54 protein-coding genes and 11 pseudogenes (2 of these 65 running past the window's edge) are annotated in these 55,736 nt (G+C 60.8%); 36 read left to right on the top strand and 29 right to left on the bottom strand.

From position 1 onward, the window contains the following. The 4 genes in view from NKJ23_RS19625 to NKJ23_RS19610 are tightly spaced (at most 22 nt apart) and all read left to right on the top strand, a layout consistent with a single transcriptional unit that may run on beyond the window. Window positions 1-472, top strand: partial view of a chemotaxis protein CheW gene (locus tag NKJ23_RS19625; protein WP_352495653.1) — the 3' portion only. 248 nt of this gene lie to the left of the window's left edge; only the last 472 of its 720 coding nucleotides appear in the window; its start codon lies beyond the left edge, outside the window; the stop codon is at window positions 470-472. Beyond that, window positions 469-2,748 (top strand): hybrid sensor histidine kinase/response regulator, encoded by a 2,280-nt coding sequence (locus NKJ23_RS19620; RefSeq protein WP_352495654.1) that lies wholly within the window; start codon window positions 469-471, stop codon window positions 2,746-2,748. Before NKJ23_RS19625 ends, NKJ23_RS19620 begins: the two co-directional genes overlap by 4 nt. 22 nt (window positions 2,749-2,770) lie before the next feature. Next, on the top strand, window positions 2,771-3,793 hold the full coding sequence (locus NKJ23_RS19615) for a chemotaxis response regulator protein-glutamate methylesterase (RefSeq protein WP_352469269.1): 1,023 nt from the start codon (window positions 2,771-2,773) through the stop codon (window positions 3,791-3,793). A gap of 11 nt (window positions 3,794-3,804) precedes the next feature. Continuing rightward, the gene (locus NKJ23_RS19610) at window positions 3,805-4,800 is read left to right on the top strand and encodes a response regulator (protein ID WP_031195385.1); all 996 of its coding nucleotides are present in this window, start codon (window positions 3,805-3,807) and stop codon (window positions 4,798-4,800) included. Window positions 4,801-5,716: 916 nt separating this feature from the next. Here NKJ23_RS19610 and tnpC read toward each other — a convergent pair. The 3 genes from tnpC to NKJ23_RS19595 form a co-directional block, all read right to left on the bottom strand. After that, window positions 5,717-7,357: an IS66 family transposase gene (gene tnpC, locus NKJ23_RS19605; protein ID WP_023722958.1), complete on the bottom strand. Its 1,641-nt coding sequence runs from the start codon at window positions 7,355-7,357 to the stop codon at window positions 5,717-5,719. Window positions 7,358-7,433: 76 nt separating this feature from the next. Further along, window positions 7,434-7,778 (bottom strand): IS66 family insertion sequence element accessory protein TnpB, encoded by a 345-nt coding sequence (gene tnpB, locus NKJ23_RS19600; protein WP_023722957.1) that lies wholly within the window; start codon window positions 7,776-7,778, stop codon window positions 7,434-7,436. A gap of 96 nt (window positions 7,779-7,874) precedes the next feature. Beyond that, entirely contained in the window at window positions 7,875-8,126 is a 252-nt protein-coding gene (locus tag NKJ23_RS19595; RefSeq protein WP_023722956.1) for a DUF982 domain-containing protein, read from the bottom strand. 985 nt (window positions 8,127-9,111) lie between these two features. On the opposite strand from NKJ23_RS19595, the gene NKJ23_RS19590 reads away from it, so the two are divergent. Further along, window positions 9,112-9,828, top strand: a complete 717-nt coding sequence (locus NKJ23_RS19590; RefSeq protein WP_352495655.1) for a pentapeptide repeat-containing protein — start codon at window positions 9,112-9,114, stop codon at window positions 9,826-9,828. A 340-nt stretch (window positions 9,829-10,168) separates the two neighbouring features. Here NKJ23_RS19590 and NKJ23_RS19585 read toward each other — a convergent pair whose 3' ends face one another. After that, window positions 10,169-10,405, bottom strand: a complete 237-nt coding sequence (locus NKJ23_RS19585; protein WP_352495714.1) for a helix-turn-helix domain-containing protein — start codon at window positions 10,403-10,405, stop codon at window positions 10,169-10,171. A 21-nt stretch (window positions 10,406-10,426) separates the two neighbouring features. On the opposite strand from NKJ23_RS19585, the gene NKJ23_RS19580 reads away from it, so the two are divergent. Together NKJ23_RS19580 and NKJ23_RS34680 are read left to right on the top strand one after the other, a co-directional pair. Continuing rightward, on the top strand, window positions 10,427-10,933 hold the full coding sequence (locus NKJ23_RS19580) for a hypothetical protein (protein ID WP_023722513.1): 507 nt from the start codon (window positions 10,427-10,429) through the stop codon (window positions 10,931-10,933). A 111-nt stretch (window positions 10,934-11,044) separates the two neighbouring features. Beyond that, complete coding sequence (locus NKJ23_RS34680) at window positions 11,045-11,581, top strand: Y4oE-related protein (protein ID WP_502902550.1); 537 nt, start codon at window positions 11,045-11,047, stop codon at window positions 11,579-11,581. Here the strand turns inward: NKJ23_RS34680 and NKJ23_RS19575 are convergent. After that, a complete protein-coding gene (locus NKJ23_RS19575; protein ID WP_352474558.1) occupies window positions 11,556-11,807 on the bottom strand; it encodes a toxin-antitoxin system HicB family antitoxin in 252 nt (83 codons plus the stop codon). The two genes, NKJ23_RS34680 and NKJ23_RS19575, sit on opposite strands and share 26 nt — an antisense overlap. Beyond that, a complete protein-coding gene (locus NKJ23_RS19570; protein WP_352495715.1) occupies window positions 11,804-12,382 on the bottom strand; it encodes a putative toxin-antitoxin system toxin component, PIN family in 579 nt (192 codons plus the stop codon). The genes NKJ23_RS19575 and NKJ23_RS19570 overlap by 4 nt, the downstream gene beginning before the upstream one ends. A 114-nt stretch (window positions 12,383-12,496) precedes the next feature. On the opposite strand from NKJ23_RS19570, the gene NKJ23_RS19565 reads away from it, so the two are divergent. The 3 genes and pseudogenes from NKJ23_RS19565 to NKJ23_RS19555 all read left to right on the top strand — a co-directional run bounded on the left by NKJ23_RS19565 (window position 12,497) and on the right by NKJ23_RS19555 (window position 14,350). Next, window positions 12,497-12,652, top strand: a complete 156-nt coding sequence (locus NKJ23_RS19565) for a hypothetical protein (RefSeq protein ID WP_156948310.1) — start codon at window positions 12,497-12,499, stop codon at window positions 12,650-12,652. A 24-nt stretch (window positions 12,653-12,676) separates the two neighbouring features. Continuing rightward, a pseudogene (locus NKJ23_RS19560) lies at window positions 12,677-13,528 on the top strand (recombinase family protein); the annotation flags it as partial. Window positions 13,529-13,555: 27 nt separating this feature from the next. Continuing rightward, the gene (locus tag NKJ23_RS19555; protein ID WP_352681761.1) at window positions 13,556-14,350 is read left to right on the top strand and encodes a recombinase zinc ribbon domain-containing protein; all 795 of its coding nucleotides are present in this window, start codon (window positions 13,556-13,558) and stop codon (window positions 14,348-14,350) included. 57 nt (window positions 14,351-14,407) lie between these two features. Here NKJ23_RS19555 and NKJ23_RS19550 read toward each other — a convergent pair whose 3' ends face one another. Beyond that, window positions 14,408-15,310: a LysR substrate-binding domain-containing protein gene (locus tag NKJ23_RS19550; protein ID WP_023680715.1), complete on the bottom strand. Its 903-nt coding sequence runs from the start codon at window positions 15,308-15,310 to the stop codon at window positions 14,408-14,410. A 100-nt stretch (window positions 15,311-15,410) separates the two neighbouring features. Between NKJ23_RS19550 and NKJ23_RS19545 the strand changes: the two genes are divergently transcribed. From NKJ23_RS19545 to NKJ23_RS19490, 12 genes are all read left to right on the top strand, one after another. Then, window positions 15,411-16,625, top strand: coding sequence for a trans-sulfuration enzyme family protein (locus NKJ23_RS19545; RefSeq protein ID WP_023680716.1), 1,215 nt, complete (start codon window positions 15,411-15,413; stop codon window positions 16,623-16,625). A gap of 24 nt (window positions 16,626-16,649) precedes the next feature. Continuing rightward, entirely contained in the window at window positions 16,650-18,248 is a 1,599-nt protein-coding gene (locus NKJ23_RS19540; RefSeq protein ID WP_352495656.1) for an ABC transporter substrate-binding protein, read from the top strand. A 9-nt stretch (window positions 18,249-18,257) separates the two neighbouring features. Further along, window positions 18,258-19,193 (top strand): ABC transporter permease, encoded by a 936-nt coding sequence (locus NKJ23_RS19535; protein WP_352495657.1) that lies wholly within the window; start codon window positions 18,258-18,260, stop codon window positions 19,191-19,193. A gap of 2 nt (window positions 19,194-19,195) precedes the next feature. After that, complete coding sequence (locus NKJ23_RS19530; protein ID WP_023680719.1) at window positions 19,196-20,089, top strand: ABC transporter permease; 894 nt, start codon at window positions 19,196-19,198, stop codon at window positions 20,087-20,089. Further along, complete coding sequence (locus NKJ23_RS19525) at window positions 20,086-21,084, top strand: ABC transporter ATP-binding protein (RefSeq protein WP_352495658.1); 999 nt, start codon at window positions 20,086-20,088, stop codon at window positions 21,082-21,084. The genes NKJ23_RS19530 and NKJ23_RS19525 overlap by 4 nt, the downstream gene beginning before the upstream one ends. After that, a complete protein-coding gene (locus tag NKJ23_RS19520) occupies window positions 21,084-22,070 on the top strand; it encodes an ABC transporter ATP-binding protein (protein ID WP_023680721.1) in 987 nt (328 codons plus the stop codon). The genes NKJ23_RS19525 and NKJ23_RS19520 overlap by 1 nt, the downstream gene beginning before the upstream one ends. Before the next feature lie 297 nt (window positions 22,071-22,367). Next, window positions 22,368-22,706, top strand: coding sequence for a hypothetical protein (locus NKJ23_RS19515; RefSeq protein WP_023680722.1), 339 nt, complete (start codon window positions 22,368-22,370; stop codon window positions 22,704-22,706). A 58-nt stretch (window positions 22,707-22,764) separates the two neighbouring features. Continuing rightward, on the top strand, window positions 22,765-23,046 hold the full coding sequence (locus NKJ23_RS19510; RefSeq protein ID WP_502902549.1) for a hypothetical protein: 282 nt from the start codon (window positions 22,765-22,767) through the stop codon (window positions 23,044-23,046). After that, window positions 23,043-23,201 carry a hypothetical protein gene (locus NKJ23_RS19505; protein ID WP_352495659.1) on the top strand — a complete coding sequence of 53 codons (159 nt, stop codon included), beginning with the start codon at window positions 23,043-23,045 and terminating at the stop codon, window positions 23,199-23,201. Before NKJ23_RS19510 ends, NKJ23_RS19505 begins: the two co-directional genes overlap by 4 nt. A 425-nt stretch (window positions 23,202-23,626) precedes the next feature. Further along, window positions 23,627-24,049 carry an oligopeptide/dipeptide ABC transporter ATP-binding protein gene (locus tag NKJ23_RS19500; protein ID WP_352681738.1) on the top strand — a complete coding sequence of 141 codons (423 nt, stop codon included), beginning with the start codon at window positions 23,627-23,629 and terminating at the stop codon, window positions 24,047-24,049. Then, window positions 24,049-24,669 carry an ATP-binding cassette domain-containing protein gene (locus NKJ23_RS19495; RefSeq protein ID WP_352495661.1) on the top strand — a complete coding sequence of 207 codons (621 nt, stop codon included), beginning with the start codon at window positions 24,049-24,051 and terminating at the stop codon, window positions 24,667-24,669. The genes NKJ23_RS19500 and NKJ23_RS19495 overlap by 1 nt, the downstream gene beginning before the upstream one ends. Beyond that, entirely contained in the window at window positions 24,653-25,168 is a 516-nt protein-coding gene (locus NKJ23_RS19490; protein WP_352681736.1) for an oligopeptide/dipeptide ABC transporter ATP-binding protein, read from the top strand. Before NKJ23_RS19495 ends, NKJ23_RS19490 begins: the two co-directional genes overlap by 17 nt. 65 nt (window positions 25,169-25,233) lie before the next feature. Here NKJ23_RS19490 and NKJ23_RS19485 read toward each other — a convergent pair whose 3' ends face one another. Then, on the bottom strand, window positions 25,234-26,250 hold the full coding sequence (locus NKJ23_RS19485; protein ID WP_352495663.1) for a methyltransferase domain-containing protein: 1,017 nt from the start codon (window positions 26,248-26,250) through the stop codon (window positions 25,234-25,236). A gap of 56 nt (window positions 26,251-26,306) precedes the next feature. Here NKJ23_RS19485 and NKJ23_RS19480 point away from each other — a divergent pair, with 56 nt between their 5' ends. Then, window positions 26,307-26,897: a TetR/AcrR family transcriptional regulator gene (locus NKJ23_RS19480; RefSeq protein WP_023722494.1), complete on the top strand. Its 591-nt coding sequence runs from the start codon at window positions 26,307-26,309 to the stop codon at window positions 26,895-26,897. A gap of 152 nt (window positions 26,898-27,049) precedes the next feature. On the opposite strand, the gene NKJ23_RS19475 is transcribed toward NKJ23_RS19480, so the two are convergent. The 7 genes from NKJ23_RS19475 to NKJ23_RS19445 all read right to left on the bottom strand — a co-directional run bounded on the left by NKJ23_RS19475 (window position 27,050) and on the right by NKJ23_RS19445 (window position 34,385). Further along, the gene (locus NKJ23_RS19475; protein ID WP_352495664.1) at window positions 27,050-28,495 is read right to left on the bottom strand and encodes a hypothetical protein; all 1,446 of its coding nucleotides are present in this window, start codon (window positions 28,493-28,495) and stop codon (window positions 27,050-27,052) included. Window positions 28,496-29,032: 537 nt separating this feature from the next. Next, complete coding sequence (locus NKJ23_RS19470) at window positions 29,033-29,782, bottom strand: amino acid ABC transporter ATP-binding protein (RefSeq protein WP_352495717.1); 750 nt, start codon at window positions 29,780-29,782, stop codon at window positions 29,033-29,035. 44 nt (window positions 29,783-29,826) lie between these two features. Next, on the bottom strand, window positions 29,827-30,243 hold the full coding sequence (locus NKJ23_RS19465) for an ABC transporter permease subunit (protein WP_352495665.1): 417 nt from the start codon (window positions 30,241-30,243) through the stop codon (window positions 29,827-29,829). Beyond that, a complete protein-coding gene (locus tag NKJ23_RS19460) occupies window positions 30,174-30,917 on the bottom strand; it encodes an ABC transporter permease family protein (RefSeq protein WP_352495666.1) in 744 nt (247 codons plus the stop codon). Before NKJ23_RS19460 ends, NKJ23_RS19465 begins: the two co-directional genes overlap by 70 nt. A gap of 3 nt (window positions 30,918-30,920) precedes the next feature. Next, entirely contained in the window at window positions 30,921-32,036 is a 1,116-nt protein-coding gene (locus NKJ23_RS19455; protein ID WP_023680947.1) for an ABC transporter permease subunit, read from the bottom strand. Between the two features lie 70 nt (window positions 32,037-32,106). Next, window positions 32,107-33,141 carry a transporter substrate-binding domain-containing protein gene (locus NKJ23_RS19450; protein WP_023680948.1) on the bottom strand — a complete coding sequence of 345 codons (1,035 nt, stop codon included), beginning with the start codon at window positions 33,139-33,141 and terminating at the stop codon, window positions 32,107-32,109. A 29-nt stretch (window positions 33,142-33,170) separates the two neighbouring features. Then, a complete protein-coding gene (locus NKJ23_RS19445) occupies window positions 33,171-34,385 on the bottom strand; it encodes a trans-sulfuration enzyme family protein (protein ID WP_352495668.1) in 1,215 nt (404 codons plus the stop codon). 79 nt (window positions 34,386-34,464) lie between these two features. Between NKJ23_RS19445 and NKJ23_RS19440 the strand changes: the two genes are divergently transcribed. The 8 genes and pseudogenes from NKJ23_RS19440 to NKJ23_RS19405 all read left to right on the top strand — a co-directional run bounded on the left by NKJ23_RS19440 (window position 34,465) and on the right by NKJ23_RS19405 (window position 42,088). Beyond that, window positions 34,465-34,794, top strand: coding sequence for a LysR family transcriptional regulator (locus NKJ23_RS19440; protein ID WP_352495669.1), 330 nt, complete (start codon window positions 34,465-34,467; stop codon window positions 34,792-34,794). Then, window positions 34,779-35,360 (top strand): LysR substrate-binding domain-containing protein, encoded by a 582-nt coding sequence (locus NKJ23_RS19435; RefSeq protein WP_352495670.1) that lies wholly within the window; start codon window positions 34,779-34,781, stop codon window positions 35,358-35,360. The genes NKJ23_RS19440 and NKJ23_RS19435 overlap by 16 nt, the downstream gene beginning before the upstream one ends. Window positions 35,361-35,722: 362 nt before the next feature. Beyond that, window positions 35,723-36,436, top strand: a pseudogene (locus NKJ23_RS19430) (IS6 family transposase). A 1,280-nt stretch (window positions 36,437-37,716) separates the two neighbouring features. Beyond that, window positions 37,717-37,983: a hypothetical protein gene (locus NKJ23_RS19425; RefSeq protein ID WP_023680946.1), complete on the top strand. Its 267-nt coding sequence runs from the start codon at window positions 37,717-37,719 to the stop codon at window positions 37,981-37,983. Window positions 37,984-38,332: 349 nt separating this feature from the next. Next, a pseudogene (locus NKJ23_RS19420) lies at window positions 38,333-38,760 on the top strand (UbiA family prenyltransferase); the annotation flags it as partial. A gap of 185 nt (window positions 38,761-38,945) precedes the next feature. Continuing rightward, window positions 38,946-39,973: pseudogene (locus NKJ23_RS19415) on the top strand (sulfate ABC transporter substrate-binding protein). Beyond that, window positions 39,970-40,716, top strand: a pseudogene (gene cysT, locus NKJ23_RS19410) (sulfate ABC transporter permease subunit CysT); the annotation flags it as partial. The pseudogenes NKJ23_RS19415 and cysT, both read left to right, overlap by 4 nt. A 331-nt stretch (window positions 40,717-41,047) precedes the next feature. Continuing rightward, window positions 41,048-42,088, top strand: a complete 1,041-nt coding sequence (locus NKJ23_RS19405; RefSeq protein ID WP_352495671.1) for a sulfate/molybdate ABC transporter ATP-binding protein — start codon at window positions 41,048-41,050, stop codon at window positions 42,086-42,088. An 11-nt stretch (window positions 42,089-42,099) separates the two neighbouring features. Here NKJ23_RS19405 and NKJ23_RS19400 read toward each other — a convergent pair. Further along, window positions 42,100-42,351 (bottom strand): annotated as a pseudogene (locus tag NKJ23_RS19400) (GNAT family N-acetyltransferase); the annotation flags it as partial. A 35-nt stretch (window positions 42,352-42,386) separates the two neighbouring features. On the opposite strand from NKJ23_RS19400, the gene NKJ23_RS19395 reads away from it, so the two are divergent. Both NKJ23_RS19395 and NKJ23_RS19390 read left to right on the top strand, forming a co-directional pair. Continuing rightward, a complete protein-coding gene (locus NKJ23_RS19395) occupies window positions 42,387-42,533 on the top strand; it encodes a hypothetical protein (protein ID WP_352453916.1) in 147 nt (48 codons plus the stop codon). 177 nt (window positions 42,534-42,710) lie between these two features. Next, the gene (locus tag NKJ23_RS19390; RefSeq protein ID WP_352466294.1) at window positions 42,711-43,313 is read left to right on the top strand and encodes a sulfotransferase family protein; all 603 of its coding nucleotides are present in this window, start codon (window positions 42,711-42,713) and stop codon (window positions 43,311-43,313) included. A 165-nt stretch (window positions 43,314-43,478) separates the two neighbouring features. Here NKJ23_RS19390 and NKJ23_RS19385 read toward each other — a convergent pair whose 3' ends face one another. From NKJ23_RS19385 to NKJ23_RS19350, 8 genes and pseudogenes are all read right to left on the bottom strand, one after another. Then, entirely contained in the window at window positions 43,479-45,305 is a 1,827-nt protein-coding gene (locus NKJ23_RS19385; RefSeq protein WP_352508712.1) for a heavy metal translocating P-type ATPase, read from the bottom strand. A 281-nt stretch (window positions 45,306-45,586) separates the two neighbouring features. Continuing rightward, window positions 45,587-45,877, bottom strand: a pseudogene (locus tag NKJ23_RS19380) (ABC transporter permease subunit); the annotation flags it as partial. Next, the gene (locus tag NKJ23_RS19375; RefSeq protein WP_352681759.1) at window positions 45,796-46,083 is read right to left on the bottom strand and encodes a hypothetical protein; all 288 of its coding nucleotides are present in this window, start codon (window positions 46,081-46,083) and stop codon (window positions 45,796-45,798) included. The pseudogene NKJ23_RS19380 and the gene NKJ23_RS19375, both read right to left, overlap by 82 nt. Next, window positions 46,047-47,184 (bottom strand): annotated as a pseudogene (locus NKJ23_RS19370) (Tn3 family transposase). The gene NKJ23_RS19375 and the pseudogene NKJ23_RS19370 overlap by 37 nt, the downstream one beginning before the upstream one ends. A gap of 177 nt (window positions 47,185-47,361) precedes the next feature. Next, window positions 47,362-47,520, bottom strand: a complete 159-nt coding sequence (locus tag NKJ23_RS19365; RefSeq protein ID WP_352495673.1) for a hypothetical protein — start codon at window positions 47,518-47,520, stop codon at window positions 47,362-47,364. A gap of 135 nt (window positions 47,521-47,655) precedes the next feature. After that, entirely contained in the window at window positions 47,656-48,780 is a 1,125-nt protein-coding gene (locus NKJ23_RS19360; RefSeq protein WP_352495674.1) for a DUF2333 family protein, read from the bottom strand. Between the two features lie 340 nt (window positions 48,781-49,120). Beyond that, complete coding sequence (locus tag NKJ23_RS19355) at window positions 49,121-50,071, bottom strand: DUF1402 family protein (RefSeq protein WP_502902552.1); 951 nt, start codon at window positions 50,069-50,071, stop codon at window positions 49,121-49,123. Between the two features lie 190 nt (window positions 50,072-50,261). Further along, window positions 50,262-50,599 (bottom strand): annotated as a pseudogene (locus NKJ23_RS19350) (transglutaminase-like cysteine peptidase). A 72-nt stretch (window positions 50,600-50,671) separates the two neighbouring features. On the opposite strand from NKJ23_RS19350, the gene NKJ23_RS19345 reads away from it, so the two are divergent. Genes NKJ23_RS19345 through NKJ23_RS19335 form a run of 3 tightly spaced genes read left to right on the top strand, consistent with a single transcriptional unit; the run spans window position 50,672 to window position 51,219 of the window. Next, a complete protein-coding gene (locus tag NKJ23_RS19345) occupies window positions 50,672-50,923 on the top strand; it encodes a transglutaminase-like cysteine peptidase (protein WP_352495719.1) in 252 nt (83 codons plus the stop codon). After that, window positions 50,886-51,074 carry a transglutaminase-like cysteine peptidase gene (locus tag NKJ23_RS19340; RefSeq protein ID WP_352495720.1) on the top strand — a complete coding sequence of 63 codons (189 nt, stop codon included), beginning with the start codon at window positions 50,886-50,888 and terminating at the stop codon, window positions 51,072-51,074. The genes NKJ23_RS19345 and NKJ23_RS19340 overlap by 38 nt, the downstream gene beginning before the upstream one ends. Beyond that, entirely contained in the window at window positions 51,046-51,219 is a 174-nt protein-coding gene (locus NKJ23_RS19335; protein ID WP_352451998.1) for a transglutaminase-like cysteine peptidase, read from the top strand. The genes NKJ23_RS19340 and NKJ23_RS19335 overlap by 29 nt, the downstream gene beginning before the upstream one ends. A 2-nt stretch (window positions 51,220-51,221) precedes the next feature. Here the strand turns inward: NKJ23_RS19335 and NKJ23_RS19330 are convergent. From NKJ23_RS19330 to NKJ23_RS19310, 5 genes and pseudogenes are all read right to left on the bottom strand, one after another. Beyond that, window positions 51,222-52,047, bottom strand: a pseudogene (locus NKJ23_RS19330) (undecaprenyl-diphosphate phosphatase). Window positions 52,048-52,234: 187 nt separating this feature from the next. Further along, entirely contained in the window at window positions 52,235-53,476 is a 1,242-nt protein-coding gene (locus tag NKJ23_RS19325) for an ABC transporter permease (protein WP_352495675.1), read from the bottom strand. Window positions 53,477-53,564: 88 nt separating this feature from the next. Beyond that, a pseudogene (locus NKJ23_RS19320) lies at window positions 53,565-54,271 on the bottom strand (ABC transporter ATP-binding protein). A 6-nt stretch (window positions 54,272-54,277) separates the two neighbouring features. After that, a complete protein-coding gene (locus NKJ23_RS19315) occupies window positions 54,278-54,742 on the bottom strand; it encodes a hypothetical protein (RefSeq protein WP_352495676.1) in 465 nt (154 codons plus the stop codon). Between the two features lie 94 nt (window positions 54,743-54,836). After that, a protein-coding gene (locus NKJ23_RS19310) for an alkaline phosphatase (RefSeq protein ID WP_352495677.1) crosses the window boundary here: on the bottom strand, window positions 54,837-55,736 show its 3' portion. 843 nt of this gene lie beyond the right edge of the window; the window shows 900 of its 1,743 coding nt (coding positions 844-1,743); its start codon lies off the right edge, out of view; it ends in the stop codon at window positions 54,837-54,839.

Below are 55,736 nucleotides of genomic sequence, written 5' to 3'. Positions count from 1 at the left end.
CGAGAGCAGTGCATTTCAGACGGTCGTTGTCTTTCGTCTCGGCGAGGAATGGCTGGCGCTTCCGGTTGGCTGCTTCCAAGAAGTGGCCGAGCTGCGTAGCATTCATTCGCTGCCACACCGCAGGAACAGTGCGGTTCTCGGCATTGTCAATGTTCGAGGCGAATTGCTGGTTTGCATTTCGTTGGCCAAACTGCTCGGAGTAGACGACCGCAAAACGCGGGTACAGGACACGCGGACCAAGGCATTTCCGCGTCTTATCGTCGTCGGCAACAGCGACAAGCGCGTTGCTTTTGCTGTGGACGAAATGCACGGCATTTATCGATTCAAACAGAGCGACAAGCTTGCCGTGCCTGCTACCGTTGGCAAGGCGTCCTCGACCATGACGGCAGCCATGGTCTCGTGGCGAAGGGGCGCGGTCGGTTGTCTGGACGAGGCGCTGCTGCTGGCCATGCTCGATCGAGCTATCGCATGAGCGGCGCGGACTACAGCCAATTTTCGATGCTCGACCTCTTTCGGGCCGAATTGGAGACGCAGTCGCAGGCCCTGACGTCCGGTCTGCTAGCGCTCGAACGCGATCCCGTGTCCGCCCAGAGTCTCGACGCTTGCATGCGGGCTGCCCATTCGCTGAAGGGGGCGGCCCGGATCGTCGATCTGACGCCGGCGGTGGAAGTTGCGCACGCGATGGAAGAGTGCCTGGTCGCCGCACAGCGGGGGCGTCTCAGCCTGAGTCGCGAGCACATCGATACACTTTTGAAAGGCGTCGATCTCCTCGGATCCATAGCGAGTGAGCCTGCCTCGGCCGATGAGAGCGCCAAACTGGAAATAGCCGGTTTTCTGCTGGCGCTTGAGCAGGCATCCTCCCCATCGACAGCATCAGAGACGGAGCTCGCCGGCTCAAATGCTGCCCCGCAGGAGGCGCCGTGGGCCTCTTCGGCGAAGGAGACGAGCGTCCTCGCTCGATCGGAACCACTTCTTCAACCTTATGGCGGCGTCGGTTCCGACCGTATGGTGCGGGTAACGGCCGATAGTCTAAACCGCTTACTAGGGCTTGCCGGTGAGTCCCTGATGGAGGCTCGTCGCCTCAGGCCGTTTACGGGCGGCCTACTTCGACTGAAACGGATTCAGTCGGATCTGGCCATTGCCTTCGACGTGCTAGGCGACGCACTGGCCGAGATTCCTAAGGACGATCGGGCGGTGCAAGCACTGGCAGAGGCGCTGCAAAAACTTCGGCTGAGCCAGACGTTCCTCGCAGAGCGCCTTGACGAATTGGACTCGATTGACCGCAGAGCCACTGACCTTGCGAACCGACTCTATGACGAAACGCTGGCGAGTCGCATGCGCCCCTTCGAGGATGGCGTCCGGCACTACTCAAGGACGGTGCGCGACCTTGGCCGAACCTTGGGGAAGAACGTGCGGTTAGACATCGTCGGGGGCTCAACTGGCATCGATCGCGACATCCTGGACCAACTCGAGGCACCACTCGGCCATCTCCTCCGCAATGCTGTCGACCATGGGCTCGAAACGACCGACGAACGTATAGCAGCCGGCAAATCTGAAGAAGGTGTCATCAGGCTCGAAGCACGGCACAATGCGGGCCTGCTGCAGATAATCGTCGCGGACGACGGAAGGGGAATCGATCTGAACAAGCTGCGCGAGACGGTCGTGGCGCGCGGCCTGACGACAGAGGAGACCGTCGGCAGACTTGCCGAAGCGGAATTGCTCGAATTTCTGTTTCTGCCAGGCTTTTCGATGAAAGCGACGGTTAGCAACATCTCCGGACGCGGCGTGGGGCTCGATGCCGTACAGGCGATGACCAAGCAGGTCCGAGGCCTCGCAACCGTCTCCTCAGAGTTCGGCTTCGGAACCCGATTTCAACTACAGCTGCCGTTGACCTTGTCGGTGCTCCGCACGCTGCTCGTCGACATTGACGGAGAGCCATACGCCTTCCCGCTCGCAGGCATCGCCAGCACGATAAAGTTGCCGCGCACGCGCATCGAACTGCTCGAAGGCCGGCCGCATTTCCGCTTCGAGGATCGACAGATCGGACTAGTCACCGCGCACGAGGTTCTTGACCGCGCTGAGCCGCAAGCAGACGCCGATGAACTTTCAGTCGTTCTGATTAATGGTGATCACGGTGAAACCCACGGGTTGATTGTCGACCGCTTCCTGGGCGAGCGCGAGTTGGTGGTCCGGCCGCTAGATCCTCGCTTTGCCAAGGTCAAGGACATCAGCGCGGCGGCGTTGATGGAAGATGGTTCGCCCGTGCTTATCGTTAATGTCGACGATCTGATCCGATCAGTAGACAAGCTCGCGTCATCCGGCGGCCTACGCACCTTGCGGCGTGTTACTACCAGCCCCGATCTTAGGCGGCGCAAGCGCGTTCTGGTGGTCGACGATTCTTTGACGGTACGTGAGCTCGAACGCAAGCTGCTGGACAATAACGGCTATGAGGTCGAGGTGGCGATTGATGGTATGGATGGATGGAACGCCATACGGTCTGAACCATTCGATCTTGTTATCACCGATGTTGATATGCCGCGCATGGACGGCATCGAACTGGTGACCTTGATGAAGAAGGACAGCCGGCTCGGGAACACCCCGATCATGATCGTGTCGTACAAAGATCGCGAAGACGATCGCAGGCGAGGTCTGGACGCCGGCGCGGACTACTACCTGACTAAAGGGAGTTTCCACGACGAGACACTGCTCCATGCAGTCGTCGACCTGATCGGCCAGGCGACAGAATGAGGCGCAGCGTGTGTATCCATCAATGAGGATCGCTATCGTCAACGATATGCCTCTTGCGGTCGAGCTTCTGCGGCGATTGGTTGTATCAACCCCGGAACATCAGGTGGCCTGGATCGCCGTTAACGGGCGTGAGGCAGTAGAGGCCTGCCAACGAGACCTCCCGGACCTGATCCTCATGGACCTGGTGATGCCGGAAATGGATGGCGTCGAGGCTACGCGCAGGATCATGGCGAAGACGCCATGCCTGATTCTGCTGGTCACGGCGAGCATTGAGGCCAACATTCCTGGTGTCTATGAAGCAATGGGGTATGGCGCGCTTGACGCGGTCGACATCCCCTCGATCGGCTCTGACGGCCCGGGGTCCGGACGGTCCGCACAGCTTCTCATCAAGAAGATAACGACGATCAGCAAACTCGTACGTGACGCGCCGTCTTCAAATTGGGGCACACGGACATTGCCCCCGTCTGTGTCATCGGCACAGCACCTTATTGCCATCGGCGCGTCTGCGGGCGGGCCCGCAGCTGTTGCCGCGATCCTCGGCGCATTTCCGAGCAATTTCACGGCCGCAATAGTTCTCGTACAGCATCTCGATGCGCAGTTCGTACCCGGTTTTGCAAACTGGCTCGGCCAGCATGCGGCACTTCCAATCCGTCCGGCACGCGAAGGAGATGAGCCCGAGGCCGGCACCGTTCTAATTGCGGCCACGGCTGATCATCTCGTCTTCAAGTCAGCCCACAAGCTCGGCTATACCCCGAAGCCGCACGACAACGTCTACCGTCCCTCCGTAGATGTATTCCTTGAGAGCGCCGCGCAGTGGTGGCCGGGTGTCGTGATCGGTGTCTTGCTCACGGGCATGGGTAGAGATGGTGCCCAAGGGCTCAAGCTGCTACGCGACAAAGGGCATTTGACAATCGCTCAAGACAGCGCGTCGAGTGCGGTCTATGGGATGCCCAAAGCCGCCGCTGCCATCGGTGCCGCTGTCGAGATCCTACCGCTTGACTCAATCGCCCCGCGCCTAATCGAGGCGTGCGGCCCATCTTGCTGAAAGGTTATTCTATGACGGGCAAATCCAATCTCGTCTCACCCCTGGCAGACAATTACTCGTCAATGGTTCTGCTGGTGGACGACCAGATAATGATCTGTGAAGCGGTCCGGCGCGCGCTCGCAAACCAGCCGGACATAGATTTCCACTTCTGCACCGATCCGCTCAAAGCGACTACAGTTGCCGACGAAGTGAAGCCAACGGTCATCCTGCAGGATCTTGTCATGCCGGGCGTTGATGGGCTGGACTTGGTACGGCAATACCGAAAGAATTCCTCGACGCATTCTGTCCCCGTCATCGTGCTGTCAAGTAAAGAAGATCCGGCCATCAAGGGCGAGGCATTCGAGGCCGGAGCGAACGACTATTTGGTCAAACTGCCGGACCGTATCGAGTTGGTCGCTCGTGTCCGTTATCACTCCCGGGCCTATCTTGACCACGTTCAGCGAGAGGAGGCATACAGGGCCCTGCGAGAAAGCCAGCGGCAATTAATGCGCGCGAATCTCGAGCTGGAACGTCTCACACGGATTGACGGTCTCACAGGTCTGGGAAACCGGCGCTACTTCGATGAATATCTCGCGGCGGAATGGAAGCGCGCGGTCCGCACGAAGAGCCCGCTGTCGTTGTTTATGATCGATGCCGATCACTTCAAGCGCTACAACGACACCTATGGCCACATGGCAGGCGACGAGGTGCTGAAGCAGGTCGCCAGTGTAATCCAAAGCAGTTGCAACCGCTCGACCGATCTCGCGGCGCGCTACGGCGGCGAAGAGTTCGTCGTGGTGGTGGTCGATATTTTGCAGGCGCAGTCGGGCGCTATGGCCGAGCGGCTCGTGCAGAGCGTGCGAGCCTTGAGCATTCCACACGGTTCTGAGCGGGTGACAATCAGCGTCGGTGTTGCAACCATGGTGCCTGATGAGAACCACACGCCAAATGACCTCATCAAGGCGGCCGATCTGGCGCTCTTCCGCGCCAAGTCGGAAGGACGGGACCGTGTCGTGTATTACGACTAAAGGTAAGGGTGCTTTACGGACGGGCTTACAGCTCGTGCAGTTTAAAGGCTTGGTGATCGCCGAACGGGACCCCTCGATTGTCAACCGGGCAAGCGAAACAGTTCAAAGTCAGTTCCATTTCTGGATAACTGCTGTTCCGCGGACCGGAACCTCAAACACGAGTTCGTTTTCGACGGGTACGCCTCCGACGCTTATGCGGCTGGTCCAGTCTAATCTAGGACATCCCTCGCCCCTTTTGGCGCGAAATAGACTTGCGCAACGCGCCCGCCCGGATACGCCCACCGATCTCCTTGCGTGAAGGTGATCCTCACGTCAGGGTATCGGACGCCGCAGCCGATGCGGGAGGCTGGTGCGATGGAGGACCACTGCTGGCGAAACCTTACGATCACACGCTGCTTGTCAATTGATCAACCGCCTGCTCAGCACGCGGGAGCGTCTTCGAGATAGGGGAGCCGCTTGAGAGCAGTGACTAACGAGCCGGAGGAGTGTGCCCGGCACGAGTAGGGGGTCGGGCGGAGCATCGTGCCGGGCCTGGGCAATCCCCAGCAAGCGCCGGCTCCATGCGCCTATCTCAAAAGGTGACCGTCACAACGACAATATCCGTATAGGTGCCGGACGGCGGCGTCGACCATCCGCACCGCTATTTGAGACTGTAGTGCACCCTGCCAGAGATATGCTCGATATCAAAAGCCCGATGGCCAATGCGTTGCTTGCGAATGATCGCTGAATGCCAACCTGATTCTGTTTCATACCCGTCACCTCAACTGACAATAGTGCAGGCTAGATGGGGATACGGCGCGAAACAAGGGAGCGCCTCTTCTTTGGTTCGGCCGATCGCTTCTAGTCAGCAGCCGCGGGCCAGCCGCATCGCCTGCAAAGCCAAATCGTACGTGATAGGCTGATCGCGCGTAAGCGGTCAGCCGATAACGTCAGGCCTAAAGTTCCAAGGCATGAGCATTTCGATCTCGGATGCCGGCCAGCCTTGAGCGATGCGGGTCAAGGTCTGGGAGAGCCAGTCGAGCGGATCGACGCTGTTCATTTTGCAGGATTGCAGCAAGGTGGCTACCGTAGCCCAGGTTCGTCCACCGCCTTGGCCGCCGGCGAATAGACTATTCTTTCGCGTGATCGTCTGGGGCCTGATTGCACGCTCGACGATATTGGAGTCGATTTCGATGCGACCGTCCATCAGAAAGCGTTCCAGCGCCTCCCGCCGGGTGAGCGCGTAGCGGATCGCCTCGGCGGTCTTGGATTTTCCGGAGACCTTGCCCAGTTCCGCTTCCCATAGATCGAAGAGGCTCGCGACAATGGCCACGGACTTTTCCTGACGGAGCGCGGCGCGGCTTCCGGCATCCTTGCCGCGAACCTCGTCCTCGACCTTCCACAATTCGGTCATGGCGATGATCGAATCCGTCGCGGCCTGCGAGATCCCGCTGATGTGCAGGTCGTAGAATTTGCGCCGCAGGTGAGCCCAGCAGCCGGCGAGCCGGATTGTTTCATTGCTGCCGGCTTTGGCCCGTGCCTTGACCAGGTTGGTATAGGCCGAGTAGCCATCCACTTGCAGGATGCCGCTGAATCCGGCGAGGTGGCGCGCCACGCAATCCGCGCCTCTGCTGTCTTCAAAACGATAGGCAACCATTGGCGGACTGGTTCCGCCATAGGGTCGATCATCCCGTGCGTAGGCCCATAGCCAAGCTTTCGTGGTTTTCCCCGCTCCGGGGGCAAGGGTGGGCAAGGTCGTCTCGTCGGCGAAGACCCTTTCGCCCTCCTTGACGCGCTCAAGGATGTAATCGGCGAGCATCTGCAACTCGAAGCCCAGGTGCCCCATCCACTGCGCCATCAACGACCGGCTGAGTTCAACGCCATCGCGCAGATAGATCGTCTCCTGCCGGTAAAGCGGAAGGCCGTCGGCGTATTTCGACACGGCGATATAGGCGAGCAGCCGCTCCGTCGGCAGGCCGCTTTCAACGATGTGCGCCGACGCCAGAGCCTGGACCACGCCGTCACGGCCCCGGAAAGCGTATTTGGGACGGCGCGTGACGATGACCCGGAACTTCGGCGGCACGACGTCCAACCGCTCGGATCGATCCTCGCCGATCAGAACCTTTTCCAGCCCCTCGCAGTCGCCCGGGATTTCCGGCTCGATAACTTCCTCGATGCGTTCGAGATGAGCTGCAAAACCCTTGCGTGGACGCGCTGCGCGCTTTGGCTTGCCCTTGACTGCGTGATCGAGTTCGCTGCGGATCGCAGAAAGGCCGGTCTCGACCTCTTCGAAGGCAAAGGAGGCCTGCTCGTCGTCGATGGCCAGGCGTAGCCGCTCGGAACGCGTGCCATGTTGCGTGCGCTGCAAAACCTTCAGGATCGACGTGAGATTGGCAATCCGCTCGTTGGCGCTCTTCTCGACGGCCTTCAGCCGGGCGACCTCCGCCTCGGAGGCTGCGATCCGAGCTTCGGCGACTACGATCCGGGCCTCGCTCGCAGCCTGCTCGCGAGCCATGGAAAGGATCATCGCCTTCAGCGCATCAACGTCGTCGGGAAGGGCAAGACCCGGTAGAACCATGGCAGGCAGCAAAGCACAAAAACAGCCGCTTTCCCAACCGTTCCAGCCGCATGATTCATCTTGCCGCAGGCCGGTTTCAGCCCGTCGATAACGGCCGCCTGATCCTGGCCGGACGGATCTTTTTCCAGTCTAACCCGGCCAGAAGCGCCATCAGCTGGGCGTGGTCGAGACGCATGCGCGCGGCCGATATCGCAGACCAGCAGAAGCTGTGATCTTCCAGAGTCTTCGAATAAAGACAAACCCCGCTGCCGTCCCACCACACGATGCGAACCCGGTCCGCACGCTTCGAACGGAATACGTGAAGCGCCCCCGAGAACGGGTCCAGGCCACCATCCCTGACCAGCGCCATCAAAGCTGCCGCGCCCTTGCGGAAGTCGACCGGCTGGCACGACACGTAAACCACCACACCGGAAGCGATCATGCCTTGCGAGATCGACGCACGATGTTTGCACAAATGTAATGGCCGCTGCAAGAGTGATGCACGATGGACAGTGGTGGGGCACGCGTTGACGAGATGTCAAGCAGTCAGGATTTTCGCTTCCTTGGCGGCGTTGAGAAATGCCACGCGCGCTACCTCCGGTGCGCTGCCGCCGCCGAGCACCTTCATGCACGCCATGCGAGCCTGGATGCGGCGCCCGGTTTCTCCAATGGGCCAGCGGTAAAGCAGCATTTCGGCGGCTTCGCGGGTGCTCGAAACACTGACTTTGCCCGAGGACAGCAAAACGGTCACGGGCTCTTCGAACGTGCCGACGTCTCGTTCGCAGGTCATATGCTGGTCTCCTTTCGCAATCTCCCCAAGACCTTACGGGTGAACCATCCGTTCCGTTGCGTCACGTTTGGCCCGGTGGGCGAACATTCTGTGAGGATGGGACCTCGTCCAGAGCGCGGGCTTGATCGCTCAGACTAGACTCGCCAACCCGTTGCGGTCCTCAAATGGCGAGAACCGTCCTTATCGTTACGAGCCCGCTATGCCTTGGTCAGTTGCCGGCGCTGATATCGGAAACGAAGCGCGGAAGGGCACTCTGCCGCCCAGAGTAACCGGCCTGCACGGTGAGGACGAGAAGGACGCTCTTCCAAGCGCGGAGTTCGAATCCTCCCTCACCGCCATAAGTCATTGTTTAGATCAATAAAAATACAAGAATAGGTTGGGCGCCCGCCATAAAGCCCGCCTACCGAAAACGGGTATTCGCGGCACGTCAGCTTACGACACAAATATGCGGGGTTGATGGTTGGACCTGGTAGATGGCAGAGATCAACTTCGGCCTCGCTAAGCGAAGTCGTGGGGTTCATGCGACAGCGGAATCAGGATACGCGACGAGCACCCCGTGCCGGGTCAACCTCGCCGTCGGGAAGTACCGATCGGTGCGGAACCAAGCGGATTCACGCTTGTCGGCAGCGGACGCCGGCGGTGGCGATCAGCACCCGAGCAGGCTCCTCATTAGCGAGACAAACGTCCAGAGCGGAGGCCAATCTTGGCACGCGACCGCGCCATCCTGAACGACCGCTCTCCTCGGCTTAGTCAAGCATACCTGCGGAATGAAGCGCCTGGCCTGTGACAAATGAATCTCTGCTGGACCGCCGATGATATGGGGAGGCGCTCGCAAATCGCGCCCTACGCGCGGGTTGATCGGTTGATTAACATCAAAGCTTGAATATGAGAAATGCGCCAACTGTGACGGCGGTGGTCACCGTGGCTCGAGTGTCAGCAGATGTGGTAAGGTTGAGTGTCGGCGAGTAGCAGAGGTCCAGCAACAATGACTTTGAGGCGAACCAGAGCTTACGGCGCATCCGGCTTGGTTCTAGCGGTTTGCACTGTGTTTGCTTGGCAGAACGCCACTGCCGCTCAAAATTGCGACGCAGCCGCGACGCCTGGCGTCAATTGGCACGAGTGTGACAAGAAGCTTCTCATCCTAGAAGGACAGGACCTGAGCGGGGCGAACCTGTTCGGTGTTGATTTCACTTCGACCGACCTCAGGAACAGCAATCTCGTTGCCGCAAATCTTGAGAAGGCAACGCTTGTGCGTGCTTCCCTGGCCGACTCGACCGCCAAAGGCGCCCGGCTCGACAGAATCGAGGCCTACAGGACCGACTTCAGCCGTATGGACGCGCAGGGCGCTGTGTTTGCGAGCGCAGAAATACAGCGCTCGAATTTCCAGGGCGCCAATCTGACCAATGTTGATTTCACAAAGGCAGAATTGGGGCGTGCCCAGTTCCATGACGCCGATATCAGCGGCAGCCGCTTCTCGTTTGCCAATCTCGCACGGGCGGACTTCCGGGGAGCGACGTTCACCGCGCCGATAGACTTTGACCGCGCCTTTTTCTTTCTGACCCGTATCGAGGGCGTCGACCTTTCCAATTCGGTGGGTCTGTCCCAGTGGCAGCTCAACATGGCTTGCGGAGACGCCCGGACCGAGTTGCCTTCTGGCTTGACGAGGCCTGAAGATTGGCCCTGTCAATTCCAGCAGGAATAGTTGTCGGCAAGCGAACTGCGGCAATGCTGCGCCCGACAGGATGAAACTGAGAACCCCTATGTCATCGTTTGCGCTATATAACTTTTGCGACAGCCGGGAGCGGATGAATGGAATCGGGCCGTATTTCTCCCACTACCCACGCGGTCCGAGGCGGCAGAAATGGGGCCGAGCAGACCGTCCGCTGCTAGGGTACCCAGCACGCGAGCGGACATATGAGAGCTCGGTGCGAAGGTCCGGGATCAGGCCCATTGCGGACGTACGTGTTGGTTCGCCTGTTGGCGCTGAAGCGCCCATTTGGGCCGCTAGCCGCACATGTGCGGCGGCTCAAAAAAGCCGATTGTCATGCGCCAGCGGAACGCTGTGACAAGCGAACACCAGCGCCGCCACCGTTCTCTGGAATGAATTCGATCCCGGACGCTTCGAAGACTGCACGAATTTCGGCGAGGGTTGAATTCTTTAGCTGTTCGCCTCTTTCCAACCGCGCGATGGTATCGGGAGATACGTTTGCGTTTAGGGCTAACTCTCGAGTTCCCCAGCCCAACGCGACACGTGCCATTTTGCACTGAACTGCATTCATTTCGTAACCGTGATACGATTCTTGTTGATCCATAGCCGCTTTTTCAATATCGGCGTCGGCTTTCCTTGTGCGACCGTCTGCGTGCCCGAGGGTGAGGACGTGGCGGTCCACTCGATCGAGGCGCTCAATGAAGTGCTCGGCGAGGGGCCGGATATGGCAGCTCTCCGCGAGAAGGCCGAAGCTGATTTTGCGGCACATCAGGCTCGCTGGGATGCAGCTGCCGAGGAGGCTGGTTACACCGCCGCGCTCAAGGCCGAGTGCGAGGCTGGCGACCGGGCACAGGATCTGCTGGAAGCGTTCTCAACGACCCCCGCTACGACTCTCGCCGGTGTGGCGGGCAAGCTCGATGCCGTGTTGCGCGAGGGCGAAGCCTGGGAGGAATGCTCCGTGTTCCCCTGGCCGCAAATCCGCTCGGCGCTCAGCGATCTGGTGCTCATCGCCGAGCAGACGATGCCGGAACAGTTCATTCGCGGCGAGCAGCGTCGCAAGCTCGGCAAGCGGCGGGCTGGCTGCTGTTTCCGCGCCTGAAAGACGAAGAAGGAGGCGAGCTGTGAAGCCCATCCAACCCAACTTCCGGCGTCAGCCGAGAACCCCTCAACTTGCGGCGAAGCGTCTGCCTCACGTCACCCTTCAACCGCCATGGAATTGCCAGCGCAGAGCACTCTTGCGGCATCTCACCATCCGGCGGTGAGCGATCCCGATCTGCTGGATGCCTTCAACCGCGATGCCGCCGTGCAGAAATGGACCGTGCCTGAAGCTGCAGAGGCAGCGACAGCCCTGTGGGGAAAGCCAGCCGCAACCGCAATCGCCTGGTGCGCCGTGTCGGCGTATTGCGACGGGCGGACACAGGAGTATCGATTCTGGTTTCGGGTATTCGCCCTCTTCAAGCGGGTTCGCCCAATGCCGTGGCGGAAGCAGCGTCCGGCAAGGCTCGTCCAGACTCTTCCCGATAGATGGGGAGATTATGTCCGGCAAGAGAACTGCCCGCTTGTCGAGAGAAAGCCGGACCGAAGCCAGCCCGTCAAGGCCAGAGCCGCTTCGCGGTGGCGCGTGCCGCGCCAGCCTGGACCGGCAGTTTTCGGCCCGGCGGCCGCTTTGGACGCAGGCAAGGCTACGGTACGAGCGATACCGCTCCACCCCTCAGGCTGGGTTACTCCGGCAGTTCGTCGCCCTTGATCGGCGCCTTCCCTTTGCCGGCCCGTTTCAGGATGTGCAGCGCCTTGGGGATGTCGGCACGGGCAGCGCGTTCCTGAAAGTAGCTTTCCGTGCGCAGCGCCGAAAGCTTCTCAGCGACTGCCACATTGATGAACTGGTTGAGCGGCACGCCCTCGCTCTCCGCCACCTTGCGCGCCTCATCGAGAAGCGAGAGCTGAAGCCGCAGTGCGAAATTGCTTCTCCTCATGTCTTTCTCTCCAATCGTCTCAGCGCCTCACCCGGCGACAGGACCATGATACCGAAGCGCTCGGCCACCTTGCCGAAGTCGCGCAGGTTGAACGTCACTATAGCATCCGCCAGTCCGTTTACCGCAGCTTCCAGCACCATGTCGTCGTCCGGGTCGCGAACGGCGGGTCGCCAAAGGAAGACAAGGCGAACCGGCTCGGCGACGGCCGCCACCGCATCGAGCAACGCGTTCACATCCCCAGCCGACAGGCAGGAAGCCTCAAGGTGCTCAGGCCTTGTCATGACCGCCTGGTACTCGATCATCAACGGCACCGAAGCGATCAGCGTCAGCCGGCGCTCCAAAGCTGCCACCAACAGTTGGCGCGAAGCGCCGGCATCGCTTCGGATCGCCGCCACCATGGTCGCCGTATCGAGAAGCAGTCTCACGCAAGCATATTGGATATTGCGTGCGATATTGCAAGAGGCTCGAGCTTTGGCAGTTTGGCTTGGTTTCGGAATTCCCAAATCGCAGCGCGCAAGTATTTGCACGCCACCGTACGACCGCGCGGCAACTGAACTTGTCTTGCTGATCATCACGCCGCTCAATGCCCTTGATCTACACAGAAGAGCGGGCATGCCATGGTGGACGAGGCCAAACCTGGGAGCGACAGCGCAAGCCATGACTACAGGGCTGAGATGTCGGCACGAGACATGGCTGAACGAGCCGTCCTGTCGATCGCCCGTTTGTTGGGTCGGCGGGTTGCTCGGGAGCATTTCGAGGAATTGCAGGGGGCCAACGACAACAAAGTTCATCCTCTTGAAAAAACACCGTCAGAAGGGGAGGGTGGGGACGGCGGCGGCCATTAACAAAGAGAGGAAGAGGAGCGGTTCATGACCCGTGTCGCGCTGTATGCTCGTTACTCATCCGACAACCAGCGCGAAGCCTCTATCGAGGATCAGCTGCGGCTTTGCCGAGAGCTCGCGGCCAGGGAGAGGTGGACTGTCGTTGAAACCTATGTCGATGCCGCGATATCCGGCTCAAGCGTCATCCGTCGACCAGACATCCAGCGGCTTCTCGCCGATGCTCAAAGCGGGCAATTTGAGATCGTTCTAGCCGAGGCACTCGATCGCTTGTCACGCGACCAGGAGGACGTAGCCGGCCTCTTTAAGCGACTGCGCTTTGCCGGTGTCAGGATCGTCACTCTCTCTGAGGGCGCCGTGGACGAACTGCACGTGGGCCTGAAAGGAACGATGAACGCGTTGTTCCTGCGCGACCTAGCCGCCAAGATCAGGCGGGGCCAAAGCGGCCGCATATTGAACGGCTACAACGCCGGCGGCCTCTCCTACGGCTATCGCGTGGTCAAAAAACTCGATGAACGCGGCGAACCGATCCGCCGTCTGCGCGAGATCGATGAGGATCAAGCCGAGGTCGTGCGTCGGATTTTTCGGGAATTCGCGGCTGGTCAATCGGCGCGTACGATAGCTGCAGGCCTCAACAGGGAAGGTATCCCATCACCCTTTGGGGGTGCGTGGGGCGCCTCGACCATCAATGGCAATCTCAAGCGGAGAAGCGGCTTTCTCTACAACGAAGCCTAAATCGGGCTGCTCGTCTTCAATCGTCTTCAAATGCGCAAGGATCCCGAGACTGGGAAGCGCATCTCGCGGCCGAATCTGCCGGAAACCTGGCAGGTCATTGAAGTGCCGCATCTGCGTATCATCGACGATGAGCTATGGGATGCAGTGCAAGCCCGCAAGAAGCTTTATGGAGGCATGAAACTCCATCACCGCCGACGGCCGAAGCACATGTTCCCGGGGCTCGTGCGGTGCGGCTGCTGTGGCGCTTCCTATACGGTGAAGAACAGGAACCAGCTTGCTTGTGCCGCGCACCGTGAGAAAGGCACTTGTACCAATAACAGAACGATCCGTGTTGGCGAGCTTGAGAAGCGTGTGCTGGAAGGCATCCAGCGGCGCTTGCTGGCGCCAGATGCCATTGCGGGCTTCCTTGCTGAATATCATGCTGAGCATAAGCGACTGAACGCCATGAACCGCGAGCGGCAAAGGGAAGTCGAAAGGCGGCATGCCGGCATCGACAGGCAGATCGCTAACGTCGTCGATGCCATCGCTGACGGTGTCGCGACGACCAGCATGAAATCGAAGCTACTGGACCTCGAGCGCGAAAAGGAGAATCTAGCCCGAGAGCTACAGGCGATGGCGGCCGCGGAAAGCATTGCGGAGTTTCATCCGGCTGCGGTAACGATTTACCGTCGGCAAGTATCCGAGCTCCAGGACGCGTTGCAATCCGACGAGTGTGAGCGGCACCAGGCGGCGAGGATCATCCGCTCACTGGTCACGGGGATCGAGATCATTCCGACGGAGGGTAGGGGACAGGTTGAGCTGAAAGTTCGCGGTGCGCTGGCGGAGCTTCTCAACCTGCCAAATCGTAAACCAGGAACAGCGCCTAGCGCTGCAGTGATGGTAGCGGGAGAGCGCTACCGCCTTCCCCACACTCATCGAACTCCCAGTTACAATTTCGCTGCTGCGGCTGAGCGAGGCGCGCTATCCTAATTGCGGCCTGGCGGGTGACGGCATGGGGCCCAGAAGCCGACGTTCACGAAAGTGAAGTCAAGTTTGGACAGCCCCATCAATTTCCAATGCGATACGCATCAGCTGCTCGATAAAGTCGCTAACTACTCTCGATGGACGTCGGTTGGGTGGCAACAACAGAAGAGTTCGGAAGGAGATTCCCGGGAGAAATGGACGGAGGCTGAGGTTTCCGTTGAGATAGGGAAGGGCAGTTAAAGGATTGACCATTCCGCATCCAAGCCCCGCATTGACCATCGAGCAGATGGTGGTGGAATAGGGGGTTTCTAGAACCACTTTGGGCTTGATGCCGTGATCAGCGAAGATGGCCTCTGCTTCCCGTCTCGTAGTGTCCTCCGGAGCCAACGCGATGAAGGCCTGCCCATGGAGATCGGCGGGACGGATCACTTCCCTCCCCTCTAGCGGATGGCCCTTGGGCATGGCGATCGCGACCCGGTAGTTCCGGAATGGGTGGGCTTCGACGCCCGCAAGATCGATCTCGTCCGCCGCCAGGCCGACGTCGAACTGGCCGGAGGCGACGAGTTCTTTGACTTCCGAGGATAGCCTTGCCTGAAAGGTGATCGCAACGTCAGGGTGACGGTGTTGAAATGCCTTTAATGCCTTTGGCATTACATTCGTACTTAATGCGGAGAGACTTGCGATCCGGATTTCCCCCGAACCGAAGTCGCGAATCCGCGCCGCGGCCCCTTTCAAATGGATGAGGCCGGAGAATGAGGTCTCCACTTCCCTGAAAAACAGGTTGCCTTCTGCCGTCGGCGACATCCGTCCTTTGATGCGGTGGAAGAGCGCGAAACCGATGTCGCGCTCCAGTTCTTGGACGGCCTTGCTCACCGCAGGTTGTGAGATGCGTAGTATCTCCGCGGCGCGTGAGGCGGTTCCAATCGTCATCACGGCGTGGAAGACCTCGATCTGGCGAAGATTCATGGCGCACCTATAACCTGAGAGAATAGCACATCCCGATCTTGATATTGGACGGAATAGGTTTTGTCATGCTGTAACTGTCTCCAACACATGAGGAGCAAGCATGAACGATCTCACCCAATGCGTTGTGACCCCCAAAGTCAAAACAGACGGCTTCGAGGCTCTGGGTGCAGCCGTCCATCGGGCTTCGACGATCGTATTCGCGGATGCCGCAGCCTACGCCACTCGCGGCCAGCGAGGGCCTGACGGCTATTCCTACGGCCTCTACGGCACCCCGACGACGCGTACACTGGAGCAAAAGATCACTCAGCTCGAGCAGGGTCACCGGACGCTTCTCGCGCCATCGGGCCAGGCCGCAAACGCAATCGCAATGCTCGCCGTCCTCAATGCCGGAGACAAGGTACTGGTGGCGGACACGGCCTATCCCCCGGTCCGTGATTTTGTGAACACCGATCTGGCAAAGTTTGGCGTCCGAGCGGAGTACTACGATCCCACTTCGCCCGAGGGGCTCGAACGTCGGATCGACGGGAACACGAAACTGGTGTGGTGCGAGTCCCCCGGTTCGACGACCATGGAAGTCCAGGATCTGCCGCGGATTGCCGAGATCGCGCATCGGCACGGCGCGCTCGTCGGATTCGACAACACCTGGGCGACCCCTCTTAACTTCAAGCCCCTCGTACATGGGGCCGACATCGTGACCGAAGCGCTCACCAAATATATCTCGGGCCATTCCGACGTGCTGATGGGATCGATCACGGTGGCTTCCGAGCAGCTTTTCAACGCGCTCAAGGCGACTATGGGGCGCGCCGGGATCGGTGTTTCCCCCGACGACGCCTCTTTGGTGTTGCGGGGCATGGAGACTCTTGGCGTGCGAATGAAACACGCGCACGACGGCGCGACGGCGATGATCAACTGGTTCCGCGGCCACCCAGCCGTCGAGCGTGTGCTCTACCCCGCCCTGCCGTCTTCTCCCGGGCACGAATTCTGGAAGCGCGACTTCCTCGGCGCGAGCGGAGTGTTCAGCGTGGAATTGGTTCCCGAAGCACTGCCGCACGTGCCGGAGGCGCTCAATACGCTAGAGACGTTCGCCATCGGCGCCTCGTGGGGTGGGACACGCAGCCTCGTTGCCCCCATGCCCGTGAAGAGCAACCGCTCCGCGACGACTTGGAGTGGGCAGGACCTCCTTCTGCGGTTCAGCGTGGGGTTGGAATCGCACGACGATCTCATGGCCGATCTCGAGAAAATGTTGGCCCAAATCCAAGCACGGATCGACGACGAGCGGTTCGGCAAAGAAAACATCCGGCAATCAATGCTGTGAGTGAACACAAAAAGGGGAATGACAATGAACAACAACAACGAATTCATGCGAATAGACAGGCGCTCCTTCCTGGCGGGCGTCTCAAAACTGCTGGGAGTTTCGGCGCTATCCTCCATCCTGCCGTCAATCGTTGCGGCATCAGAGGTTAAGGACACGCTTCGCATCGCGATCGCCAAGCCCGCCGGGGATATCAATCCTCACAAATACACCGGCCTGTGGGGCGTTCAGGACCTCGTTTTCGAGCCGCTGGTTAAATACGGCCATGACGGTAAGATCGAGCCAGGGCTGGCGACCGAATGGTCGGTCGAAGACGGGGGCAGGCTGCTTAAGCTCACCTTGCGCAAGGGCGTGACTTTCCACGACGGCACTCCGTTCGACGCCGCGGCGGTGGAATGGAACCTGAAGAGGTGGATCGGACTCGAAGCGAACAACTGGATGAATTCGTCCCGGCTTTACGCCGGAACGGACATCGTCGACGATGATCACGTCAACGTCCGGTTCAAGGAACCGGTCCTCGGCCTGCTCCAGGAGTTCGCTTACGTCCGGCCAGTCAGGCTCCTCAGCCCCAAGTCGGTCTCTGGGGACGGTAGCTATAAGGCACCCGTCGGCACGGGACCGTGGCATCAAGCGACTGCCGGGAATGAGGGCAGTGCCTTCGAGCGCTTCGACGCCTACTGGGGTGACAAGCCCTCTTTCAAATATCTTGAGGTAAAAGTCCTTCCGGACTCGCGCGGCCGCATGGCAGCGTTGCGCGCGGGCGACGTGGATCTGATCGGCGGAGCGTTTGTGTCGCCTTTGACCGCAACGGAAGCAGAGACGCTGAAGGGAGCGGGCATCGATGTCGTCATCGATCCCGGCACCACCACAATGATTATGGCCTTCAACACTTCCCGCGTCGAAGCGCTGAGGGACCCGAAAGTCCGCAAGGCGATCAACCTCGGCATCGACCGGGCTGCGATCTCGCAAGTGCTTTACCGCGGTCTGGCGACCTCCACTGGCAACCTGTTCTCCGAAACCGTTCCGTATTCGGGGAAGCGCTTCGATGTGCCTAGGCGGGATACCGAGACCGCAAAGTCGCTGCTCGAGGAGGCAGGCTGGGTCCGGGGGCCTGTCAGGCAGAAGGACGGCAAGGACCTTGCCATTGAACTGGTCGTTAGCGAGGAGCAAGTACCGGGGTCCCGATCCGTCGCGGAAGTGATCCAGTCCGAGCTCCAGGAGATTGGCGTCACGCTCACGATCCGCTCGGTGGATCATGCCTCGCGGCACAGCGACATTCCGGAGCGCAAGTTCGATCTCGCTTTCTTCCAGACGTTCGGCGCGCCATACGAACCTTTCGGGACTGTGGTGGGCCTGTTCCTATCCACCTATGACAACGGCGTGGACGGCAAGCTCTTCATCGACCCCGAGCACCTCGATCCGTTGGTGCTCGCCGCGATGTCCGCGCCCGAAGGCGAGATGGAAGCAGCTCTACAGAAGGTCTATGACTGGCTGCACGACAACGACGCCATCGCGCCGCTGCTCTTCGTTCCGGGCATATGGGCGCATGCCGCTCGGGTGAAGGGCTTCCAGAGCCCCGCGACCGAGTACGACATGCCCTACGAGAATATCACACTGGCGGAGTAGGATACGGCCGTGTTCGCCTTCATCGCTAAAAGGGCCCGCAACGCAGTCTTGTTGCTGTTTCTGGCGTCCGTTCTATGCTTCGCGCTCGTGGTATCCGCTCCGGGCAACGTGGCGATACTCATCGCCGAGTTGCGGACGCCGACGGCCACCAAAGCCGATATCGCCAAGGTCGAGGAGGAATTGGGGCTCAACAAGCCGCTTCTCGAACGCTACGGCTTCTGGCTGAACGGAGCGATCCACGGCGACTTCGGCATTTCCTACAAGACGGGCGAGGCGGTCGGCGCGTCCCTCAAGAGCCGCCTTGCTGTGACCGCCACCCTCGTTGCGGGCGGAGCGGTCGTGGCTTTCTTGCTGAGCCTGTTCGTCGGCTTCGTAGGCGCGCTCTGGGCACATAGGGCGCCAGACGTGGTCACCCGAGGGAGCGCTCTTCTGGGCGCTTCGACTCCGTCCTTCTTCGTCGGAGCACTGCTGGTCTACGCCTTTTCGGTCACGTGGCACGTCTTTCCGACCTTCGGGTTTGCCGGACCCGTCAGTTGGGTGCTTCCATGGCTCACTCTGGGATTTCTTCCCGCAGCAGTTTTGAGCCGCGTCGTCCGAGTTGGCTTCGAGGAGGCGATGGCCAAACCTTATGTCCTAACGGCCATGAGCAAAGCACTGTCAAGGACGAGTATTCTGGTTCGCGACGCGATCCCGAACATCGCGCCGACGTACTTGAACGCCTTGGGAACGCAGATCGGGACGATGGTCGTGGGCGCGGTCGTTGTCGAACCTCTGTTCGCTTGGCAGGGCATCGGCGACCTCTTCCTGACCGGGGTGAGATTCCGCGACTTCATGGTCGTGCAGGCCTGCCTTCTGGTCTTCATCACGTTCTTCATCATCCTGAACGTCGTGGTCGACATCTGCATTACGCTGACCGATCCGCGCCTTAGACTTCAAAGGAGCTGAACATGCAGCCAGTCAGACCACTCCTGAAGGCCATTGGCGCCTTCCCGCGCTCGGCGGTATTTACTATTGGCGCGTTCGTTCTGTTGGGACTGCTCGCACCCTACATCGCGCCACATGATCCCAATGCGCAAGACCTGCTGATCGCTGGCCAGGGCCCGACGCTCGCCCATCCGTTCGGAGTCGACCATCTCGGGCGCGATACATTGAGCAGGTTGATTGTGGCGGCTCGGACGTCGCTGGTCGGAGTCTGTCTCGTCCTTGTGTGCGCGCACGCCATCGGCATCGCCATCGGCACGATTGCCGGATACCGGCGGGGCTGGACGGACGAACTGCTGATGCGCATCGTTGACGTCGGCCAGGCAATCCCCAGCCTCATCGTCTCACTTGCGGTGATCGGCATTGCCGGAGTCAGCTACTGGAACATGATCCTCGCGCTCGCGCTCGCCTGGTGGCCGGGTAGCGCCCGCATTAGCCGGGCCGTGGCTGTCAACACCATGAACAAGCCCCACATGGAGGCCCTAAGAGTATTGGGCGCAAGTCCCGTTCGCATTTACTTTGTCCATCTTCTTCCCACGACGATCGGGGCGGTGCTCGTATATGCCACGGCCGACGCCGGAGCAGTCGCGCTCGCAATCGCAACGTTGAGCTTCCTCGGGCTGGGCATCCAGCCGCCGACGCCTGAATGGGGACAGATGTTGGTCGACGCGCTTCCATATCTCGAGTCCGATCCGCGCCAGGTCATCCTGCCGGGGCTGACCCTGACTTTAGCTGTCATCGGATTCAACATCCTCGGTGAAGCGGTCGCCCTCAACAGAGTTCCGAAGCCGCTGACCTCCCGGATGCTCGCGGCCCGTCGCCGGGTAACCGCATTCTGGGCCAAGGAGGCACGGCCATGAGTTCTGAACCGATACTCCGCGTCAAAGATCTGACCATAGACCTGCTGACGGCGCATACCGTGGTCCGCCCAGTCGACGGAGTAGCCTATGAACTGAGCCGTCGAGAGACCCTCGCGATTGTGGGAGAAAGCGGTAGCGGCAAAACGGTCACCTGCTTTGCGCCTCTCGGCCTGATGCCCGTGGGCGTCCAGGCGGATATATCGGGCTCCATTTTGTTCGACAGCCGCCAGCTCGTCGGATCGGACAATGAAACGCTTCGCAGCCTGCGCGGAAAATCCATTGGCTTCATTTTCCAGGACCCGATGAGCGCGCTCAATCCCGCCCGCCGGGTCGGACGGCAGATAGCCGAAGTAGCCGAGCTTCACCTCGGCATGACCGCAAGAGCTGCGGAAACCCGGGCGCTTGAACTTATCAAGATGGTCGGGATGTCCGACCCCGAAATACGCCTCAAGCAGTATCCCCATGAGCTTTCGGGCGGTCTCCGACAGCGTGTCATGATCGCAATCGCCATTGCCGCCGAGCCGACACTTCTCGTAGCCGACGAGCCGACCACCGCGCTCGACGTGACGGTCCAGGCGCAAATCCTCCGACTGCTGAAGGAAATCCAGTCCAGAATGGACATGGCCATGATCTTGATCACGCATGACATGGGTGTCGTGGCGGGCGCGGCCGACCGCGTAATGGTGATGTACGCGGGGCGCCACGTCGAAACCGGACCGACCGAGCGTGTACTCTCCCAGCCGCAGCATCCCTATACGATGGGCCTCATCGACGCAATTCCGAGGAAACAGGACGCAATCGGATCGCGTTTCCGTGGATTGCCGGGCGTTCCGCCCATCCTCGGCGCGCCGATCACAGGGTGCGCTTTCATGGCCCGCTGCGGATACGCTGTGGATGCCTGCGGCGAGCGGCGACCGCCGTTCTTGCCGACGGCAGTTCCGGGTGTGTCAGCCGCCTGTCCCGTTCTGAATATTCGGGCGAAGGAGTGCGCATAATGAGCGCGATACTCGAAGTCGAGCATCTGGTCACCAGCTTTCCAAGTGCCAAACGTGGCCAAACGATCAAAGCGGTAAACGACGTCTCAATCCACCTCAATCAAGGCGAGATCGTCGGCTTGGTGGGGGAGTCTGGCTGCGGCAAGTCCACGCTCGGCCGTTCGATCGTCGGCTTGGAAAAACCCCAATCCGGACGTGTCGTTTTTGATGGCGTCGACCTCGGCTCCTTGAGTGGACGCCGTCTGCGGGAAGCGCGTCGGGCAGTTCAGTACGTATTCCAGGACCCCTATGCATCGCTGAATGATCGCCAAACTGTGGGCGAAGCCATAAACGAAGCCCTCATCATTGCAGGTTTGCGTTCGCAAACGGAACGCGAGGGGAGGATCGCTGAGCTCCTCAACCAAGTCGGTCTGGCGACGACGGTCCGGGACAGATTCACCCGTGAACTCTCAGGCGGCCAGAGGCAACGCATCGCGATCGCGCGCTCGCTGGCCGTAGAGCCGCGGGTTTTAATCTGCGACGAACCGGTCAGCGCGCTAGACTTGTCTATACGGGCGCAGGTCATGAACCTATTCCTCGATCTCAGAGAGAAGCTCGGCGTGTCCTGCCTCTTCATCGCGCATGACCTCGCGCTTGTCCGGCAGGCGGCGAGCCGGGTCTACGTGATGTATCTCGGCAAGGTGGTGGAAAGCGGTAGCTCGGAAGAGGTCTACCGGAATCCGAGCCATCCCTACACCCAACTCCTTCTCGCGTCTGTCCCCGAGGCTGATCCTGCCACCGAACGTCGGCGCAACCCTCCGTTGATCACGGGCGAAATCCCAAGTCCGACGAATCCGCCCTCCGGCTGTTTCTTCAGGACGCGGTGTCCCCTTTCAGTGGAAGCTTGTGCGGAGGCTGAGCCTGTGTCGCAAGAAGTAAGCTCAATGCACAAGGCGGCGTGCAGGTTCGCCGGCGGCCTATTCGCGAAACGGGTCTCGGCCGCATGATTAAACGTCAGATCTAGCTGAGCGTGCGGGACCTGATGCGTTGCGCATTCTGGTGGCGAAGCAGAGATTTGCGCTCCCTCCTTCCGGTACCGGGCCGGCAGTGAGTGGGAAAGCGCTCTGTCGGCAGCCCTGGTTACTCAGGCGGGCCGGGAGGATCCTCTTGCCGGTTATTATTCCGCTTCTTGTAGCGTTGGCTTAAGTGCCTGCCATTGCTCGTGAGACATGGTTGGCAGGTCAAACTGGTTGCGAGTGGTCGAATAAGCCGTTATCATTCTAGGCGGCATCGTCTGCCAGATCGTGCAGCTGGTTGTCTCGATCCGCGACCGCGAGATGCTTCGTGTCACCGGCGATCCCTGGGACGGTCGCACACTGGAATGGTCCACGGCGTCGCCGCCGCCGGCCTGGAACTTTGCCGTCTTGCCGCATGTGGCCGAGCGCGACAGCTACTGGGTCGCGAAGCAACGCGCCAACGCACAGCAAGCTCAACCGGTGCCACCGCGCCCGTACGAGCCGATCGAAGTACCGAAGAACAGTCCAGTCGGGGTCGTCAACGCCTTCTTTGCCGTCGTCATTGGTTTCGCCCTGATCTGGCACATCTGGTGGATGGCCGGGCTGGGGCTGATCGGCACCTTTTGACGATCCTCATCTTCGCGTTTCGGGGTGAGGACCCGCCAGCGCCGATGCCGGCGCCCTCGTGCTGGCCATCGGGACGCTCAGCTTTCTGGGCCTGGGCGTTGCACCGCCGACGCCGGAATGGGGCCAGATGCTTGTCGACGGCATGAGTTACATCGAGGAGTTTCCGCGCCTCGTTGTCCCCCCTGGTCTAGCCCTGACGCTGGTTGTAGTCAGCTTCAACCTCTTGGGTGAAACATTTGCGCTGCAAAAGGTGCCGCGGCCGGTTCGCGGGGAATGCTGCGCAAGGGCTCGCGAAGAGGCCGAGCGCGATGCCGTCGAAACGGGAACGGGTTCGACATGAACGACGACAAGCCAATTTACGCGATCGAGAATTTGATCATCGATCTCTATGCAACTTCCGTATCCGTCCGGGCGGTCGATGGCGTCTCATTCAGCGTTCGGCCCGGCGAAACGGTGGCGGTCGTCGGGGAAGCGGCTCTGGAAAAACGGGCATGACGCTCGGCCCTCTCGGCCTGCTGCCCGAAGGCGTGACTGTAGCGATGCGCGGGACGGCTCAGGCCGACGGGAGCGACCTGATCGGCTGGGGCCCAGGCAACTGTCCGAGCTTCGCGGCCGCTACTTTGGGGTGATCTTTCAGGATCCGATGAGCGCGCTCAATCCGACGCTGAAGATCGGCCCGCAACTGGCACGCCAGGCGCGCCGCTTCGCCGGCCTAGCACGAGGCTGCCCGCAGGCAAGCGGTGTCGCTGTTGGCGCGCTTAGGCATTCCCGACCTCGAGGACCGCTGCCATCGCTATCCACGAAATGTCGGGTGGCATGCTGCAGCGCGCGATGATCGCGCTGGCGCTCGCGGCCCGACCGCACGTGCTGATCGCGACGAGCCCACCACAGCCCTGGACGCCACCGTCCAGGCACAGATCTTGGAGCTCATCCGCCAGATCCAGCGCGAGGAAGGCATTGCTGTGGTGCTGGTCACGCACGACATCGCCGTGGTCGCCTCCGTCGCCGACCGGGTCATCGTGCTCTATGCCGGGCAGGTAGCGGAAGAGGGAATCGCCATGGACGTCCTGACGCGGCCCGTTCACCCCTATACGCGCGGGCTGCTTGCATCGGTGCCGGACTTTCGGTCCGACGAAAGGGCGACGACCCGCGAGATACCGGGCCTGCCGCCAAGCCAGATCAGGCTGGAACCGGGTTGCCGTTTCGCCGACCGCTGCGAACTGGTCGAACCAGGTTGCCGAAAACACCGTCCGCCGCTGCAGTCGATATCGGTCTCGGCAAATCCGCATCGCGTGGCCTGCCCGGTCGTGATCAGGCGAGAGGGGATTGCCGTTCATGTCTGATGCCGCCGCAATCGAGCAGGGGGCTGAAGGTTCATTTCCAGAACCGCGACGGAACGGGCGCGGTCCGGGCGGTCGACGGCATCGATCTGAGCATTCCGCGCGGAGCCTTCCACGGCATCGTCGGCGAGTCAGGCTGCGGAAAGACGACGCTCGCCCGCACCGTCGTCGGCCTGCAGAAGGAGAGCGAAGGCACGGTCCTGATCGCCGGCAGAAACCGCGCCGAATGGTTGAAATCAGACAGGAAGTCGTTCAGCCGGGAGGTCCAGTTCGTCTTCCAGGATCCGCTGGGTTCGATGAGCCGGCGGCAGACTGTCTACCAGGCGCTTGAGGAACCACTGCAAATCCATCGCCTCGGTTCCTCCGCCGAGCGACCCCGGCGCATCGCCGAGCTTCTGGACCTGGTCGCGCTGCCACAAACCGTGCTCGACCGCCTGCCGCGCTCGCTTTCCGGCCGCCAGCGCCAGCGCGTTTCTATCGCCCGTGCGCTTGCCTTGAAACCATCGATCCTGGTTTGCGACGAGCCGCTGAGCGCGCTCGATGTCTCGATCCGGGCGCAGATCGTCAATCTGTTCACATCGCCAAAGACAGCTCGGCCTTACCATCGTGATTGTCGCGCATGACCTCGCAATCGTGCGCGAAGTCTGTTCGGACGTGACTGTGATGTATCTCGGCCGCATCGCCGAAGCTGGCGTGGCACGGCCGCTGTTTCGCGAACCCGCCCATCCGTACAGCCAGGCGCTGCTGTCCGCAGTTCCTTCGCCTGACCCGCGCATTGAGGCCGACCGCCGCCGCATCATCCTCGCAGGCGACCCGCCGAGCCCGAGCAATCCACCGCCGGGCTGCCGGTTCAACACGCGCTGTCCGGTGGCGATGGATATCTGCCGGTTGGACGAGCCCCAACTGCGTCCCGTTCCTCATGGCGGCGTCGCCGCCTGCCATCTGGCTGAGAGTGATCACCGCCCGGTGATCTGGACAACGAATGGCAGTTGGTCTTCCGAGAATAACGTTAAGCGCCGTCTGCGGGCGTCTGATCTCGCTGCGACGGGATTAGATTGGCCTACCACCACCCTCGCACGGCGGGGAGGCCGGAGCGGACGCGCGATTCGCGTCCGGGTGTGAAAAAGGTGAACTCCTGCGTGTCCAACAAGCCGTAGCGAGACGCGATGTCGTAATAGCAAGCGGCCTCAACGCTGGCGGCGGCCTCTGCTCCACCGATGCAGGCCACCGAGCAATCCGATCTTGAAGATTACGAAAAGGGCCACGAGTGCAATCACTGTGTAAGAGATCGGATTTGAGGCGTCGCTTAGACCGCGCCACGATAGCCACCAGGGCGCGCCTGCGTGCATGGCGATCAGCGCGACGATGCCTAGCACTAGGCCTATGGTGTGCAGGTGGCTCATGGCTGCAGGCCGTGCCGGGCCTGAGGGTTCTTCCGTGCCGAGAGCGACAAACCTATCGCGAATACGGGCGACGTCGGCGGCCGCCGTGGCTAGCACGAACTGCAGGTTCTTCGTGCCAACCGCGCCGCTAGCGACGATGTTGAGACCCGAGTCCCGGAATTCCGTTATGATGTCGTCGACTGTGCTGACGCCGTGATGGCGGAAGCGATCGATGAAGCCTCCATCCTGTGGCGCTTGCACGAAGTCGACGGCGAGTACGCGACCGGATGGCTTCAGGACTCTGTGTATCTCATGAGCCATCTGATTACGTCCATCGGCAGAAAGATGATGGAGCATCAGCGTCGTCGTTACGACATCGAATTCGGCATCCCGGAACGGCAATGCCTGGGCGGCGGCCTTTTCAAAGGTGACCTTCAGACCGACTCTTCGAGCCTTCGCACCCGCCCTGGTGATCATTTCCGGTGACGCATCGATCCCGTGCACGGTGCCCGTCGGCCCGACCTGCTGCTTGGCAAGTATAGCGAGCGTTCCCGTCCCGCACCCTATATCGAGGACGGACTCTCCAGGTTCGAGCTGCGTCAACCGGAGGATCTTTTCGCGAAAGGCGCGTTCGCGGCCTAAGGTGAACAGCCAAGTCATCAGATCGTAGCGTGCTGCCCAATGTATGACGCGGCCGGGCGCGCCGGCTCCGCTGTTGTTATGCCCATGTTTTCTCATCAGAGACTCCTTGGCCACTCTCGCCGGTTTATGGACATCATGTTCGGAAACTGACATGGTATCCGGGAACGCGTCAACGACCATTCGCGGCAGAATGTCCGGTACCGCACGGTCCTCTGCCATCTGAACGGAAAAAGCTCATGGGAACGGAAAAGACGATAGACCGCCGTGTCGCCCGGACCCGGTCGACTCTTCACCATGCGCTGATCACTTTGATCCTGAGAAAGGGATATGAAGCAATTACCGTCGAGGACATCTGCAATGAGGCGAACATCGGCCGATCGACCTTTTACGCGCACTTCACCAGCAAGGACGACCTCAAGCGCAGCGGCCTGGACGATCATCTGCGCGCCATGCTGGTCGAACGCCAGCGGCATGCGCTTGCAGCGCCAGGCGAGCTGAAAGATCGCAGCTTGGGGTTCGTGCTCGGTATGTTCGAGCACGCGCGTGAACATATAGATCTCTACCGAGCTCTGGCCGGGGGCCGCGGTGGGACTATTGTGCTCGGCAGCATCCGCGAGATTCTATGCGATCTCGTGCGCGCGGAGCTTGCCGCAAACAAGGACAGGAAGCTCCCCGATGTCGTGCCGAACGAACTGATCGTCCAGTTCGTCGTGGGTGCCTTTCTGTCGGTGCTGATCTGGTGGCTCGACGGCGGCGCCAAATTGCCGCCGCAACAAGTCGACCAGATCTTCCGGCGTCTGGCCACCGAGGGCGTCCCGTCGGCTTAGATATCAGGCCGACGAACTGTGTAGCAGTCAGTTGCACTTGCCGGCGTTGCCAATTCACCAACCACCGGCTTTGTTCGACGCATGTCCTTGAGGTCGCGATACACCGCCGTGAGGTCTGTCGACCAACGCCTCCGATACGTGGCTTGCGGCCGTCAGACGGCCGTCGGCGTGGACAGCAGCCACAGCCCGAAAACCGTATATCCGACCATAAAAACGGTCAGCGGAAATTGGCTGAGCGCCGCGCGGCTGCGCGCCGGATGCAAACGGAACGCCAGCCCATGCGCGACCAGAACGGCAAGTATATGGCCGCCGATGATCGCCGCCGCCTGAAAGTTCCAGATGATCCACGCTGCATCGGAGCCCATGATCACTCCCGCCCCGACATTCATGTGCGCCGTGCCGAATAGGTTCCATCCCCGATCAAACGGATCCGAAATAGCGACGAGCGCATTCTGGCCGTTCACCAGGAGGGCCGTCAGATAGTGGGAAAAATGATAGGCGAGCGCGATCGGGACGATCGACCAGACAAGGAGCCCGACCGCTTTTCCGAAAGAGATGCTCCCGGCCAACCGCTCACCGACAAACACTGCGGCGAAGAACACGGCGACAAGTGCGATAAACATCAGCACAAGACCGGCGCTGTTGATTCCGACTAATGCCGAGCGCCCCGGAAATTCGAGCGGATTGACCCCATTCGCGCCCAGCCAAGAGAAGGTCTTCGACAGACCGTCGAAGGACACCGAGCTCAACGTCAGCAACAGAAAGAGCATACCGCTCGCCGGTAAGGCTTGCGCGCTCCACAATTTCGCTCCAGGCCAGCAGAGTGAGAGGGCGCGCCCCCCGCTTGGGTGGTCCGGCGTCGTTTCGACGATGGCGAAGCGTGACACCATGCGGAAGAACGCGGACAGAAACTCGCCGCGCCGGCTCCAGCCTTCGTAGCCGAAGATGATCATGCAGACGAAGGTCGAGAGCCAGTAGGCCATGAGAGCGAACGCAAGCCGCGCCGGATCTTCGGGCGCCCGATAGATCAGCTCGAACCAGGCGAAGCTTGCAAACAAAATCAACGCCGGCCAGTAAGCCAGTCCTTGTGGCATTGTGCGATCGCGGAATGCCGGGAAGACGCTGGAGAAAATGCGCCACGGCCCGTACCACGGGTTTGTCCACGACCAAACATTGCCGAATACGCCCTGAAGCAATGTCAGTCCGACCCAGACCAGCGTCCACACCGTTAGCGGAAGTGGATTCGACAGCGGATCTCGGCTGCCGAGAATTCCCGCCGCCACGAGTATGGCGAGAACCGCGAAGGCGAGCGTGCTGATCCAAATGCGCGCGGCGTCGCCGAATTGACCAATTGGCAGGCGGGATGCCGAAATGCGTTCGAGCAGCCTGGGCGGCAGGACAGCCAGAACCAGAAAACTCGCGGCTACGGCCACCGCCCCGCCCACGACATAATATCCGGTCGGCAGGAGCATGACATAGCCGCGCTCGGAAGCATGGGCAAAGGCTGGGGTTGTGAAATGCGGCACGAGGGCAGCAGCTGATAATGCGATGCCCAACGCTCTCGTAGAGATGCTTTTATGTTCGCTGTCCGCCGCCATCCATCCGTCTTGCCACATGGCATTTGCGAAGGAAAGCGGACTACCGCTCGCGCAAGTGGAGGTGCCAAAGTGGGTGCCCGACTGGTGCTAGCCCCCAAAGCCCGCTTGGTGAACAGGCCATATGATGCAGCTACGACTTCGAGTCGAGAGTTGCGTTGTGGACGACGTTCTCGTCCTCTGCCGTCTGCTGCAATACGTGGCAGCTGTGCCTGCGCCGGCCGGCGGCGCATTATCGTCGAAACAGGACCGGAGCGCCCACCGCCAGGATCGTCGACGTGCAGAAGTTGTGGGCCGAACATCTACCAATGGCCGGAACCCGCGGCGCTGTCGATCCTGTTTCGCGAACGCCTGGTGTATTCCTTCGAGAGTCGGCCGCGCTTGTTCGACATTATCTCGCGCAGCATCGAAGGCGTCGCCGGCCTGATCCTGGGCCGGCGTCGCGGTCTGGCAGGTCGCTGCGCGCTGACCAGGCCCCGGATGGATTTCTGATTTGCGTCTGCCCATCCGGCCGGCGCATGGGCTGGCGGGAGAGGTTCGCTAGTTCAGGATCTGGGCCAGAAACAGTTTGCTGCGCTGGTGACGCGGATGCGAGAAGAATTTGGAGGGCGTGTTCATCTCGACGATCTCGCCCTGGTCCATGAAGACGACGCGGTCGGCGACCTGGCGGGCAAATCCCATCTCGTGCGTGACGCACAGCATCGTCATGCCATCGTCGGCCAGCGCGACCATGGTGTCGAGCACTTCCTTGACCATTTCAGGATCGAGGGCGGAGGTCGGTTCGTCAAAGAGCATGATCTTCGGGCTCATACAGAGCGCACGGGCGATGGCGACGCGCTGCTGCTGGCCGCCGGACAACTGGCCGGGATATTTATGCGCCTGGTCCGGGATCTTCACCCGCTCCAGATAGTGCATGGCGGTCTGCTCGGCTTGCCCGCGCCGCATCCTGCGCACCCAGATCGGCGCCAGTGTCAGGTTTTCCAGAATGGTCAAATGCGGGAACAGGTTGAAGTGCTGGAACACCATGCCGATGTCACTGCGGATTACGTCGATCTGCTTCAAATCGTTGCTGAGTTCGACGCCTTCGACGACGATCTGCCCCTGCTGATGCTCCTCCAGCCGGTTGATGCAGCGGATCATCGTCGACTTGCCCGAGCCGGACGGACCGCAGATCACCAGCTTCTCGCCGCGATGGACGGTCAGGTTGATATTCTTCAGCACATGGAAGTTTCCGTACCACTTATTCATGCCGGTCATTTGGATAGCGGGCGGAGCGCTGGGATCGGGCATGGACGGAACGCGCGTTGGGGCGGACGATAACATCATGGCATTTCCTAGTGAGCGGTCGGGCCGCGCCGCTCCAGGAAGTCGGCGAAGCGGGCGAATGAGAAGGAGAGCGCGAAGAAGATCGCGCCGATGAACAGGAAGGTCTCGGCCGCCGGCGACGGCCAGTCCGGGTCTGCCAGCGTCGCCTTACCGGAGCTGATCAGGTCGAACAGGCCGACCACCAGGACCAGGCTGGTGTTCTTGATCATGACGATGATGGTGTTGGCCAGCGCCGGGATCGCCACCTGGATCGCCTGCGGCAGGATGACGAGATATTGCGTGCGCCAGAAGGGCAGGCCGAGCGCCGCCGCGGCCTCGTATTGGCCATTCGGGATGGCCTGCAGGCCGCCGCGGATCACCTCGGCGAGATAGGCCGCGGCGAAGATGGTGAGGGCGACCAGCGCACGCACGAACTTGTCGGGCAACAAGGCTTCGGCAGGAACAGCGGCATCATGATCGATGCCACGAACAGGATGGACAAGAGCGGCAGTCCGCGCACCGATTCTATCAGGACCACGGCGCCGATGCGTATCGCGGGCATGGTCGAGCGCCTGGCCAGCGCCAGGAGGATGCCGACAGGGAAGGCGACGCCGATGGCGACGACGGTGAGGATGAGCGTCACCGGCAGGCCGCCCCAGGACGAGGTCGGAACCTCGGCTAGGCCGAAACCGCCGGCCATCAGCCAGAAGATCAACACGAGCGCCGCCATCCAGAGCGCTGCCAGCCGCGGCGCCCAGCTGGCGGGCCGCACCGACCAGGCAAGCAGCGCCAGGATGAGCAGGCAGACGATGGCGGGGCGCCAGCGTTCGTCGAGCGGATATATGCCGAACAGCAACTGCCCGGACTTGGCGTAGATGAAGCTCCAGCAGGCTCCGGTGGCCACCCGGCAGGCGCTTGGATTGGGATCGAACAGCACGGCGTCGATTACCAGCCAGCGCAGCATAGGCGGTACCGTGGCGACGAGCAGAACGCCGAACAACAGCGTCAGGGCGGCATTGAGCGGCGTGCCGAACAGGAGCTTGGCGGACCGCCGCAAGGCGCCGAAGCGGATCTGTCCTGGCATTGGCTCGGCCGGAAGGGAAAGAGACACGGCCTTCATGGTTCAGCGCTCCACGATGGCGATGCGACGGTTGTACCAATTGGCCGCGCTCGACAGGCTCAGGTTGAGGGCGAGATAGACGCCGAGGATGATGAAGACGCCCTCGATCGAATGGCTGGACTTGCTGATGATGGTGTTCATCACCGCAAGGAAGTCCGGATAGCCGACCGCGATCGCCAGCGTCGAATTCTTGACGACGTTGATGTATTGGCTGTTGAGCGGCGGGACGATCACCCGCAGCATCTGCGGGATGATGATCAGACGCAATATTTTGCCGCGTGGCAGGCCGAGCGAATGACCTGCATCCCACTGACCGCGGCCGACCGAAAGCACGCCGCCACGCACGATCTCGGCGACGAAGCCGGTGGTGTAGATGGTCAGCCCGATGAGGATGGTGCTGAGTTCGGGCGTCAGGTCCTTGCCGCCTTTGAAGTTCGACCCAGTGAAGGTCGGCCAGTCGACGGAGAACTTCGCATCGGCAAGCCAGAGCCCGGCAATGCCAACCGTAAGGATCGCCGGCGCGGTCAGCGGTGAGAGCCATCCTCTTCTCGCCGCCGCCCAGCCAGCGGCCGCCAGTGCCAGGGCGAGAGCAATGACGAGCAATCCCGCGGTGGCCACGTCCATGCTGACGGCCGGCACCACAAAGCCGCGCATTGAGGCGTAAACGCCTGGCAGCGGATTGAGCGCTTCGCCGACCGGCGGCAGCACCTTCCACCACAGCGAATAGAGAAAGATCAGAAGCACGATCGGCGGTGAGTTGCGTGCAACCTCCACCCATACGCGGCAGGTGCCCGCCGCCAGGGGATTGCTGCTCAGCCGGGTGATGCCGACGACGAGGCCGAGCGCGGATGAAAAGACGATGACGACCGCGGAGATGAAGACCGTATTGGCGAGCCCGGTCGCGATCGCCCAGTAATAGGGGTCCCGCGACTTGTAAGTGAGGATTGCTTCCGAGATGACGATCCTTGACGGCATCGTCAGGAAATCGAAGCCGATCGGGATGCCGCGTGCCCTGAGATTGGCGAAAGTCGTGCTGACGAGCAGGGCAGCGAAAGCGGCAACCGCGGCGGCCAGGGCACACTGGATGATGATCGATCTGGTCTTGGCATCGCTCAGCATGTTGACCTCGAGGGTTCGCGGCGTTGGCAGGGAAGGGGAGCGCCGGGCCCGTTCCCCTCCATCATGCGGCTCAATCCCAGGGGAAAGGATAGTTGAGGCCCCCGTCCTTCCACAACGCGTTCAGACCGCGTTCGACCTTTAGCGGGCTGTCCTTGCCGAGATTGCGGTCCCAGATCTCGGCGTAGTTGCCCATTTGCTTGATGACGTTGTAGGCCCACTTGTCGTCCAATCCGAGCGGCTTGCCGAAGCCGGGTTCCTCACCGAGCACCCGTTTGACTTCCGGACTGCCCGACACAAGCTTTTCATCGATGTTCTGCGAGGTGATGCCGTTGGCCTCGGCCCAGAACAGGGCATTCAATGTCCAGCGCACGACGTCGAAGAGTTGATCGTCGCCGCGGGCGACCGCGACGCCATTGGGTTCGGCGGCTTTGCCGACCTTGATGATGTCGTAGTCGTCGGGGTTCTTGGCCACCGAAGCACGCTGTCCGGCTGCCGCAGTGCCGTCGGTGACGTATGAATCGCAGCGGCCGCCGAAGAAGGCGTCGCGCGCCTGAATGGTCGAGTCGTAATAGACTTTCTCCATCGCGATCCCGAACTCTTCCTCGGTTTCCTCGATCGCTTTCTCGGTCAGGCTGCCACCGCCTTGCAGGCAAACGGTCTTTCCATCGAGCAGTTTGGGCTCGGTAATATTGTCGGCCTTGCGCACGAGCATGCCGTCCGTGTCGTAGAGATTGATCCAGACGAAGCGGACAACCGTATCGCGACTGTAGGTGATGGTGGATGTGCGCGACAGAACGTCGATCTCTCCGGTCTGCAGCGCAGGAAAACGCTGGCCTGCGTTAAGCGGCACGTAACGGATCTTCTCCTTGTCGCCGAGGATGGCGACCGCGAAAGTGCGGCAAATATCGGAATCGAAGCCGCGATAATACCCCTTCTCGTCGGGCCGGGAGAGACCGGGCACGCCCTGGCTGGCGCCGCAGCTGACATAGCCGCGTTCCTTGATCTTGTTGATAACCGCCTGCGCGCTGGCGTCCACGGCGCCCGAAGTCAGGCTGGCCAATCCTATCGCCAGACCCGTGAGCCATTTCAGAACTTGATGTTTCATAGTCATTCCCCTTCTCGTTGAGGTTCTAATCATTCGGCGGCCTTGGCGTCGGCTGCTGCGGTTCCGTTGCGCCGGGCTTTAGCAAAGAGTTCGAAGGCCTGGGAAAGGTCGGCCAGAAGATCTTCGAGCGCCTCAAGGCCGATCGACAGGCGCCAGACCGGGCCGGGCTTCAGCCAATCGAGGCTGGCGCGCCCTTTGCGCGGATCGCTGACGGCAATCAGCGAATGCACGCCGCCCCAGCTTGCGCCGAGCCTGAACAGCCGCAGGCTGCGCAGGACATCGGATTGCAGTGGCGCCAGTTCCGGCCGCAGCACGAAGGAGAACACGCCCGCCGATCCGGCAAAGTCACGCTTCCAGACCGCGTGGCCAGGATGACCAGGCTCCGCGGGATGCAAGATCTGTGCGACTTCCGGGCGTTCCGATAGCCAGGCAATGATCTTCCGCGCGGTGGCGTCGGCATGACCCATGCGCACCGGCATGGTCATCAGGCCACGCTCGCACAGCGCGCAATCTTCCGGCGAGACGCCATAGCCCAGAAAGCGCGCTGTATCCTTCAGGCGCCGGAACAGGGCGTGGTCATGCACTGCGACCGAGCCCATCAGGAGGTCGCCATGGCCGCCGGCGTGTTTGGAAAGCGCCTGCATCGAGATGTCGACGCCATGAGCGAGCGGCTTAAACAGCAGATGAGAGGCCCAGGTGTTGTCGGCCGCGACGAGCGCGCCGGCCTTGTGGGCCGCGGCCGTGATGGCGGGCACATCCTGGACTTCGAAGGTGGCCGAGCCAGGCGATTCTACCCAGACCAGCCGCGTTCTGCCGTCGATCACGGCCGCGATGCTCGCGTCCAGCCGTGGATCGTAGGAAACCGCCTCGATCCCGAGGGGGCCGAGAAAACGCTCGGCCATGTCGCGCGCCGGGCCATAGAGCGTCTCCGGGATCAGAACCCTTTCGCCGCCACGGCAGACAGCCATGGTCGCCAGCGTCATGGCCGCCATGCCCGACGGGACGACGAGGGCCCGCAATCCGCTTTCCAGCACGGCGATATGATCCTCGAGCTGCCGGCTGGTCGGTGTGCCGTAAAGTCCGTAGCTGAACCCGTCGTACAGACGCTCGACGCGACGCTCGAACGACTCCAGATCGTCAAAGACAACGGTCGAGGCTCGCTCGACCGGCATCGCCACCGCCTGGAACGGTTCCTCGGAGCGCTTGGGAGGGTGGACATGTGAAGTGTCGTCGCGTCGGTTCATGGGGGCAGCTTAGCCGGCTCACCCATTGCCATCCATGACCGCAGCGATAAAGTTAATTTGCTTTTGATATGGATGGACTATGAACCTGCGCGACATCGATGTCTTCAACGCGATCATGATCACACGCGGCGCCGGCGCGGCGGCCGCGCTGCTGGATACCTCGCAGCCGGCCATCAGCCGTTCGCTAGCCAAGCTAGAAGCCGAACTCGGCTTCAGGCTTTTCGACCGCATTCGTGGCAGGCTGGTGCCGACACGCGAAGGGGAGTTGTTTCATGCCGAGGTGAAAGCCAACCTGGTCGGGCTCGACCGGCTCAAGCTGCGCGCGGCACAGATCAAGGAGGTCGGCACCGGTACCATCCGTGTCGCTAGCCTGTCGGCGCTCGGCATGGGCTGGTGCCGCGCGCCATAGTAGCGTTCTCGCGCCGGCATCCGCAGGTGCGCATCAGCTATCAGGTCCGCACCTCCAACATCGTGCGCGACCTGGTGGCGTCTGGCAGTTTCGATATCGGGCTCGCGGCCGACGAGGTCGACACCAGCGGCGTGCTGCACAGCATCTTCACCACGCCGCGCGCCGTTTGCGTCATGCCGAAGAACCACCGGTTGGCGCGGAAGCAGATGATCACGCCGGCCGATCTCGCCGACGAGGCTTTCCTGGCATTGTCGCCGGAAGATACGGCTCGGCTCGCGATGGACAAGATCCTGGCCGCGCATGGGGTACGGCCGCGCATCCTGATCGAAACGCCCTACGGCCTGACCATCGCTATCCTTGCAGCGAAGGGCATGGGGATTGGCTTGGTCAATCCCTCCGTCATTGCGGACCGCATGATCGGCGGCATTTTGGCCAGGCCATTCGAGCCGGCCGTCAATTTCCGCGCGCTACTCCTGCGCCCGCCGGACGGCATCAATTCGACCTTGATCACCGACTTCATTGCCGAACTCTATGCCGCCCGCAATATGCTATCGAGCGAGGCATAGGCAATGTGGCTCGCCGCCTAAACATAGACGCGACCGGTCTTGCCTCAGTAAGGCGCGGACGTCCATGGCCTCACGCAGCCTCGCACGGCGCAAATTCGTATTCGCCCTTTAGCCGGCTTCCTCGTTTGCAAGAAACCGGACGATCTCGGCGAACGCGGAGCTATCCTGCCAGAGAAATAGATGGCCACCTTCGAACATGCGCAAGGTCGCCCTCGGGAGTCTTCCCAACATGCATTCCTGAGATGACGGTAGAGCGATCCCGTCGTACCACCCGCCACATATTAGAACTGGGGACTCGATTTGGTCCAGGCGCTCCCAGGGGCGTTGTCACGGTAACCGCGTGTCAGGGATCGCTGCGATAGATGCTGGGGACGAACACTTCGCAGATCAGCTATAAACGGCATCGGTTCCCACCCGAGATCATCGCCCACGCGGTGTGGCTGTATTATCGATTTCCGCTGAGCCTGCGTCGTGTCGAAGAAATGCTGCTGGAGCGCGGCATTGTCGTTTCCTACGAGACGATCCGTCGGTGGGGAAAGAAGTTCGGGCTGGACCACGCCCGGCGCCTGCGCCGCAAGCAGCCCAGTCGAAATGATATCTGGCACCTCGACGAAGTCGCCATCATGATCGCCGGCAAGAAGCATTGGTTATGGCGGGCCGTCAACCAGGACGGCTATGTGCTCGACGAGATCGGCTAGACCCGGCGCAACACTAAGGCCGCCAAGCGCGTGCTGACACGGCTGTTGAAGAAGCAGGGCCAGGTGCCGAAGCGCATGATCACCGACAAGCTCGGCTCCTATGGAGCAGCGCGGCGTCTAGTCATGACGGACATCGAGCACCGGTCGCACAAGGGCTTGAACAACAGAGCGGAGAATTCGCACGTGCCACTGCGAAAACGAGAGCGGATGATGCAAGCTTTTCGATCACCGGGGAGCCTCCAGCGTTTCGTCTCGACGTTCTCTGCAGTCCGCAATCTCTTCGTCCCGCCCCGTTCAAAACGCTCCGCCTTTCAGATCCATCTTCACCGCTTGAATGCCATGGCGCAATGGAAAGCTGCTGCCGGCGTGATCGCCTGAAATCATTCCCAAAAGTCACAACGACAGCCCATCTCCGTTTATGTGACATCACCTCTTGGGGTTGATGATGCTCCCGCGGGTCGAATAGAGGTCGCCAAAGAGGTAGCGGCGCCGTCTTTCCCGGCACAAACCAGCTCCTGCGCTCGTCGTTCCACCTCGCTCGCGGAAACGCCCCCGAAATCGCTCGACGGTCATTCGGTCATAAGGAAAGTTCGCCAAGGCACCGGGCGTGTCTTGTTTCTGAGGCGTAGAATGATGCTTGGATTCCTCCACGGTCGTGCCGTCAGGTGTTGGATCCGCAGAGCAACGTCCCGCCGGCCTAATGGTTCACACGCGAGCCAGAACTCTGGGCGCGCTGGGATTGGGCAGGCTAGTACTCCGTAATCATTCGGCGCGGCGGAGCGCAATTAGGAGTCTCGCGAGTGCACCGTGGACTTGCGAAGCCCGTGAGCAAATCGCCGATGGCGGTAACGAATCCGGAAACTCGTCCCGGCTGCGTTGTTCAGCGCTGGCGCCTGATTCCTGGCCGAGGAACGCTTGCCGCGCCAACCCTGCAACCTAGATCACCTCGTGCTGCGCGACTTTATAGGCAGCACAGATTGCGCGAGCCATGGCCGAAAGATTTAAGGCAGAGATCTTGAAAACTTCCGCAGCTGAAATGGTACACGCTTACATTGCTAGACGGCACGCCTCCGTTCCGGCAAAGCTGCGAATCGCGGGGCCAATGGCAATCCGCAGGTCGGCGGGTTCGGGCAACGCTCATTGAAAAATGGGCCGCCGACTTTCCTTTTGGCTGTAAGCTCGCTTCATGGCGCTTGGACACGCTAGACTAACTCTAGCAATCAACTGTAGCGGCCACCTGAACGAGTAAGTAGCGCCATTACCGGACCCTCACCGCCGCTCTCAACAGCGGACCTTCGCTCTACGGCCGGAGTCGACCCGAAGACGACCTTGGCCCGCCGGGTCATGAATGGCAGCCCTACTCCCGCAACTGCCCTTTCCGACCCCCGCGCTGGATCCCGATATCTGCCACGCGGGCCCTTGCAGTTGTTGTCCGGCTGTTTGCGCATGTCACATGTCAATAGCCACAGCCGCGTGACCGCGATCCTGGTTCATTGAGGTCGAACCGTCCGGAAGAAACGCCCTCTCCGAATCGTTCTTCCGCGTCCTTAACGAAATAATTGACAGTCCAACCAAAACGGCGCTCCGTGGTTCGACGGGGATGGATCTTGGCACTCTTGGTTGATGCTGGCCTTCGCCGTCACGATAGGGAGGATGCAATGCCGACAGTCATTGGCCACCATAACATCACAAAAGGAGCGAAGCACTGGCTCGACTCGCCGAAGCGCAAAGAGCTTTTTGGTCCGCTCGGCGTGACCAACATACGAACATTTGTAGATCCACAAAATCCGACCCGGGTGGCCGTTCTTATGGACGTTCCGGACATGGACGCCATGATGAAAGCTATGCAGAGCAAGGAAGCCGCGGATGCGATGGCCTTCGATGGAGTGGTGCCAGAGTCCTTGGTGATCCTGGTCGAATCGTAAAGGTGATTGCTCCGCTGGCCAAGGTTAGAAGGGTTTGCTCAGCGATTGCCGTGCGGTTCCGGTCATTCTGGAAAGCGCCCATTATTGGCGTAGAGCCCGCTGGGCACTGGCTTCAAGAGCCGGTCCTGCGCGTGAGCGCCGCCGTTGGTCTCGGTCGTGCCAAGATCAGCCGCTACAGCTTGCGCAACCTAATGCCGGCTCAGGTCCGCAAAGCAACTGTTCCGCGCGTTCACGCTGGACTTCCGCTTGCCACCCCGAGGCTGCCATTGCGCGCATACGCAACGCTGCGAATTTGGCACTTCAACCGAACAGGAAAATGCCTTTCTCTGCGCGGGATTAAGATTACTTAATGGCGACTTTGAGCCGACCGGACCTGAGTGATATTCATAGAGGTGACTGGGTGGATCGCCGGCTGCCGCGTGCATGGCGGCCCTACACGCGGCTCGCGCGGCTGGATCGGCCAGTGGGCATATGGCTGACGTTGTTCCCTGTTGGGCCGCATTGATCCAAGCGGCACATGGTATCCCCGCCGTTCAGCAATTGGCGCTATTCACCCTTGGCGCGTTTCTGATGAGAAGCGCCGGGTCCACGATCAATGACATTGCCGATCGCAGGTTCGACGGCCACGTTGAGCGGACCCGCTTTCGCCCTCTGGCAAGCGGCCAGATCGGCATGGTCCCAGCAATCGCCTTTCTGGCAATTCCGCTTGCGCTTGCGGCGTCGCTCCTGCTGTTCCTGACGCCCTACACGCGCCTGATCGCCACTTGCGTATTGCCGAAGGGCTGGCGGTTTCTAGTTATCGCGTCCGGGAGCCCAGGATCCCGAGTCACGCTATGTGAGGAAAAACATTCCTCTTTTAGGGTGAAATAGGCGAAAAATTGCTTCACTAGGCCAAAAAAGGCAACATTGAATGCATCTAAATTCAATTCGGTAGATTTGACGCGAGTTCAACGGAGGCGGAAATGACCAAACCTCATTTCATGAAACTGCTCGGCGCACTGGTCGCCACATCTGTCCAGTTCGGCACGCTCGGTTTCGCGTTTGCCGATACCACCATTCTCAACGTGTCCTATGACCCGACGCGTGAGCTCTACAAGCAATTCGACGAGGCTTTCACCGCCCACTGGAAGTCCGAGACCGGCGAGACCGTCACCGTCCAGCAGTCGCATGGCTGATCGGGCGCTCAGGCTCGCGCGGTAATCGACGGCCTCGACGCCGACGTGGTGACGCTGGGGCTGCAAGGCGACATCGACGCGATCGTCTCGAAAACGAAGAAGATCAATCCCGACTGGCGGACGAAGTTCGAGAACAATTCGGCGCCTTATACCTCGACCATTGTCCTCCTCGTCCGCAAGGGCAACCCCAAGGGCATTCACGATTTTGGCGATCTCACAAAGGACAGCGTCCAGGTGATCACGTCCAATCCCAAGACCTCCGGTGGTGGCCGGTGGGCCTACCTCGCGGCCTGGGCCTGGGCCAACACCAATGATGGCGGCGATGAAGCCAAGACCAAGGAATTCGTCGGCAACCTCTATTCCCATGTTCCGGTGCTTGACACCGCGCGCGTGGCTCGACCGTGACCTTCGCGCAAAAGGGCCTGGGCGACGTGCTGATCGCCTGGGAAAACGAGGCCTATCTGGCGCTGGACGAGTTCGGCGCCGATCAGTTCGAAATCGTCATCCCGCCGACCTCGATCCTGGCCGAGCCGCCGGTCGCCGTTGTCGACGCCAATGTCGATGCCAAGGGCACACGGAAAGTTGCCGAAGCCTATCTGGGCTATCTCTATTCCAAGGAAGGCCAGACGATCATCGCCAAGAACCACTACCGTCCGGCGAAGCCCGACCTGGTGCCTGCGGAGGATCTCGCCAAACTGCCGGAAATCAAGCGGATCAGCATCGACGATCCAATTTTCGGCGGATGGATGAAGGCGCAGCCTTACCATTTCGGCGACGGTGGTATATTTGACCAGATCTATAAGCCGGCCCAATAGCATTTAGATCAGGACGACATGACCACAGCACGCCCGCCAAGGCGGGGTGGCGGTTCAGACAGCCGAGCGTCATTCCGGGTTTCGGATTGACGCTCGGCTTCTCGCTTGCCTTCCTCACCCTCCTCATTCCGCTGTCCGGGCTGATCTGGCGCTCGGCGGCGCTCGGCTGGACCGACTTCTGGGCGATCGTCACCGATCGCCGCACCATCAACGCGCTTGAAATCAGCTTCGGCACCGCCTTCATTGCCGCCGCTGTCAACGTCGTCTTCGGCACGATCGTCGCCTGGGTGCTGGTGCGCTACAACTTTCCCGGCCGCCGCATCGCCGATGCCATGGTCGACCTGCCCTTCGCGCTGCCGACAGCGGTGGCCGGCATCGCGCTGACCACGCTTTACGTACCGAACGGCTGGATCGGAAGCCTGCTGATGCCGCTCGGCATCAAGGTCGCCTACACGCCGCTTGGCATCGTCATCGCGTTGATCTTTATCGGCCTGCCTTTCGTCGTTCGTACCGTGCAGCCGATCATGGAGGAGATCGACAAGGAGGTGGAGGAAGTGGCCGCAACGCTCGGCGCCAATCGCTTCCAGATCATCAGCCGCGTTCTGCTTCCCGGACTGGCGCCGGCCATCGTCACCGGTTTCGCGCTGGCTTTCGCGCGCGGCGTCGGCGAGTACGGTTCCGTTATCTTCATCGCCGGCAACCTGCCCTACAAATCCGAGATCGCGCCGCTTCTGATCGTCATCGCGCCATCTCGGTCGTGTCGGGCCACATACGCGGGCTAACCAACACCATGCCGCTGCATGTTGAAATCCTTTATAACGAGTACAATGCCGCCGCCGCCTTTGCCGTCGCTTCGCTGCTTGCCGGCCTGGCGCTCGTCACGCTGGTCTTGAAAACACTTCTCGAGATGCGCTACGGCGCCGAGATCGCCGACGCGCGGACACTGACAAATGCATGTCGCCCAAAAGTGTGTAGCGGTTTTTGGACAACGACATGCATGAAACAAAGATTTGATGTCGCCCAAAAGTGTAGCGTTTTGGGACAACGACGTGCATCAACGACAAAGGGATTTGCATGGAAGTTCGCGTTGCCAACGTGCGCATGGAGTTTGACCGGTTTCCGGCCCTCCACGACGTTTCTCTCGACATCAGGTCGGGAGAACTGATCGCGTTGCTGGGGCCATCCGGCTCCGGCAAGACGACGCTGCTCAGGCTGATCGCTGGGTTGGAGCGGCCGACCCGCGGAAAAATCTTCTTCGGCGAAGAGGATGCCTCCCAAAAGTCGATCCAGGAGCGCAATGTCGGCTTCGTCTTTCAGCATTACGCGCTGTTTCGCCACATGACGGTCGCCGACAACATCGGCTTCGGCCTCAAGGTCAGGCACGGGCCGTCACGCCCGTCGGCGAAGGAAATCCGCCGCCGCGCCTTGGAACTTCTCAACCTCGTCCAGCTTTCCGGTCTGGAAAAACGCTATCCGGCGCAGCTTTCGGGCGGCCAGCGCCAGCGCGTGGCGCTGGCCCGCGCCATGGCGATCGAACCGGCCGTGCTTTTGCTCGACGAGCCGTTCGGCGCGCTCGATGCCCAGGTGCGCCGCGAACTGCGCCGCTGGCTGCGCGACATCCACGACGCCACCGGCCATACCACGGTCTTTGTCACCCATGACCAGGAAGAGGCGCTGGAGCTTGCCGATCGCGTCGTGGTGATGAGCCAGGGCCGCATCGAGCAGGTCGGCACCGCCGACGAGATCTACGATACCCCGAACTCGCCCTTCGTTTATGGCTTTATCGGCGAATCGAGCTCGATCCCGGTCAAGGTCGAGGACGGCCAGGTCTGGATCGCCGACCGCCCGATCGGGCTCTCCGCGCCGCACGCACCGCAAGGCGAAGCGACATTGTTCTTTCGCCCGCACGATGTCGAACTGGTGGACGAATGCAACGGCTGCATCGCCGGCACGGTCGCCGCCAGCCGCCGCGTTGCCGGCACCAGGCGCGTGGAACTCGAAATCGGCGGCGAACGTCGGCGGGTCGAGATCGAATTGCCCGTCGACCATCCGGCGGCGCAGAAAAGTCGCGTGGCTTTTAGGCCGCGGCGCTGGAAGCTTTTTCCGGCTGGTTGATTACGAGGCGATTACCAACTTGTGCACAACAAGACGTTTCGGCCCGCTCTTTCAACGCGCCTTAGCGAGAGCGCAAGGGTCATCGGATTTTTCGGGGAAGCCGCAAAGCCGTAGTGCTCGTAGAAGGCTTTCGCTTCGTCCGATATGGCATGAACAAGAAGGCCGCGAATCCCGAGGATCGTCGCGGCGTAACGCGTGCGCAGAACGGTGTCTTGCAACAGCGCGGCGCCTAACCCCTTGCCTTGCCAGCTTGTGTCCACGCTGCTCGAATGTCGCGCGGTATACGTCGAGCAGCCTGATGGAGCAGGTCTGCACGGCCTTGCCGTTCAAGATGGCTTTGGTGGACCGCGATCACGTTCCCGGCGGAAACTCGTTGTCGGTTGTCTCCCATCCTTTGATGGGCATCCACGTCATCGACCGGAGCAAGCGCTGCGTCAGCGGATAGTGGTGTCGATCCACGCGTCTTCGCCACAGCGGCGCCAGGAGCCACCATTCCCGGCGCTTCTCCAATACTGACCTTCGCGCGCTACGGCTTGACGCGATTCGGAGCTGACCTTCAAAGATATAACGAATTAAAGAAAACAGCGGTATTTTGACCGATTGAAATCTCCTTGGGGTGCTCATGGCTCTAGATGTCATTGGTGCAGGCATGGGTCGCACTGGCACATATTCGCTGAAGCTCGCGTTGGAGCATCTTGGGTTCGGGCCGTGTCATCACATGGCAGATGTCCACGCCAATCCCGAGCAGAAGGCGCTGTGGCGCGCCGCCGGCCAGGGACAACTCCCGACCTGGGATGCGGCATATGCCGGCTATCTTTCCGCGGTCGATTGGCCAACGGCGCATTTTTGGCGCCAAGTGAGTGACCACTACCCTCATGCAAAGGTTATCCTGACAGTTCGTGACCCGGAAGCCTGGTATGACAGCATGGCGCAAACAATAGGGCTCACAATGGATGCTGCTACCAATGATCCACAGTCCTTTGGTGTGGCGGTGGTTGGAAACGCTGTCTTTGGCGGTCGATTTGATAACCGTGATCACGCAATCGCTGTCTATGAAGCACATAACGCTTCCGTGAAATCAACGCTGCCGCCTGAACGCCTTCTCACGTATCAAGTCTCCGAAGGATGGGAGCCGCTTTGTGCCTTTCTCGATGTACAGTTGCCTTCCGAACCGTTTCCACGCACCAATTCGACTGCCGAATTTCGTGCCCGCATAGGGCGCTGAACGGCGGTTTTCCACCCCGGCCGGACCTTCCCGAGGCTCATCAGGCAATCTGATCTATGAACGCGCCAACCGACCACATGCGCCAGTAGCAGTCATCCGATCGGACGAATCGAATGACCGCTTTGGCTAGTTCGGTTCGAAGCCTTAGGCTTCAAAGAGATGCGCTTAAACATCTTGGATTCGAACGCGCAGCAGTTTTGCCGAATTCAGGAACACCAGGACATCTGGCCCCAAGTGCAAAATCGCTGCCTGGATAGGACCGATCCAGCCCATCAGCGCTGCGGTAATGCCCAAAACATGCACAACACCAACGCCGACGAAGATATTCTCCTGAATTGTCCGGTAAGCGCGTCGCGCAATCGCGCGGGCGCTGACAATTCTTGCCAGGTCATCCTTCATCAATGCGATGTCGGCGGCTTCCAGCGCTGCCTGCGTGCCGCCGCCCCCCATCGCAATGCCGACATCGGCGCGTGCCAGCGCCGGCGCGTCGTTGATCCCGTCGCCGACCATCGCCACGCGATGGCCCTGCTTTTGCAATTCGGCGATGGCGGCGACCTTGTCCTGCGGCATCAGATTGGCACGCACTTCATCCACGCCGAGCTCGTTGGCGATGGTCCGCGCTGTGGCCTCATTGTCACCCGTCACCATCACCATGCGCTTGACCCCGGTTGCACGGAGCTTTGCCAGCGCTTCGCGCGCACCTGGTCGCAATGTGTCGGCAATAAAAATCACGCCAGCGAATTTCCCATCGACCGCGACGTGAACCGGCGTCTGTCCGCCCTTTTCGATCGCATCGGAAAGCGGCACGCCGGCCTCGCGCAACAACAATGCATTCCCGACCAGCACGGTGCGTCCGGAGACCGTCGCCTTCACACCGCGCGCCTGCAACTGCTCGTACTGCTCCGGTTCCGGGACATCGATTTTCATCCGGGCGGCATAGTTGACGACCGCTTTCGCCAAGGGGTGAGCGGAGCGCCGATCGGCGGCGGCGGCAAGGCTGATCAGATCAGCTTCCGAAAGCGTGCCGTCCTGCATCTCCACGCCGACAACCTCGGGCTTGTTCGCCGTCAGGGTGCCTGTCTTGTCGAACACCAGGACGTCGACCTTGGCCAAAGACTCCAGATAGACGCCCCCCTTGACCAGAATTCCACTGCGTGCGGCTCGCGCAATGGCTGCGATAATCACCAGAGGAGTCGCCAATCCGAGTTCGGCAGGTGATGTGAAAATCAGCAGAGTGACGATCATCCGAACGTCGCGGGTATAAAGATAAACCGCAACGAGGAAGATCAGCACGACCGGGATCAGCCATGACGCGACCTTATCCGCCAGTTTCTGGACGGGTGCCTGTTCCGCTTCGGCATTCTCGACCAGACTGATGATGCGGGCAAAGGTGGTGTCGGCACCAACCTTCTCGGTCTCGATGTCGAGGGCGCCGGATTCGACGATGGTTCCGGCAAAGACATCGGCGCCATCGCTCTTGTCCTTCGGAATGCTCTCTCCTGTGATCGATGCTTCGTTGACCGAAGCCGCTCCACCGACGACGGTGCCATCGACCGGGATCTTCTCGCCGGCCCGCACCAAGACAACGTCGCCCGCGCGCAAATTCTCGATCGGGACCATGCGTTCGCCACCTGCGTCCCGCACAAGCGCCACCTGCGGCACTGAGCCGATCAGGTCTTTGATCGAGGCTCGCGCTCGTTCCATATTCACATCGGCGATGAACTCCGCGATCAAAATGATCACCATGAGGACCGCGCCGGCGACGGTCTCGCCTCCGATCAGCGCCACCACCGTGGCAATGGTGACGAATATTTCGGTACCGATCTTGCGCTCTTTTACGAGATCAACGACGCCGGTCTTGACGAGCGGATACAAGCCGATGGCAACCGCCACCCACAAGGCTTGTATTGGAATGAGCTGCTGCCAATACAGCAACGCCATCAAGCCGGTAAAAAGGATGCGCGCGACTTCGGTCCAGCGTTCGCGCGTCATCAACACTCGCCAACCCGATGGAACCGTCTTAGGCGCCGGCTCAACGCTTTCCGTGGCTGCTGTCTCGGATTTCATGATTGGCTCGCTATCTCGGATTGCGGTCTTGGGTTGAAGCATGAGCGCATCAGGCCCCCGCGGCGGATAGTCCTGTCCAGCCATGGTATCCGACATAGAGGCCAACGGCGATGAGAAATAGCGCGCCCAGCGCGCGCGACGGTCGGCGGCCCCTACCGTGACGAGAGTAATCCCGAAGCTTGGCGATCCTGTCCCACATGCATGCCTCACGTCCACACCCGGAGGGATTGCTCCAGCCTGTCGGCGATCTGTATGACGACATAGGCGATCACCATGTAGATCACGACGGCAATCACAAAGGCTTCGAGGTAGTAGAAGTTCAGCGCGGCGGTCAGTTGGGACTGCGCGAAGATATCGACGACCTCGATGGCGAATCCGAGTGAAAGCGCCTTCATGATGACCATCATCGAGGTGGTCAGCTCGGGAATTGCCGTGAGGGCCACCTGGGGAAATAGGACCCGTCGGAACAGTTGGCTGCTTGTGTAACCCAGCGAGTAGGGGGTCGGAACAAGAACCGTTCCCAGCGACACGCTAACGTCGAACGGAGCATGAACGTCATGCGGCGTGGCGTAACCGAGCCGGAAGTCTGAGCGAACCGGAATCCTTCAGGCATCTGATGTTCTGCATCCCAGGTGTAGATGCCGGTCAGGTTGATGTGCTCCCAACTCAGCCGCGATACGTGCTTGAGCAGATGATCCGGAATCTCGCGATGCGTTTTGCGTAAGTAGGTAACGGCCCGTTCGATATAGACCGTATTCCTACGATCGCACTGACGACGAGGTTGAGGCCGGAGGCGCGGAACGCCTGGCTTTCGAACGACCGGTCACGGATTTCACCACGCTCGTGGAAGAAAACGGCGCGCTTCAGCTTATGCGCAGCCTCACCCTTGTTGAGGCCGGCCTGGCAACGCCGGCGTAGCGCCGAACTTGAGTACCATTCGATCATGAACAGCGATCGCTCGACCCGGCCGAGTCCCGTAGCGCTCGTGCGAGTTGGCTTTCCTTCGGAGATGCGGATAGTTTCTTCAGGATCGTGGACGGCACTAAGGATCGCGTGGTGATCGACGCCGCCAGATGGAGGAGATCATCCCAGTGCTCGAGGATCAGGGTGGTGTTGATCGGCGCCCCGATGTGGTTCGACAGCGCCGGGTATGCATCGCCTTTCTCGAACGTGTGGAATTTCCGGTCCTTGAGGTTGCACAGTCGCGGCGCGAAGCGTTTGCCTATGAGGGCGAACAGACCGAAGATGTGATCACTCGCGCCGCCCCTATCGGTAAAGTGTTCCTGGATGTCGAGGACCGTGTCCTGATCGAATAGCCCATCGAGCACATAAGCAGCCTCACTTTCGGTCGGACTGATGGGCAGAATGCTGAAGTAGCCGTACTGATCGGAAGGTGGCTGTAGAACTTTGAGCCGGATTCGCTGCCGTAATGCAGATTGATGTCGCCGCGCTTTGCGGCTCGGTCGCTCGCGCGGAAGAATTGGCCGTCAGATGATGACGTCGTGCCATTGCCCCAAAGGCGAGAATGCGGATGGCGGGTGTGTGCGTCCGTCACGCAGGCCTGCGCCGCGCGGTAGGTCTCCGACCGTGCATGGAAGGTTCTCATCCAACTGATCTGGTGAGCGCTGATGCCTTTGGACGCGCTGGCCATCCGTTTCGGACCAAGGTTGGTCGCATCCGCCAGTACGCCGGCCAGCATGGCCGAGACATTTCTTGGGACGTCGCCGGTGCGAACATGCGTGAAGCTATCCGCAAAGCCGGTCCATTCATGCACTTCCCTCCACAGGTCGGGAACCTCGACCATTGGATGCGGCGTCCATCCCTGGATGGCAATCCCGGCACAACACCCAGCGGGGATTGCGAACCTCCACTGTGCCGAACACCGTTTGAATTCGACGCGTCGTATAGTCCTTGACTGGCCGAAAATTGTGGCAATCCGGACAGACCCGTCGAAACAGGGTGTAGGTTTTCGCCTCCTAGACTAGGTCGCGACCACTGTTTGCAGGGCGGCCATGATCTTCTTGCCATCCTCGATCGACAGGTCAAGGTCTCCGCCACGCGGACGCTCATCGCTTTTGTCGATCCGGACCTCGTTTCGACATCGCCGAATTCGTTCCTGCTCTCGATCGTGATCGTCCATTCCACCGCCATCGCCGCCGCCTTAAACAAAGTAACGGTGATGGCCCAGTCGGCGCTAACAAATCGTGGCCGCGCTCACCCCAGAGAAGTTACCGGTCCCAATGCCTCGATGCCCTCGAGCGCTTCATCCACCGAGTTACTGCGCAAGAACGTTGCTGATCTCGACCAGGTTCGAGCGCACGCGCAACATGTAGAAGCCAATTGTCGTTAGGTGATTCGGCAACAGCCAGCCATCCTCGCGGCCATTGGCGATGATGAAGGGCTGGATGCGCAGCGCCGAGACGAACTGCGAGTCCATCGTGTCCCACAGGCTCTGCAGGTGCTTTTCGTTGATCACGTCCTCGAAATCGGCCTCGGCGCCTTTCATCAGCCCGTAATAGGCATAGAGCTGGCCATAGGCGAACCAGAAGCGATCGTCGGCGCGGAAATCGAACCAGCCATTGTTGTAGTGCTCAGCGCGCTCCTTGAGGATCGCCGAGGTCGAACCGATGTCGGACGAGATGCGGTCGATATACTGCTTGAGATTGTCAGCGCGGGCATCGAACACCGTCTGGCAGGTTTCCAGCCGGGCGTTGAAGGCGCGCAGCTTGCGCACCGCATCGCGATAGTAGCTCGGCGTCGGCGTCTTCGGGCCGAACGGGTTCAGGCCGAAATACCAGGTCTCTTCATCGAACTGCAGATTGCCGCGCGCGTCCTGAAGATCGGCGTCGATCTGCGAAGTGGTGCGCACGCGGCCGAGATTGTCGGCAAGCTCGGTCGCCGTGCGCCGCACCGCCTGGTTGATGCCGCGCTGGAACGACGCCTTGTTGTCCATCCAAGGCGTGTGGTCCCAGTCGATGCCGAACAGGCCGAGCTTGTAGAGGATCATCGACGACACCCAGGCATTCTGGTTGACGTTGAAGTCGGTCAGGTCGGCCGCCAACTGGGCGATCGCCGAATTGCCACAGGTCCTGGCGGCGTCGGTGCCGGCACCGGCGGCGACCTGCTCGCCGGCCGACAGGTTGCGCTTCTCGAATATATAGGTGTCGGGATAGTTCGGGTTGAAATTGTTCCACCACTGGGTGGCGTAGAAGAAATTGGCGTAGAGGCCGATCAGCATCAGCAGCGCCAGACCGACCACTGCCTTCAGGATCCAGCCGCGCTGCGTATACCAACGCCCGGCCCACACGAACGGCCACAGGATGACGCCGATGGCTAAGCCGATGCCGCGGCCGATCCACTGGAAAATCCGGGTGAAGAAATTCACGATCGGATCAAGCATGGCGATGTCACCCCCTCAGTCAGTCAAGCCGTAGAGGCGCATGCCAAACGCCACCTTGTCTTTCAAATATGTGGTTTTCAGAGCGTCGCGCTGGGTAAGCCATTCTCAGTTTGGAGCCGCATGGTTATCGACACACGATACCTCGCTTGGCCATCTTGCACGCGACCGGCAATTCCGGCGCGCTTTATGAGTTCGCTTGAGTGCACTGTTTGCTTCCATCTGAAGTCGATAGATGTTCGCCAAATGCAAGCGGAATTGGTCTCATGACAGCCAGCTTTTCCGGCATAAATCTGTCCTGCCATCCGACGCAGGTTCGCGAGTGTCCGGCCACCAACCACGATCATTTCGTGCCATCGGTGAGAAGCGCCTTGAGTTCTTCGAGCCTGTCGTTGGTGAGCCAGCCGTAATAGTTCTCGACGGGCAGGGTGCGGCCGGTCTTGTCGGTCACGGCTTGCCTCAACTCACGTGCACGTCTGCGCGGCTGGCCAACATTGTAGAGCGTGGCGGTGATTCCGGGATTACCGGATATATCGAACCCCTGTTCCCGATAGGCATCGATCGAATCCCGGATGATCGCGGCGATGTAAACAAGACTGCGATCAGGATCCATGACGTCGCGATAGATCGCCTGCGGGCGATCGGGCGACAATCGGGGAAGCTTGCTGACCCGGCTGACCATGTCTGTGACCTGCAGGGCTGCAAGCGGGCTTATCTGTCCCAGGCCGAAGGTCTGCCCCGCATAGAAGGGTTGGAAGAAGGCCCGCTGGAACGTGATGGGTTCGTAGTCGACGCCATCGACCTTGCGACCCCGGAATGTCTCTTCCCAGACCTGGTCACGGCAGCTCCAAATCAGCGCGCTGCTTTCGAGAGAAGAGCAGGATGCGAATTCGGGCCGCTGGACGAATGACTGGACCGGAGTGCCCCTGTAGCTGAAGGAGAACTTCAGATCGGCATAGGCGAGCGCCTTGACGTAATAGGTCTGAACCGAGTCGACCACGCTGATATTGTAGGTGTGCTCTCCGACGAGAGCCGCGACGATGTGGATCGGATCGATGCCATAGGCGAGCGACGCCTTCCTGATCTTGCCGACGAGTTTGCGGTCGTCCCGTATCAAGGCGGTTATGGCCCGATACTTCTCCTCGTACGTCGTGTTGAATGCCTTGGAACGAAGCGCGGACGCTCTTGGGATCACCGGTTGCTCGGCAAGACGATTGCCCGTCGGGACGACTGTGACAGTCTGCGCCACGGCTGGGGCCGTTCCGACACAAGTTGCAACGATCGTCACCGTCATGAAAAAGGGCTGCAGCTTGGCTGTTGGCATGAGGCTCCGTTGGCAGCCTCCGGCTCCGTGAAGGGATGCAGAGTGTGCCGTCATATGGTCATGGCAGTGTGCTTTCGAGCCTATAACAGAGAGGCGGAGGTTTTGCGAGCCGGCAAGGTGTTCGGATGCAAGGACGCTGGAAAAAATGTTCGGCATCGCGTTACCTAAGCGCGCCGACGAGAAGATTGTCTTCGCTTAAGATGGAAACCCACCGTCTCGTGTTGTATTCCGCTTGGCGCTTCAGGTAGTGATGGTTCGTCTCGTACCAGGGACGAACCCTATTGGTCAGATTATCGAGAATGAAATCGCCCTTGTCGGTTCGAACCGCCAATACAGCGTGCCCTTCGCCATCGGACTTGCGCACTGCCGTCAAGAGCAGACTGGAGACGCGAAGGCCTTTCGCATCAGCGTTCGCCGATTTTCCAGTGCATAATCCTCGCAATCACCCAGATTATCGTCAGGATAGGACCAATATTCTGGAACTCCATTGTGTTCCATGTCGCTCACCGGCTTGACGCGGTGGTTTACGGATACGTTGACGCCTACGAGCGATCGCAAAAGTCATCGGTCATGGTCGGCGAATGCAGGGCAGCTCACATTCATGCGAACAAACGGACGGACAACGCAGCGATCGGTCATTACGAATACTGTCGGAACTATCGCGATGATTGCTCGATCGTCACGCGCGACCCGAAGCCCGTCGAACTGACCCGCTCCTTGTGTGAGACGCTGATCGAAATCAACAACAGGGCCAACACGACGATCATGGCCATGACGGACATAGATACCCGGTGTCGAGGAGAAATGGGAGTATCCCTATAAGGGATTTGGCGACTGCGACGACATCGTGCTGGAAAAACGTCGCGAACTGATGAGACAGGGCGTGCCCCCGCAAAACCTTTTGGATAACGGTGGTCAGGCAGTCGAGCGGCGAGGGGCACGCGATGCTGAGCGTCAACACGACCGCCGGTGACTTCATTCTCGACAATCTGGAGCCGAAGGTCCTGCTGTGGTCGGACACCGGATATACCTACCTGAAGCGCCAGTCGCGATCCAACTCCGGCCATTGGGAAGCGATCGAATCCCAACAGAACATTCTCGTCAGCGGCACGAAATAATCTCAGGACGCTGACAGGAGACCGGCGCCAAGAAGCAGAAATATCGAGGCGCCGAGCCCGATCCGATAATAGACGAAGGGTATGTAGCTGCGCGTCGAGACTAGCTTCAGAAAACCCACGATCGCGACATAGCCGACCGCGAAGGACAGCAGGGTGGCCAGCGCGGTCGGACCGGCGCCGACCGGACTGTCTGCCCCCCAACTCGCATAGAGCTGGAAGAAGCCTGAGGCGAGCACGGCAGGTATCGCCAGCAGGAACGAATACCTGGCGGCGGCCTCTCGCGTGTAAGCCATCAGCAGTCCGGCGCTTATAGTGCCTCCCGATCGCGAAACGCCCGGGATGAGGGCCATCGCCTGGGCGGCGCCGAACAGAAAGCCGTCCCGCCAGCCCAGATCGCGCAAAGCCTTGCGCTTGGCGCCCAGCCGGTCGGCGGCCGCGAGAACCAGCGAAGACGATCAACATGGTTGCCGTGAGATAGAGGTTGCGGGCCGGACCTTCGATCAGGTTCTTCAGCAATAGTCCTAGGATGCCGATCGGCAGGGTCCCTATGATCACCAGCCATCCCATGCGGGCATCCGGGTCCAGCCGTTCACGGCGGCCGGCCAGGGAACGCAGCCATGTGGCGATGATGCAGATAATGTCATGGCGGAAATAGATCAGGGCCGCGATCTCGGTCCCGATCTGCGTAATGGCGGTAAATGCGGCGCCGGGATCGCCGGCCGGTGGCAGGAATTCACCAACGATCCGCAAATGCGCGCTTGAGGAGATCGGAAGAAATTCCGTCAGTCCTTGAACCACTCCTAGGATCGCCGCCTCGCTCCACCCGATTTCAGCCAATTGCACTTTCCTTTGCGTCCGTCACGATCTTCCGGCAACCTGAACCGACGACTGTCTTGGGTGTCAATCGCGATAGAGCATTGGGCATAGTTTTGTTGGCTTTGACGAAACCGTTTGCAAGGACGAGCAGTTTCCTAATTCGGGCTGCGGTGAGAATTTTTGATGAGCACAAATCGGTTCAGTTTCTGAATGCCTGCGCCGGCGATTGCCGGTATGCAAGCATCGCCGGCACCAGAGCGATCAGACCCGTGACAGCCAATAACACAAGGGCGGACTGCCAGTCCTCGCTGCGGAACTCGACCGGCAATGTAAAGCCGCTGGCTCCGCTCAAGAGGTGCGCACCCGTCCTGGCGGCCGTGTAGCCCAGCCCGAAGCCGAGAAGCACCCCTGCTGCGATGATTGCGAACGTCTCCAGCCAGACGATTTCAAACACCACCGCGCGCGGCGCCCCGAACGCGCGCAAGGCACCAATCTGCCGGCGCCGCTGCATGACGTGAAGGACCACGACAAGCAGGATCGCGGCGGCGACAAGCGCCTGCGCTCCGCCGGCCACCAAGGAAAGCACGCGTCGCGCATCGCCGAGCGTCCCGTACAGCCTCGTCAGCACCTCGCCCGGGAAGATCGCGACGGTCCGATCGTTGCGGTGCGCCTGTCGCAGCTTATAGGCGTCAGTGACCGTACGCGGTTTCACCACGATGGCTGGCAGGCCGGGTGTGGATGGATCGAGGACGGCCTCCGGATGGATCGGCTGGTCGAACTCGCTTGTCTCTGCGGCCCCTTGGGCGGCAGCCTGCAGGAGCGGCGATCCTGTTCCCGCCCGATCGCGTTCATGAATGTGCCAGACCGCTTCGATCGGAACGATGACGGCTCGGTCCCAGGCGGTACCGGTCGGCCTCAGCCGTCCCACGACCGCGTAGGTGACATCATTGTGCATTGCGGTCGCCTGACGGACCTGGCCGTGCGCCGGGTGAAAGCGGCTTCCCATGTTCTTCGCCACGGACGCTCCGACAAGCGCTTCGCCGAGCTTCTCGAACGTGCGTCCTTCGGAGACGCCGCCCAGTCCGTCGACCAGCGCTTGCGTCGTGCCGACGATCGGGAAATCCTCGACGAAATCACCGAACCCGACGGGGGCCGCCCAGGCCACACGTTCGTCCCTGATCAGCCCCGCCAGTACATTGCCCGGCATGAGCGTCAAGGGCGCTGCCTGCAGGAACACGGCGGACAGCAGCAATTGGGTCTCGCTGCCGGGCGCGCCGACTACCAGATCGAAGGCGCCCGCCGCACGTGCGCTACCCAACCGAAGCGCCCGCTCGCCGAGCGTGACAGCGACGCCGAGCGCGGTCGCGAGCGCGATGAGCAGCGCCACCGCAGCCACGCCGATCCAGTGTCGCTTCAAGTCCGCAGCGATAAACCGCAACAAGGGTCATTTCCTTCGCGTGAGGGCGGCCGCAGAACCGGCAGTATGGTTACCTCGGCTGATCGGATTCGCGACCGATCGTGCGCGGACGTCAAAGAAACGCCTCATCATGCGTGGCCGCGGGCTTGCCGGTGTCGCTGACGACGGCGCCAGACTCCAGATGGATCACGCGATCGAGGCCTTCGATGAGGCGTTTTTGGTGGCTCGCCACGATCAGCGTCGCACCCGCCTGGTTGGAGAGTCGCAGCAACAGGTCCGCGACAGAGGCCCCAGAATCGGCATCGAGACTGGCTGTCGGTTCGTCGGCCACGATGATTGCCGGCCGCCCGACCAATGCCCGAGCCACCGCGACCCGCTGCATCTGTCCACGAGACATGGTTTCGACCGGCTGATCGGGACGATCTATATCGACCAGCTCGAGCAACTGCATGCCGTCCGCTCTGAAGTCGGTATTCGAACGGAGCCGCGACAGTCGGCTCGGCAACAGCACGTTATCGAGCGCCGAGAGGCCGGGGAACAGGTGGATCTCCTGCATGACAAGGCCGACATGCATAGCGCGCCAACGGTCGCGACCAGCTTCCGAAAGACCGGAAAGATCGGTCTCGCCCCATCGAACCGACCCTTCCGAACGCGATCGAGCCCGGTGACGACGTTCAGGAAGGTCGTCTTCCCGCACCCGGACGGACCGGTAACGGCAACCTTTTCGGTTGGCGCGATTTCCAGCGCGGACAGAGCCAGCGCAGGCCTGCCAAGACCCTGAAACGACATCTCAAGGTCACGGATCGTCAAACGGAGCATTTGCGGTCAGGCCGTGCGGAAATGCGCATCGACGATGCGAAGCAGGCTGACGAAGCCGGTTTCCGGGTCGGTCCATGAACCGACCTCCAGCCGCCCGCTCACCTCGATCGGGGCATTGGCCTGCTCGAAGGTCTGCGCCTCGTCGAGGTAGATGACCACGATGTTGTCCGGCCAGTCGGCGTCGGAGGAACAGAACGGGCAAAGCGCCATCGGGATTTCCGTGAGCACGAAGAAATTCGCCTCGGCCTTGAGCGGCGGCGCCATGAAGCCTTGCATGGAGACTTCCGCTTCCGCGAGCCCTTTCACCTTGTCCGAAAAGCTGAGCCCGAGAACGCTGATCTTTCCATAGAGCTCATCGAAGCCAAGGGTTGCCGTTGCCGTGGAAGCGGAACTCGCGCCAGTCATCTTGACCAGTGCGACGGCCGAGCCAAGCAGCACCAATTTGCGGCGGGTGATCGGGCGCTGTTTCATGAGCGAAACTTGCTTCCGGCGTTCTGCTCCAGGCGCCGTAGCGTCAGGAGCCATGTCGCGACTTGGTTCATCAAGCCAGATCGGCTAAAGTGCATCAGTTCGTTGCCGGCGCAAGACCCAGGGCATCGGCAAGCACGCGATAGACGTCGCTCCCTTCCATATAGCCCTTGAATTCCTCGGCGCCAGGGCCGGTCGCCTGGAGCACGACATCGTCAACGGCGTGGACGGCCGTGTCGGCCGTCTTCGGCAGATTGCCGACGCGCAGGACCGCACCCGGAACGTCCTTGTACTTCTCGTTGGCGATGTACTGCTTCGCCCCGTTCTGCACGGCCGGCTCGAACGGACCATCCAGCTTCGGACGGAAGGTTTCGTAGTAGTCGGGAAAGTTGCTGGCGAATATAGCCAGTCGCCGCGTGACGTCCACCTTGTCGGGATAACCGTCGCCGTTCTCGTCGGTGTAGTTCGGGAAGCCCGCATCGGCATAGACGCCGACCTTGTCGCGCATCTCCTCGCCCGGTTTCTGGTCGTCGATGGTACCGATGATCGACACGCCGTGCGTGTGATCGCCCGTGGCGACGATCAGCGTGTCCGGATGCGTCTTGGCGAACTCCATCCCGATGCCGACGGCTTTGTCGAACTCGATGGTCTCGAACAGCGACCGCTCCCAGTCCATCGGATGCGACATCTTGTCGACGGACGCCGCTTCGACCATGAGGAAGAAGCCGTCCTCGTCCTTGGAAAGCTGATCGAGTGCGGTCTGCGTCATCTCGACAAGGCCGGGCTGGTTCGGGAACTTCTCGACGCTGCCCTTCTTGAGGAATTCACGGTCGAGTGTCGTGTCCATGTTGCCGGTGTGGAAAAGGCCGAGGATCTTGCCGGTGTTGGTTCCCTTGGCGGCCACGAGTTCGGTCTTGTCGGTCGCCAATGTGTAACCGGCATCCCTGAACATTGCGATGTAGTCCTTGTCGTCCTTGCGCTTCGAGCCCGGCGTGCT

Source organism: Mesorhizobium sp. M0184 (genome assembly GCF_040322215.1).
Lineage (GTDB): Bacteria > Pseudomonadota > Alphaproteobacteria > Rhizobiales > Rhizobiaceae > Mesorhizobium.
This window is presented reverse-complemented; position numbering and strand designations above follow the sequence as displayed.

Coding starts and splice junctions, on each gene's coding strand:
- NKJ23_RS19620 (WP_352495654.1), top strand. CDS start 469: ATGAGCGGCGCGGACTACAGCCAATTTTCGATGCTCGACCTCTTTCGG.
- NKJ23_RS19555 (WP_352681761.1), top strand. CDS start 13,556: ATGAAACTCCATCACCGCCGACGGCCGAAGCACATGTTCCCGGGGCTC.
- NKJ23_RS19315 (WP_352495676.1), bottom strand. CDS start 54,742: ATGAAACAGCGCCCGATCACCCGCCGCAAATTGGTGCTGCTTGGCTCG.
- NKJ23_RS19595 (WP_023722956.1), bottom strand. CDS start 8,126: ATGACCTGCGAACGAGACGTCGGCACGTTCGAAGAGCCCGTGACCGTT.
- NKJ23_RS19485 (WP_352495663.1), bottom strand. CDS start 26,250: ATGGTCGTTGACGCGTTCCCGGATACCATGTCAGTTTCCGAACATGAT.
- NKJ23_RS19545 (WP_023680716.1), top strand. CDS start 15,411: ATGAACGATCTCACCCAATGCGTTGTGACCCCCAAAGTCAAAACAGAC.
- NKJ23_RS19395 (WP_352453916.1), top strand. CDS start 42,387: ATGGAGCAGGTCTGCACGGCCTTGCCGTTCAAGATGGCTTTGGTGGAC.
- NKJ23_RS19450 (WP_023680948.1), bottom strand. CDS start 33,141: ATGAAACATCAAGTTCTGAAATGGCTCACGGGTCTGGCGATAGGATTG.
- NKJ23_RS19610 (WP_031195385.1), top strand. CDS start 3,805: ATGACGGGCAAATCCAATCTCGTCTCACCCCTGGCAGACAATTACTCG.
- NKJ23_RS19425 (WP_023680946.1), top strand. CDS start 37,717: ATGCCGACAGTCATTGGCCACCATAACATCACAAAAGGAGCGAAGCAC.
- NKJ23_RS19335 (WP_352451998.1), top strand. CDS start 51,046: ATGCTGAGCGTCAACACGACCGCCGGTGACTTCATTCTCGACAATCTG.
- NKJ23_RS19445 (WP_352495668.1), bottom strand. CDS start 34,385: ATGAACCGACGCGACGACACTTCACATGTCCACCCTCCCAAGCGCTCC.
- NKJ23_RS19455 (WP_023680947.1), bottom strand. CDS start 32,036: ATGCTGAGCGATGCCAAGACCAGATCGATCATCATCCAGTGTGCCCTG.
- NKJ23_RS19495 (WP_352495661.1), top strand. CDS start 24,049: ATGCCGCCGCAATCGAGCAGGGGGCTGAAGGTTCATTTCCAGAACCGC.
- NKJ23_RS19480 (WP_023722494.1), top strand. CDS start 26,307: ATGGGAACGGAAAAGACGATAGACCGCCGTGTCGCCCGGACCCGGTCG.
- NKJ23_RS19390 (WP_352466294.1), top strand. CDS start 42,711: ATGGCTCTAGATGTCATTGGTGCAGGCATGGGTCGCACTGGCACATAT.
- NKJ23_RS19525 (WP_352495658.1), top strand. CDS start 20,086: ATGAGTTCTGAACCGATACTCCGCGTCAAAGATCTGACCATAGACCTG.
- NKJ23_RS19460 (WP_352495666.1), bottom strand. CDS start 30,917: ATGAAGGCCGTGTCTCTTTCCCTTCCGGCCGAGCCAATGCCAGGACAG.
- NKJ23_RS19505 (WP_352495659.1), top strand. CDS start 23,043: ATGAACGACGACAAGCCAATTTACGCGATCGAGAATTTGATCATCGAT.
- NKJ23_RS19355 (WP_502902552.1), bottom strand. CDS start 50,071: ATGACGGTGACGATCGTTGCAACTTGTGTCGGAACGGCCCCAGCCGTG.
- NKJ23_RS19565 (WP_156948310.1), top strand. CDS start 12,497: ATGGCTGAACGAGCCGTCCTGTCGATCGCCCGTTTGTTGGGTCGGCGG.
- NKJ23_RS19550 (WP_023680715.1), bottom strand. CDS start 15,310: ATGAATCTTCGCCAGATCGAGGTCTTCCACGCCGTGATGACGATTGGA.
- NKJ23_RS19520 (WP_023680721.1), top strand. CDS start 21,084: ATGAGCGCGATACTCGAAGTCGAGCATCTGGTCACCAGCTTTCCAAGT.
- NKJ23_RS19360 (WP_352495674.1), bottom strand. CDS start 48,780: ATGCTTGATCCGATCGTGAATTTCTTCACCCGGATTTTCCAGTGGATC.
- tnpB (WP_023722957.1), bottom strand. CDS start 7,778: ATGATCGCTTCCGGTGTGGTGGTTTACGTGTCGTGCCAGCCGGTCGAC.
- NKJ23_RS19590 (WP_352495655.1), top strand. CDS start 9,112: ATGACTTTGAGGCGAACCAGAGCTTACGGCGCATCCGGCTTGGTTCTA.
- NKJ23_RS19585 (WP_352495714.1), bottom strand. CDS start 10,405: ATGAATGCAGTTCAGTGCAAAATGGCACGTGTCGCGTTGGGCTGGGGA.
- NKJ23_RS19365 (WP_352495673.1), bottom strand. CDS start 47,520: ATGGACGATCACGATCGAGAGCAGGAACGAATTCGGCGATGTCGAAAC.
- NKJ23_RS19575 (WP_352474558.1), bottom strand. CDS start 11,807: ATGAGGAGAAGCAATTTCGCACTGCGGCTTCAGCTCTCGCTTCTCGAT.
- NKJ23_RS19475 (WP_352495664.1), bottom strand. CDS start 28,495: ATGGCGGCGGACAGCGAACATAAAAGCATCTCTACGAGAGCGTTGGGC.
- NKJ23_RS19615 (WP_352469269.1), top strand. CDS start 2,771: ATGAGGATCGCTATCGTCAACGATATGCCTCTTGCGGTCGAGCTTCTG.
- NKJ23_RS19470 (WP_352495717.1), bottom strand. CDS start 29,782: ATGCCCGATCCCAGCGCTCCGCCCGCTATCCAAATGACCGGCATGAAT.
- NKJ23_RS19385 (WP_352508712.1), bottom strand. CDS start 45,305: ATGACGCGCGAACGCTGGACCGAAGTCGCGCGCATCCTTTTTACCGGC.
- NKJ23_RS19405 (WP_352495671.1), top strand. CDS start 41,048: ATGGAAGTTCGCGTTGCCAACGTGCGCATGGAGTTTGACCGGTTTCCG.
- NKJ23_RS34680 (WP_502902550.1), top strand. CDS start 11,045: ATGGAATTGCCAGCGCAGAGCACTCTTGCGGCATCTCACCATCCGGCG.
- tnpC (WP_023722958.1), bottom strand. CDS start 7,357: ATGGTTCTACCGGGTCTTGCCCTTCCCGACGACGTTGATGCGCTGAAG.
- NKJ23_RS19345 (WP_352495719.1), top strand. CDS start 50,672: ATGGTCGGCGAATGCAGGGCAGCTCACATTCATGCGAACAAACGGACG.
- NKJ23_RS19540 (WP_352495656.1), top strand. CDS start 16,650: ATGAACAACAACAACGAATTCATGCGAATAGACAGGCGCTCCTTCCTG.
- NKJ23_RS19530 (WP_023680719.1), top strand. CDS start 19,196: ATGCAGCCAGTCAGACCACTCCTGAAGGCCATTGGCGCCTTCCCGCGC.
- NKJ23_RS19440 (WP_352495669.1), top strand. CDS start 34,465: ATGAACCTGCGCGACATCGATGTCTTCAACGCGATCATGATCACACGC.